47 protein-coding genes, 3 pseudogenes and 1 riboswitch (1 of these 51 running past the window's edge) are annotated in these 57,317 nt (G+C 72.2%); of the genes and pseudogenes, 13 read left to right on the forward strand and 37 right to left on the reverse strand.

The genetic code is table 11. The features are described 5' to 3' along the window. The 4 genes and pseudogenes from MTP10_RS24415 to MTP10_RS24430 form a co-directional block, all read right to left on the reverse strand. Positions 1-426, reverse strand: a pseudogene (locus MTP10_RS24415) (thiol reductant ABC exporter subunit CydC); the annotation flags it as partial. Next, positions 423-2,270, reverse strand: coding sequence for a thiol reductant ABC exporter subunit CydD (gene cydD, locus MTP10_RS24420; RefSeq protein WP_310711946.1), 1,848 nt, complete (start codon positions 2,268-2,270; stop codon positions 423-425). The pseudogene MTP10_RS24415 and the gene cydD, both read right to left, overlap by 4 nt. Before the next feature lie 6 nt (positions 2,271-2,276). Continuing rightward, positions 2,277-3,041 (reverse strand): cytochrome d ubiquinol oxidase subunit II, encoded by a 765-nt coding sequence (locus MTP10_RS24425; RefSeq protein ID WP_310711947.1) that lies wholly within the window; start codon positions 3,039-3,041, stop codon positions 2,277-2,279. A gap of 12 nt (positions 3,042-3,053) precedes the next feature. After that, complete coding sequence (locus MTP10_RS24430; protein ID WP_310711948.1) at positions 3,054-4,214, reverse strand: cytochrome ubiquinol oxidase subunit I; 1,161 nt, start codon at positions 4,212-4,214, stop codon at positions 3,054-3,056. Positions 4,215-4,303: 89 nt separating this feature from the next. Here MTP10_RS24430 and MTP10_RS24435 point away from each other — a divergent pair, with 89 nt between their 5' ends. Further along, complete coding sequence (locus tag MTP10_RS24435; protein WP_310711949.1) at positions 4,304-4,636, forward strand: helix-turn-helix transcriptional regulator; 333 nt, start codon at positions 4,304-4,306, stop codon at positions 4,634-4,636. 107 nt (positions 4,637-4,743) lie between these two features. On the opposite strand, the gene MTP10_RS24440 is transcribed toward MTP10_RS24435, so the two are convergent. The 3 genes from MTP10_RS24440 to MTP10_RS24450 all read right to left on the reverse strand — a co-directional run bounded on the left by MTP10_RS24440 (position 4,744) and on the right by MTP10_RS24450 (position 7,461). Further along, entirely contained in the window at positions 4,744-5,415 is a 672-nt protein-coding gene (locus MTP10_RS24440; protein ID WP_310711950.1) for a permease prefix domain 1-containing protein, read from the reverse strand. Between the two features lie 182 nt (positions 5,416-5,597). Further along, positions 5,598-6,380, reverse strand: coding sequence for a class I SAM-dependent methyltransferase (locus MTP10_RS24445; RefSeq protein ID WP_310711951.1), 783 nt, complete (start codon positions 6,378-6,380; stop codon positions 5,598-5,600). Positions 6,381-6,423: 43 nt separating this feature from the next. Then, positions 6,424-7,461 (reverse strand): acyl-CoA desaturase, encoded by a 1,038-nt coding sequence (locus MTP10_RS24450; protein ID WP_310712129.1) that lies wholly within the window; start codon positions 7,459-7,461, stop codon positions 6,424-6,426. A 182-nt stretch (positions 7,462-7,643) separates the two neighbouring features. Between MTP10_RS24450 and MTP10_RS24455 the strand changes: the two genes are divergently transcribed. After that, positions 7,644-7,835, forward strand: coding sequence for a hypothetical protein (locus MTP10_RS24455; protein ID WP_310711952.1), 192 nt, complete (start codon positions 7,644-7,646; stop codon positions 7,833-7,835). Between the two features lie 140 nt (positions 7,836-7,975). Here the strand turns inward: MTP10_RS24455 and MTP10_RS42035 are convergent. From MTP10_RS42035 to MTP10_RS24470, 4 genes and pseudogenes are all read right to left on the reverse strand, one after another. Then, positions 7,976-8,179 (reverse strand): annotated as a pseudogene (locus MTP10_RS42035) (recombinase family protein); the annotation flags it as partial. Positions 8,180-8,832: 653 nt separating this feature from the next. After that, positions 8,833-9,729 carry a hypothetical protein gene (locus tag MTP10_RS24460; RefSeq protein ID WP_310711953.1) on the reverse strand — a complete coding sequence of 299 codons (897 nt, stop codon included), beginning with the start codon at positions 9,727-9,729 and terminating at the stop codon, positions 8,833-8,835. Next, on the reverse strand, positions 9,726-10,763 hold the full coding sequence (locus MTP10_RS24465) for a CU044_5270 family protein (RefSeq protein WP_310711954.1): 1,038 nt from the start codon (positions 10,761-10,763) through the stop codon (positions 9,726-9,728). The genes MTP10_RS24460 and MTP10_RS24465 overlap by 4 nt, the downstream gene beginning before the upstream one ends. Beyond that, positions 10,756-11,373, reverse strand: a complete 618-nt coding sequence (locus tag MTP10_RS24470) for an RNA polymerase sigma factor (protein WP_310711955.1) — start codon at positions 11,371-11,373, stop codon at positions 10,756-10,758. Before MTP10_RS24470 ends, MTP10_RS24465 begins: the two co-directional genes overlap by 8 nt. A gap of 154 nt (positions 11,374-11,527) precedes the next feature. Between MTP10_RS24470 and MTP10_RS24475 the strand changes: the two genes are divergently transcribed. Both MTP10_RS24475 and MTP10_RS42040 read left to right on the forward strand, forming a co-directional pair. Further along, positions 11,528-14,716, forward strand: a complete 3,189-nt coding sequence (locus MTP10_RS24475; protein WP_310711956.1) for a S8 family serine peptidase — start codon at positions 11,528-11,530, stop codon at positions 14,714-14,716. Positions 14,717-15,391: 675 nt separating this feature from the next. After that, positions 15,392-15,613, forward strand: a pseudogene (locus MTP10_RS42040) (hypothetical protein); the annotation flags it as partial. Here the strand turns inward: MTP10_RS42040 and MTP10_RS24480 are convergent. After that, positions 15,591-16,511 carry an NAD(P)H-binding protein gene (locus MTP10_RS24480; RefSeq protein WP_310711957.1) on the reverse strand — a complete coding sequence of 307 codons (921 nt, stop codon included), beginning with the start codon at positions 16,509-16,511 and terminating at the stop codon, positions 15,591-15,593. The pseudogene MTP10_RS42040 and the gene MTP10_RS24480 sit on opposite strands and share 23 nt — an antisense overlap. Before the next feature lie 117 nt (positions 16,512-16,628). On the opposite strand from MTP10_RS24480, the gene MTP10_RS24485 reads away from it, so the two are divergent. Continuing rightward, the gene (locus MTP10_RS24485) at positions 16,629-17,585 is read left to right on the forward strand and encodes an AraC family transcriptional regulator (RefSeq protein ID WP_310711959.1); all 957 of its coding nucleotides are present in this window, start codon (positions 16,629-16,631) and stop codon (positions 17,583-17,585) included. Between the two features lie 88 nt (positions 17,586-17,673). Here MTP10_RS24485 and MTP10_RS24490 read toward each other — a convergent pair whose 3' ends face one another. After that, entirely contained in the window at positions 17,674-18,537 is an 864-nt protein-coding gene (locus MTP10_RS24490; protein ID WP_310711960.1) for a universal stress protein, read from the reverse strand. Positions 18,538-18,839: 302 nt separating this feature from the next. Here MTP10_RS24490 and MTP10_RS24495 point away from each other — a divergent pair, with 302 nt between their 5' ends. Continuing rightward, positions 18,840-20,684 (forward strand): rhamnogalacturonan lyase, encoded by a 1,845-nt coding sequence (locus MTP10_RS24495; RefSeq protein WP_310711961.1) that lies wholly within the window; start codon positions 18,840-18,842, stop codon positions 20,682-20,684. A gap of 17 nt (positions 20,685-20,701) precedes the next feature. Here the strand turns inward: MTP10_RS24495 and MTP10_RS24500 are convergent, their stop codons facing one another. The 5 genes from MTP10_RS24500 to MTP10_RS24520 all read right to left on the reverse strand — a co-directional run bounded on the left by MTP10_RS24500 (position 20,702) and on the right by MTP10_RS24520 (position 24,938). Further along, a complete protein-coding gene (locus MTP10_RS24500) occupies positions 20,702-21,001 on the reverse strand; it encodes a hypothetical protein (protein ID WP_310711962.1) in 300 nt (99 codons plus the stop codon). 219 nt (positions 21,002-21,220) lie between these two features. Next, positions 21,221-22,090 carry a TIGR03619 family F420-dependent LLM class oxidoreductase gene (locus tag MTP10_RS24505; protein WP_310711963.1) on the reverse strand — a complete coding sequence of 290 codons (870 nt, stop codon included), beginning with the start codon at positions 22,088-22,090 and terminating at the stop codon, positions 21,221-21,223. A 190-nt stretch (positions 22,091-22,280) separates the two neighbouring features. After that, positions 22,281-22,529, reverse strand: a complete 249-nt coding sequence (locus MTP10_RS24510) for an SCO4226 family nickel-binding protein (protein ID WP_310711965.1) — start codon at positions 22,527-22,529, stop codon at positions 22,281-22,283. A gap of 100 nt (positions 22,530-22,629) precedes the next feature. Then, the gene (locus tag MTP10_RS24515) at positions 22,630-23,412 is read right to left on the reverse strand and encodes a class II aldolase/adducin family protein (protein WP_310711967.1); all 783 of its coding nucleotides are present in this window, start codon (positions 23,410-23,412) and stop codon (positions 22,630-22,632) included. Between the two features lie 122 nt (positions 23,413-23,534). Further along, positions 23,535-24,938 carry a pentapeptide repeat-containing protein gene (locus MTP10_RS24520; RefSeq protein ID WP_310711968.1) on the reverse strand — a complete coding sequence of 468 codons (1,404 nt, stop codon included), beginning with the start codon at positions 24,936-24,938 and terminating at the stop codon, positions 23,535-23,537. Between the two features lie 106 nt (positions 24,939-25,044). Here MTP10_RS24520 and MTP10_RS24525 point away from each other — a divergent pair, with 106 nt between their 5' ends. Together MTP10_RS24525 and trxA are read left to right on the forward strand one after the other, a co-directional pair. Further along, the gene (locus MTP10_RS24525; protein ID WP_310711970.1) at positions 25,045-26,784 is read left to right on the forward strand and encodes an ExeM/NucH family extracellular endonuclease; all 1,740 of its coding nucleotides are present in this window, start codon (positions 25,045-25,047) and stop codon (positions 26,782-26,784) included. Positions 26,785-26,906: 122 nt separating this feature from the next. Then, positions 26,907-27,287, forward strand: a complete 381-nt coding sequence (gene trxA / locus MTP10_RS24530; RefSeq protein ID WP_310711971.1) for a thioredoxin — start codon at positions 26,907-26,909, stop codon at positions 27,285-27,287. A gap of 78 nt (positions 27,288-27,365) precedes the next feature. On the opposite strand, the gene MTP10_RS24535 is transcribed toward trxA, so the two are convergent. The 11 genes from MTP10_RS24535 to MTP10_RS24585 form a co-directional block, all read right to left on the reverse strand. Beyond that, complete coding sequence (locus tag MTP10_RS24535) at positions 27,366-28,703, reverse strand: class II 3-deoxy-7-phosphoheptulonate synthase (RefSeq protein ID WP_310711972.1); 1,338 nt, start codon at positions 28,701-28,703, stop codon at positions 27,366-27,368. Between the two features lie 67 nt (positions 28,704-28,770). After that, positions 28,771-29,970 (reverse strand): FAD-dependent oxidoreductase, encoded by a 1,200-nt coding sequence (locus MTP10_RS24540; RefSeq protein ID WP_310711973.1) that lies wholly within the window; start codon positions 29,968-29,970, stop codon positions 28,771-28,773. A 95-nt stretch (positions 29,971-30,065) separates the two neighbouring features. Further along, entirely contained in the window at positions 30,066-31,088 is a 1,023-nt protein-coding gene (locus tag MTP10_RS24545) for a phosphotransferase (RefSeq protein WP_310711974.1), read from the reverse strand. Positions 31,089-31,106: 18 nt separating this feature from the next. Continuing rightward, complete coding sequence (locus MTP10_RS24550; protein ID WP_310711975.1) at positions 31,107-32,105, reverse strand: LacI family DNA-binding transcriptional regulator; 999 nt, start codon at positions 32,103-32,105, stop codon at positions 31,107-31,109. Next, a complete protein-coding gene (locus MTP10_RS24555; protein WP_310711976.1) occupies positions 32,086-33,495 on the reverse strand; it encodes a GH1 family beta-glucosidase in 1,410 nt (469 codons plus the stop codon). Before MTP10_RS24555 ends, MTP10_RS24550 begins: the two co-directional genes overlap by 20 nt. Next, positions 33,492-34,298 carry a carbohydrate ABC transporter permease gene (locus tag MTP10_RS24560; RefSeq protein ID WP_397334505.1) on the reverse strand — a complete coding sequence of 269 codons (807 nt, stop codon included), beginning with the start codon at positions 34,296-34,298 and terminating at the stop codon, positions 33,492-33,494. Before MTP10_RS24560 ends, MTP10_RS24555 begins: the two co-directional genes overlap by 4 nt. A gap of 26 nt (positions 34,299-34,324) precedes the next feature. Further along, a complete protein-coding gene (locus MTP10_RS24565) occupies positions 34,325-35,281 on the reverse strand; it encodes a sugar ABC transporter permease (RefSeq protein WP_310711978.1) in 957 nt (318 codons plus the stop codon). Between the two features lie 79 nt (positions 35,282-35,360). Next, positions 35,361-36,692 (reverse strand): ABC transporter substrate-binding protein, encoded by a 1,332-nt coding sequence (locus MTP10_RS24570; RefSeq protein WP_310711979.1) that lies wholly within the window; start codon positions 36,690-36,692, stop codon positions 35,361-35,363. Positions 36,693-37,070: 378 nt separating this feature from the next. Further along, positions 37,071-37,769: a CHAP domain-containing protein gene (locus MTP10_RS24575; RefSeq protein ID WP_310711981.1), complete on the reverse strand. Its 699-nt coding sequence runs from the start codon at positions 37,767-37,769 to the stop codon at positions 37,071-37,073. Between the two features lie 13 nt (positions 37,770-37,782). Continuing rightward, a riboswitch (cyclic di-AMP (ydaO/yuaA leader) is annotated at positions 37,783-37,922 on the reverse strand. Positions 37,923-38,040: 118 nt separating this feature from the next. After that, positions 38,041-38,994 (reverse strand): Gfo/Idh/MocA family oxidoreductase, encoded by a 954-nt coding sequence (locus MTP10_RS24580; RefSeq protein WP_310711982.1) that lies wholly within the window; start codon positions 38,992-38,994, stop codon positions 38,041-38,043. 20 nt (positions 38,995-39,014) lie between these two features. Beyond that, positions 39,015-39,830 carry an aldo/keto reductase gene (locus tag MTP10_RS24585; RefSeq protein ID WP_310711983.1) on the reverse strand — a complete coding sequence of 272 codons (816 nt, stop codon included), beginning with the start codon at positions 39,828-39,830 and terminating at the stop codon, positions 39,015-39,017. Between the two features lie 122 nt (positions 39,831-39,952). On the opposite strand from MTP10_RS24585, the gene MTP10_RS24590 reads away from it, so the two are divergent. Next, positions 39,953-40,897 carry a hypothetical protein gene (locus MTP10_RS24590; RefSeq protein WP_310711984.1) on the forward strand — a complete coding sequence of 315 codons (945 nt, stop codon included), beginning with the start codon at positions 39,953-39,955 and terminating at the stop codon, positions 40,895-40,897. Beyond that, complete coding sequence (locus MTP10_RS24595; RefSeq protein WP_310711985.1) at positions 40,894-42,057, forward strand: DUF6716 putative glycosyltransferase; 1,164 nt, start codon at positions 40,894-40,896, stop codon at positions 42,055-42,057. Before MTP10_RS24590 ends, MTP10_RS24595 begins: the two co-directional genes overlap by 4 nt. A gap of 38 nt (positions 42,058-42,095) precedes the next feature. Here MTP10_RS24595 and MTP10_RS24600 read toward each other — a convergent pair whose 3' ends face one another. The 5 genes from MTP10_RS24600 to MTP10_RS24620 all read right to left on the reverse strand — a co-directional run bounded on the left by MTP10_RS24600 (position 42,096) and on the right by MTP10_RS24620 (position 48,725). Next, positions 42,096-43,334 (reverse strand): alpha-2,8-polysialyltransferase family protein, encoded by a 1,239-nt coding sequence (locus MTP10_RS24600; RefSeq protein WP_310711986.1) that lies wholly within the window; start codon positions 43,332-43,334, stop codon positions 42,096-42,098. Next, on the reverse strand, positions 43,331-44,311 hold the full coding sequence (locus MTP10_RS24605) for a glycosyltransferase family 2 protein (protein ID WP_310711987.1): 981 nt from the start codon (positions 44,309-44,311) through the stop codon (positions 43,331-43,333). The genes MTP10_RS24600 and MTP10_RS24605 overlap by 4 nt, the downstream gene beginning before the upstream one ends. Positions 44,312-44,344: 33 nt before the next feature. Beyond that, positions 44,345-46,483 (reverse strand): N-acetylneuraminate synthase family protein, encoded by a 2,139-nt coding sequence (locus MTP10_RS24610; protein ID WP_310711988.1) that lies wholly within the window; start codon positions 46,481-46,483, stop codon positions 44,345-44,347. 62 nt (positions 46,484-46,545) lie between these two features. Continuing rightward, on the reverse strand, positions 46,546-47,223 hold the full coding sequence (locus MTP10_RS24615) for a response regulator (RefSeq protein ID WP_310711989.1): 678 nt from the start codon (positions 47,221-47,223) through the stop codon (positions 46,546-46,548). Beyond that, entirely contained in the window at positions 47,220-48,725 is a 1,506-nt protein-coding gene (locus MTP10_RS24620; RefSeq protein ID WP_310711991.1) for a sensor histidine kinase, read from the reverse strand. Before MTP10_RS24620 ends, MTP10_RS24615 begins: the two co-directional genes overlap by 4 nt. Positions 48,726-48,861: 136 nt before the next feature. Here MTP10_RS24620 and MTP10_RS24625 point away from each other — a divergent pair, with 136 nt between their 5' ends. Further along, positions 48,862-50,199: a cation:dicarboxylate symporter family transporter gene (locus MTP10_RS24625; RefSeq protein ID WP_310711992.1), complete on the forward strand. Its 1,338-nt coding sequence runs from the start codon at positions 48,862-48,864 to the stop codon at positions 50,197-50,199. A gap of 54 nt (positions 50,200-50,253) precedes the next feature. On the opposite strand, the gene MTP10_RS24630 is transcribed toward MTP10_RS24625, so the two are convergent. From MTP10_RS24630 to MTP10_RS24640, 3 genes are all read right to left on the reverse strand, one after another. After that, on the reverse strand, positions 50,254-51,072 hold the full coding sequence (locus MTP10_RS24630) for an SAM-dependent methyltransferase (RefSeq protein ID WP_310711993.1): 819 nt from the start codon (positions 51,070-51,072) through the stop codon (positions 50,254-50,256). A gap of 70 nt (positions 51,073-51,142) precedes the next feature. Beyond that, positions 51,143-52,498 carry a HAMP domain-containing sensor histidine kinase gene (locus MTP10_RS24635; RefSeq protein WP_310711994.1) on the reverse strand — a complete coding sequence of 452 codons (1,356 nt, stop codon included), beginning with the start codon at positions 52,496-52,498 and terminating at the stop codon, positions 51,143-51,145. Between the two features lie 152 nt (positions 52,499-52,650). Next, complete coding sequence (locus tag MTP10_RS24640; protein WP_310711995.1) at positions 52,651-54,237, reverse strand: glycoside hydrolase family 13 protein; 1,587 nt, start codon at positions 54,235-54,237, stop codon at positions 52,651-52,653. 301 nt (positions 54,238-54,538) lie between these two features. On the opposite strand from MTP10_RS24640, the gene MTP10_RS24645 reads away from it, so the two are divergent. Together MTP10_RS24645 and MTP10_RS24650 are read left to right on the forward strand one after the other, a co-directional pair. Then, positions 54,539-55,828, forward strand: coding sequence for an extracellular solute-binding protein (locus tag MTP10_RS24645; RefSeq protein WP_310711996.1), 1,290 nt, complete (start codon positions 54,539-54,541; stop codon positions 55,826-55,828). Positions 55,829-55,832: 4 nt separating this feature from the next. Beyond that, a protein-coding gene (locus tag MTP10_RS24650; protein ID WP_310711997.1) for an ABC transporter permease subunit crosses the window boundary here: on the forward strand, positions 55,833-57,317 show its 5' portion. Its footprint extends 84 nt past the window's final position; 1,485 of the gene's 1,569 nt are visible here — the first part of the coding sequence; the start codon lies at positions 55,833-55,835; the stop codon falls past the right edge of the window.

A 57,317-nucleotide genomic window follows, 5' to 3' on the forward strand; every position in this document is an offset into this window, starting at 1 on the left:
CACGAACAGCCCGACCACGACCGCGGCCAGGCCGGTCAGCGCCGCGGCGGCGGCCGGGAGCAGGGCGCGCACGAGCAGGTCCTGGACCGCCTCGGTGTCGTCGACCATCCGGCTCAGCAGGTCGGCGCCGCCGTGCCGGGGCGGGCGCGGCGGGATCAGCGCCTCGTACAGCTCCTCGCGGGTGCCGGCCCGGGCGCGCAGGGCCCCGTCGTGGCCGGGCAGGCGCCCGGCGTAGCGCAGGACGCCCTTGCCGGTGGCGAACGCCCGGGTGGCGACGATCGCCACGCTCAGCGCGGCCAGCTCCGGCTGCTCGGCGGCCCGGGTGATGAGCCACGCGGCGGCGGCGATCAGCCCGAGCCCGGCCAGGTCGGCGCCCGCGCCGGCGAGCACGGCCCAGATCAGCCGGACTCCCGTACGCCCGCTCATCGGTCACCTCCGCGGCTCCGGTCGCGCCCGCCGGCCCGGACAGGCTCGTCGCGGCCCGGGAACGTGTCGGGGGAGGGTGTGTCCGCGTGGGCCGTGTCGGGGGAGGGTGCGTCCGGGTGGGCCGTGTCGGCGATGACGCGGCCCTCGTGGAGGCGGACGACGCGATCGGCCAGCTCGATCATCGCGGGGCGGTGGGCGACGATGACGGCCGTGCGGCCCCGGCTGAGGTCGGCCGTCGCGGCCACCACCGCGGCCTCGCTGCGCCCGTCGAGCCGGGCGGTCGGCTCGTCGAGCAGCAGCACCGGGGCGTGCGGACGGCAGAAGGCCCGGGCCAGGGCGACCCGCTGCCGCTGCCCGGCCGACAGGTTGGCGCCGCGCTCGCCCACCTGGGCGTCGTAGCCGCCGGGCAGCCGCTCGACGAACTCGTCGGCGCGCGCGGCCGCCGCCGCCCGCCGTACCTCCTCCTGGGACGCGTCGGGGGCTCCCAGCCGGATGTTGTCCGCCACCGACGTCGCGAACAGGTGGGGGCGCTGCGGCACGAACGCCAGCCGGTCGCGCCACGCGCCCGGGTCGAGGTCGCGCAGGTCGGCGCCGTCCACGAGCACGCGGCCCTCCGACGGCTGGACGAAGCCGAGGAGCAGGTGGAGCAGCGTGCTCTTGCCGCCGCCGCTCTCGCCGACCAGCGCGACCCGCTCGCCCGGCTCGATGGTGAGGGAGACGCCGGACAGGGCCGCGTCGTCCAGGCCGGGGTAGCGCACGGTGACGTCGTGGAGCTCGATCCGCGGCGCCTCGCGCCCCGGCGGTGCGGCCCCGTCCCGGGACTCGGCGGGGCCGGCGGTCCGGTCGGGGACGGCTCGGGACTCGGCGGGGTCCGCGGTCAGACCCGGGACGGCTCGGGATTCGGCGGGGTCGGCGGCCCGGTCCAGGACGGCGAAGGCGGCGTCGGCGGCGGCCACGCCCTCCATCGAGGCGTGGAAGCGCGTGCCCATGACCCGCAGCGGCAGGTACGCCTCGGGCGCCAGCAGCAGCACCAGCAGCGCCGTCGTCAGGTCCAGCGACCCGCCCAGCAGCCGCAGCCCGATCGGCACGGCCACCAGCGCCAGCGACAGCGACGCGCACAACTCCAGGACGAGCGACGACAGGAACGCCACCCGCAGGGTCCGCATGGTCGCCGAGCGGTGGGCGTCGGCGACCTGCCGGATGACCGTCGCCTGGTAGCGGGCCCGGCCGAAGGCGCGCAGCGTCGGCAGCCCGCGCACCACGTCGAGGAAGTGCCCGCCGAGCCGGGACAGCGCGTGGAACTGCCGCTCGGTGACCGCCTTGGTCGTCATGCCCACCAGCGCCCCGAACACCGGGATCAGCGGCAGCGTCACCAGCACGATCACCGCGCTGGTCAGGTCGGCGGCGAACAGCCGGACCAGCACCGCCACCGGCACCACCGCGGCGACGGCCACGGCCGGCAGGTAGCCGGTCAGGTAGGCGTCGAGCCGGTCGAGGCCGCGGCCGGCGAGCGTCACCAGCTCGCCCGAGCGGTGGCCGCTCAGCCGCGCCGGGCCGAGCTCCTGGAGCCGGCCCAGCAGCCGCCGCCGCAGGGCGGACTTCACGCCGGTGGCGGTGCGACCGCCGAAGACGCCCTGCGCCCAGGCCAGCAGGGCGCGCAGCGCGACCATGGCGACGAGGCCGGCCAGCGCCGTGGCGGCGAACCTGCCGGACAGCACTCCGGCCAGCAGCTCGGCCTGCACCAGCACGAGCAGGCCGGCGATGACCGCGGCGGCCAGGGTGACGGCCAGGTGGCGGCGTACCGACTGCTCGGCCCGCATGAGCCGGAGGAGATCCTTGTGCACGTGTCCTCAGAAGAACGAGGGGGCCGGGACGGCGCCTCTCCCGGGGCGGAAGACGCGCCACACCCATACTTGCGCGCCGACCATGACGGGCGCGAACGGCAGGATCATGAGACCCATCACACCCAGCGTAGAAGACGGGGCGCTGTGGTCGAGCAGGTACGGGAGGCAGGCCGCGAGCACGGCGAGCACGGGCACCGCCGCGGCGAGCCCCGACAGGGCGAGGGCGCGCCCGGAGCGGGTGATGCCGGCGGTCTCGGGCGCGCGCCAGCCGAGGAACGTCCAGCCGTGCCAGGCGAACAGCAGCGTCACGACCACGCCCAGGAGCAGCCCGATCGGGTGGAGCAGCGAGGAGCCGAAGCCCGTGGCGACGGCGTACAGCGTGACGCCCCAGCCGAACGACAGCCCCAGCGACCCCAGCATGATCATCAGGTCCCAGAACCGCCGCCAGCCCGCCCCGTCGATGCGGCGCCGGAACCACAGCCCGGCGTCCCGCACGACCCAGGACAGCAGCATGGCGACCACCATCGGGTAGAGGCCGAACAGCACCTCGCCCTCCAGGCTCGGGTACACGCCGAACAGGGCGCCGGCGACGGCCACCAGCCACACCTCGTTGGCCAGCACGAACGGCGCCATGGCGGCCACCATGCGGTCGCGGGTCTCCTGGGTCCGGCCGATCACCGGCATGAGCAGCCCCACGCCGAGGTCGAAGCCCTCCAGTGCGAAGTAGCCGGCGAGCAGCAGCGTGAAGACGACGAACCAGATCAGTTCCATCGGGGGTGACTCCTAGTAGCTCAGCGCGGGGGCGGGCCGCTCCTCGGCGGCGCCCAGGTCGAGGTCGCGCGGGCCCCGCCTGACCAGCCGGGCGATGAGCGCGTAGTCGGTCAGGGCGAGCAGCCCGAGCACGACGGTGAAGCCGACGAGCGAGGCGGTGATCATGCCCGGGGTCAGGCCGGGGGACAGGGCGTCGGCCACGGTCAGCTTCTCCCAGACCATCCACGGCTGGCGGCCGATCTCCCTGGCCAGCCAGCCGCAGATGGCCAGGGCGAACGGCACGGGCGTCAGGATCATGAGGAAGCGGTGCGTCCACCGCCAGCGCGGCAGGAAGCGGACCAGCGGCAGCATGAAGAACACCGCCACGAGGAAGAGCAGGTTGCCGATCTCCATCATCAGGGCGAGCGGCGTGCTCGCGGTGTCGCCCTTGAACTTGCCCTCCTGCAGGCCGCCGAACTGGGCGTACCCGAAGCCGACGGTGAGCGTGATGCCGATGGCCGCGGTGACGACGCCGGTCCGCATCGAGCGGGTGAAGAACGCCACGTCCTCGGTGCCGCGGCGCAGCCGGTAGGCGCTCGCGCCGACCAGCACCATGCCGGCGGTGAACAGGGCCGCGCTGATCACATGGGGGAAGGCGAAGACCAGGGTCTTGTTCGTGAAGAGGGCGGCGGCGTCGACCAGCTCCATCCGGCCGCCGCGCTCGACGGCGCCGGCGGGGTTCTGGAGGAAGGAGTTGGCCGCCATGATGAAGTAGGCGCTGGCGTACGCGGTGACCGTGACGGCCCAGATGCACGCCAGGTGCAGCCACTTCGGCAGGCGGCCCCACCCGAAGATCCACAGCCCGAGGAACGTGGACTCCAGGAAGAACGCGATGAGCGTCTCCATGGCCAGGGGCGCGCCGAACACGTCTCCGGCGTAGTGGGACAGCCCGCCCCAGGACAGCCCGAACTGGAACTCCATCACCAGGCCGGTCACGATCCCGACCGCGTAGTTGGTGACGTAGAGCTGCCCCCAGAACCTGGTCGCCCGCTCGCGCTCGGGGGCGCCGGACAGCGCCCATCGCGTGTGCATGATCGCCACCAGGGGTGCGAGTCCGAGCGTGAGCAGGACGAACAGGAAGTGGAGGCTTCCCGTCACCGCGAACTGCGTTCGCGCCAGGTCCAGCACGTCCATGCGCGTCAACTCCTTATCAAGACAGCCTACATGTAGGGAGTCTACATGTAGGCTGTCTATATGACGCATGGTTGCCTAGGATCGAGGGCATGAACCCCGACGCGCTCCGCGGCCACATGGACGCTCTGTTGCTGTCCGTGGTGGAGGCCGGGCCGCTGCACGGCTACGCCATCATCGAGGCGCTGCAAGAGCGGAGCGGGGGTGCGCTGACCGTGCCGACGGGGACGGTGTACCCGGCGCTGCGCAGGCTGGAGCGCATCGGCTACCTGTCCAGCGAGTGGGCCACGGTCGGCGGTCGCAAGCGCCGCACCTACCGGCTCACCGACTCCGGGCGCAAGCGGCTGGAGGGGGAGCGGTCGGCGTGGCAGGAGTTCACCAGCGCCATCGGCAGCGTCCTGCGGCCCGGCGCCTCATCGTCCTGAGGCGCGCGGCTGAACGCCGGCGTCGTACTGAGGCGCGCGGCTGAGCGCCGGCGTCGTCCTGAGGCGCGCGGCTCAGCGCCGGCTCGTCCGGTGGCGGGCCGTACCGGTCAGGCGGTGGCGGGGGCCGTGCGGGTCAGGCGCAGGCAGCGGGTGGCGCCGTACAGTTGCACGCCCCAGAAGGCCGACGTCACCAGCTCGGCCAGCATGACCGGCACCAGGGTGTCGAAGTCGCTCGGCAGGCCGGAGACGGCGGTGAGCGCCGAGCTCAGCAGGCCGCACAGCGGAAGCAGGATCATGACGGCCAGCCCGAGGGAGCGGGTGACGAGCCGGGGCCGCCGGATCCACCGGCCGCCGCGGCTCAGCGCCGCCAGCGCGAACCCGCCGTACACGCCGCCCCCGGCCTGCAGGCAGTCGAGCACCCGCGCGATCGGCCCGTACCAGGCCGGCCGGTCCTCCCAGGCGGCGCCGGAGTCGGGGTAGATGCGCCAGACCATCGACCAGATGAGCACGCTCACGGGCAGACTGAGGAACAGCACCGCCGCCAGGCGCCGGCCCGCCGCCGCGGTCAGCTCGTCCTGGTAGCCGGGGGCGATCTCCGCCACCTCGCCGAACTCCGCCACGGCCATCCGCTCGGCCTCGGCGCGGTCGATCCCCTCCGCCTCCAGAGCGTCGGCCGCGTCGGCCAGGCTGTCACGTGCCTCGACGACCAGATCGCGCTTGGGGCCGGCGGGTCCCGCCAGCGCCCTGCCGAGATCGGCCACGTAGTCGTCGATCAGCATGTCCCCAGTGTACGGGCCACCTCTTCGGGGGCCCATCCGGGTTTTCCCCGATCCTCCGTGGCTCCGCCCCCTTGGTCCCCGGCGAGCACCGCCCCCGCTCCGCTCGGACGTCCCGTGCGGGGCCTGCGCCCCTCGCCCCCGCCGGACGATCAAGGTACGTTCACTCACCGGGGATCGGCCGGTCAGCGGCCCGTCCGTCTGGCGATCAGCACCTCGGTCAGCAGCTCCTGCTCCCACCGCCCCGCCGGATTGTCGGCGAGCAGCGCCTCCCGGAGCGCCTCGACGAAGGCGTGCAGCCGGTCGCCGAGCGCGGCGGGCGAGCTGTAGGAGTAGGAGAGCTGGAGTCCGACCAGCCCGTCCACGTCCCAGGTCAGACGGCGCGTGAACGTCCGCGACTCCAGGTGGTCGAACGGTGAGGCGGCCAGGACATCGCGGTGGGGCTCGGCGGTGGCGTGAAAGGAGGTGGCCGCCGCGCTCATGCCGAGGCCGAAGTCCGCGCATACCCGCCGCTCGACCGGCTGCCACGGCTGGGCGTTCGGTTGCCACGGCTCTCCCCGCCGGCTGACCGGGCCGATCAGCGCCACCGCGCCGCGGGGCGGCAGCAGCTCGTCCAGGTCCGCCAGCACCGCCCTGCGGTCCATCCAGTGGAACGACCTGCCCATCACCACGTGATCGAACGGCGGCAGCGCGCGCAGTGTGGTCGAGTCGCCGCGCAGCCACGTGATGGTGGGGGCGCCGGCGGCCAGGCGCCGGCCTGCCGCGAGCATCTCCTCCGCCGGGTCCACGGCGAGCACCGTTCGCACCCGGCCGGCGAGCGGGACCGCGATCGTCCCCGGACCGCAGCCCAGGTCCAGCACCCGGCTGTCCGGGCCGAGCGCTCGGGCCAGGTGCTCGATCGCCGCTTCCCCGTACGCGGGGCGATACCTGGCGTAGTACGGCGCGGCGCCGCCGAACAACTCCTCCACGCACCAGAACCCTAGACGAACCCGGCCCCGGCCGGGCTGCCGTTCAGTCCTGCCGGGATCCTCCGCCACCCCCGTGACGCAGCGGCCGGCCCACCTCGTGCAGATGGCGCAGGGCCTGCCCCCAGGAGGCGAACAGCCCGCACTCGGCGTACTCGACGCCCAGCGAGCGGCAGTAGTCGCGCACGATGGGCTGGGCCCTACGCAGGTTCGCGCTGGGCATGCCGGGGAACAGGTGATGCTCGATCTGGTAGTTCAGGCCGCCGAGCGCGACGTCCATGAGGCGCCCGCCGCTGACGTTCCTGGAGGTCAGCACCTGGCGGCGGAGGAAGTCGAGCTCGTCCTGCGCCGTCAGCACCGGCATGCCCTTGTGGTTGGGAGCGAACGTGCAGCCCAGGTAGACGCCGTAGCAGGCCTGGTGAACGGCCAGGAAGGCGAGCGCCTTGGCCGGCGGCAGCACCACGAACAGCGCACCCGCGTAGGCCAGGACGTGCGCGACGAGCAGCAGCCCCTCGGCGAGGCGGTTCTTCAGCGCCGGGCGGCGCAGCGCGCGGAAGCTCGACACCTTCAGGTTGACGCCCTCCAGCGTGAGCAGCGGGAAGAACAGCCACGCCTGCCGGCGCCCGACCAGCCGCGGCAGCCCGCGCGCGACCTCGGCCTGCTTCCGCGACCAGAGGAGGATGTCCGGCGAGACGTCGGGATCGTGGTCCTCGTGGTTGGGGTTGGCGTGGTGGCGGGTGTGCTTGTCCATCCACCAGCCGTAGCTGAGGCCGACGGCCAGGTTGCCGACCAGCAGCCCCGCGATCCTGGCGGTACGGCGCGAACGGGAGATCTGGCCGTGCGCGAGGTCGTGGGCCAGCAGCGTGACCTGGGCGAAGGCCACAGCCAGCAGCACCGCCACCGGCATCTGCCACCAGGAGTCCCCCACCACGGCGAACGCCGCCCAGCTCCCCACGAACAGGGTCGCGACCAGTCCGATCCGAATCGCATAGGAGCCGGGCCGCCGCTCCAGCAGCCCCGCCTCCGCGACGCGGCGCGACAATCTCGCGAAGTCGCTGCCCCGCTGCGGGCGGGACGCCTCCACCACAGTCACATCTGTCTCCCATGCTGACGAAGCCGGTCATGCGTGATCGCTTGCCAGCATCGCGCGAGCCAGGGGGTGCGCGGACCCCCGCTGTCGCCCGTTCTTCCGGTAGTGCCAGCCCTACCACCGAAGCGAGAACGCCGGAAGGAACCTCTCAAAGTGCGTTATGCGAGCCTCTGTCCGTGATGGAGGAGGCATACCCCGAGGCCGTCGAGGCGGCGCACGCCGACTTCGCCGACCTCCAGGACGTCGACGGCATCCCGCGTCCCCGCCGAGTACGCATCCGGTGCCCGGACGATCCGCTCACGCTGGAGGAAGCCGACCTCCGACAGCGCCTCCAAGACCAGGTCCTCCAGCCCATCGAGGCCGAGTAGCCAGCAAGATCAATCACTTGGCGCCAACCGCTGTTCCGTTGTTCCCCGGGGCCGGACGGGTCGTAGATGCCGGCGAGCGGCCCGGCGAGCATCTCCAGCACCAGGCCGTGCGCGGTCATGTGGTCGGCCAGCCCGGTGAGCTCGGCGGCGTCACGGCCCAGCCGCTTCATCTCATACACCGTCAGGATGACCCGGCAGTGCGGGGCGTGCGCCTTGATCTGCCGAGCCAGTGCGAGTGCCGCCTCGAACTGGGGACGCACCTTCACCCGGGTCGAGATCTTCTCGGACAAGATTTTCTCGCGGCCGATGCCGCGCGCGGCCAGCGCGTCCAGTTGCGACTGCAACTTCTGGGTGAGCGCGGAGCAGCGGGCGTAGCCGATCCGGATGTCGGCCGACGGCCCCCATCACTGAGCGGCGCGGGCGGCGGTGTGCCCGGCCGCCACGGCTGGCCCGGGTTCCGGTCGGCCGGGGTCGGCACCCGCAGCAGCTTGGCCAGCGGGGCCACTTTGGGAAAGCGGCCGGTGTGGTAGCCGGCCACCGCGCCCGAACGTGACCGGCACGGCGAACCTGCCGCGACGGTGCATCGCGGGCACGGGTGACGCTCGACCTCATCAGCGTCACGGGTGTGTTCCTCGCCGATGACGGACAGCGGGGCGGAGTCGGTGTGTTCGCGGGGTTCCGGGGCCTCGGCCACCCTCAGATGTGAGAACGAGTTCTGAGAAGAAATCAGCCTCTCCGGCAATCCCAACCGGCCCTGCGGAGCCTTCTGGTGATCTTCTCTGGCAATCGAGCATTTATGAGAACACGAAAGTCACCAACATGACGCATAGCTTGGGGCTCGTCACCCGGACCGAGCGGAGTGGAAGGCCTCTGTGGGGCGCGAATGGTGGTCTCTTCGACGAGATGTAGGTCGAGCAGCCCGAGGTGCTACTCGGCGACGGCCTCGGTGGCCGCAGCCCTGAGGTCGACGTCAAGGCTGCGGCGGCCGAGGCTCGGGTCAGCTGATCTCTGGAACGGCGGGCTTGTCGTCCGTCCACCCGGCCTTGAACGTCTTCACACCGGACTTGCCGAGCATCGTTTTGCCGCCGTCGGTGAGGTCGGTGTACTCGGCCAGCAGCGTCATGGCCGTGGTGTCCACGAGGAGCTGCTGTTTGAGCACCGACCCCTTTCTGGACGAGACGGGCAGGGCGAGCTTCTGGCCGGAGCGGCCCAGCGGGTCCTTGGCACGGCCGAGGTCGCTGACGCCCTTGGTGGTCTTGAGGACCTGGTAGGCGGCAGTCCTGACCTTGTCAGGTGCGGGGTTGGCGTACAGGAGCTCGGCCGCCCTCTGGGCGACATATCGGTCGAGGTTGACCAGCCAGTCGTTCTTCGTGGCCTTCGGGGCAAAGGTCTTGGCCTCTTCGGCGCCCTCGTCGATCCAGGTGTTGACTTCGGCGGTCAGCTGCTTCCTGAGCGCCTCGGCGTCCGTCGGCAGCGCCTGGAGTTGCTGGTATGTAAGGTATTTCTCGCCCAATCGGAACCCGTCGGGCCGCCCCTTGCTCGCCTGCACGGAGCCCTTTCCGGGCTGGGTGGACAGGTGGATCTTCATGCCTTCCGTGCGATAGGCCCAGGTGGTCGGCGACCCGTCGGCGCGCCAGGCCGCCTCGTCCTTCTTGGTCGCGGGCTTGGCTCCCAGCTCACGGAGGCCGCTCCAGCTTTTTCCCTCTGGCGACAGCCACTCGGTGCTGATACTGCGCTGGGTCAGGTAGTAGCCGCTGCCGACCGCGCGAGGGTGGGTCCTGGTGTAGGTCGTCTCGACCCGCCAGTACGCCGCCTTCGGCGCGTCGGCGGACGCAGGAGCGGCGGCCACACCGGCGAACAGCAGCCCAGCGGCAACGGTAAGAGTGAATCTCATTTCTTCTCCTTCAACGGGTTGGAATCCGCCCAGCGGCTGTCCTGGATCGCGGTGTACGTCAGGAGCAGACCGTTCGCGGTGGAGCGGGTTTCGATGGAGAGGGGCTTGCCGGAGGTGGGGTCGATGACCAGCCGGGTCCTGGTCGCCCCCCTGTAGTTCGGCGGGGCGAACTCGCCGGACTCGTACTCGATTGCCTGCCCGGCCCGGCCCAGCGCATCGGTCATCTGCCCTACGGCGGTGACCCCGGGCACGGAGGCGAGCAGCCGGTACGCGGCGGCCCTGGTCTCGCTCGTGACCGGTGCGAAGAACAGCAGCCGTGCCGCGGTGTCGATGGTCGTGCGGTCGTCGGCGGCGATGAGCGCCTTCAGCCCTTCAGGGGTGTCGGGCACCTCGCTCATCTTGGTCAGCGGCTTGCCCGCCGTGAGGATGCGGAAGTCCCAGTCCTCGGTCGACCAGGTCCGCTGCTCACCGGGTTCGGACCGAACGACACCGGAGCGGCCGGTTTCCGAGGGCTTGTCATACGTCCAGGACGTCGGCGAGCCGTCGGCGACCCAGGCCGTCTCGTCCTGGGGCGTCGCGGGTTTGATCCCCTGGGGGGTGTGGCGGTACCAGGTGCGCCCTTCGGGGTCCGCGGGGATCCAGGTCTCGACCGACTCGCTCTCACGCAGGACGTACCGTCCGCCGGGCTCGTGGAACTGCTGGCCGTGGACCTCCGTGCTGCCCCACCATGCTCCTTCGTCCGGCATGGCGGCCACTGAGCCGGCCGCGACCAGCAGGAACCGCTTGCCGTCCGCCTGGACGGCCGCGCCATAAGGAGCGGGCACGCTGGCGGGCGTGATGTGCGTGATGACGATCGCCGCCGCGGCGGCTCCGGCCACGCCGAGTGCCAGCGCACTCCACCTGGCGGCCCTGCGGCCACGCCGTACCCGCTCCTGGGAGAAGGCGACGGCCAGCCGTTCGCGCCCGGCCCGCTCGACCTCGGGCGACAACGGCGGCGCGGGCAAGAGGTCCCGCACCGCCCGGTAATCATCCATCAGAGCCTCCAAACAAGGGATTGACGCCGCCCAGGGCGGCACGAAGCTTCCTGCGCACCCGAGACAGGCGGGATCCGACGGTGCCGTACGGGATGTCGAGCGCCTGGGCCACCTCTTCATGGCTCAGCTCGGCCAATGCGCTCAACAGCAGCACGTCTCTGTCGCCGTCGGACAGCGCGCGCAGTCCGGCCGCGAGCCGCCCCTGTGTGCTCACGGCGTCCATGCGGGCGATCACGCGATCCTCGTGGCCGTGCTCGCGGTCGTCGTCCGCGCCGGCGCTGCGCTGCAGCGCCGCCAGCCGTCGGGTTTCGGCGCGCCGGTGTAGCGCGATCACGTTGCCGGCAAAGCCGTAGAGCCAGGGACGGACCGCGCCACGCTGGGGATCGAACGTCTCACGTTTCCTGAAAGCGGCCAGGAACACCTCGGCCGTGAGATCGTCCGCGGCCTGCCGGTCGAGCCGCCTGCCCAGGTAGGCGTGGATCTCGCTCACATACCGGTCATAGATCTCCCCGAACCGTTCGGGTGTCCGGCGCGACAACTCCACCAGAGCCTCGTCGCTGACCGTCTCCGGCGGATCGTCGAGGCCCGGAGCCGTCATCTTGGCAGTCACACCCCTACTCAACCGATGAGGCCTTCCGCTTTCACGGCCAGTGAAAGTCGCCGCCGCTTCCGGTGGAGTACAGGTGATCCGTCGTTCGAGGCGGACCAAGGGACACTGGCCGGAAGAGAATATGAGAAGCAGATTTGCGCTACTTACAGGGATCATGGTGCTGGCGCTCACCGCGCCGGGGGCGGCAATGGCCGAGGACAAGCCCGCGCCGCCCGCCACTCCTGTCACGGTCACCCTGATCACCGGAGACCGAGTGACACTGACCGGACCGGACGGCGGCTTCCTCGTAGAGCGGGGCGCGGGCCGTGCCGGGATCTCCTTCGTCATCGACAAGCAGGACGGGCGGCTTCGGGTGTTACCCAGCGACGCGGCCGTGCTGGTGCGCCGGGGACGGCTCGATGCGCGACTGTTCGACGTGACGACGCTCGTCGAGTTCGGCTACGACGACCGCCGCGGAGACCTGCCGCTCATCGTGACCGGCTCGGGGCCGGCACGGGCGAGCGGGTTACGCTCGGCGATGACGGCGGGTGGCGCCCGGGTGACGCGTGAGCTGAGCGCGGTGTCCGGCCTGGCCGTACGGACCGCGAAGCAGGACCGGTCCCGGTTCTGGAGCGGCGTTGCCGGCAGTGAGCACGCCCTGTCCGGCGGCGGCGTGGGGAAGATCTGGCTGGACGGTCTGCGCAAGCCGACGCTGGACACCAGCGTCAAGCAGATCGGCGCACCCGCCGCGTGGGAGCGGGGGTACACCGGCGCCGGGGTGAAGGTGGCGGTGCTCGACACCGGCGTGGACGCCACGCACCCCGACCTGGCCGGCCGGGTGAGCGCGCAGGCCGACTTCACCGGATCCTCCGACGCCGCCGACCGCAACGGGCACGGCACCCACATCGCCTCCACCATCGCCGGCAGCGGCGCCGCCTCCGGCGGGACGTACAAGGGGGTCGCGCCCGCCGTCAGCATCCTGGCCGGGAAGGTCTGCGTGACCCTCTGCGAGGAGTCGGCGATCCTTGCGGGCATGCAGTGGGCGAGCGAGCAGGGCGCGAAGGTGGTCAACCTGAGCCTGGGCGGCGCCGACACCCCCGAGATCGACCCGCTGGAGTCGGCGGTGGCGACGCTCACCCAGCGCTACGGCATGCTGTTCGTGGTGGCCGCGGGCAACAGCGGCAACGAGCGGTCGGTGGAGTCGCCGGCCAGCGCCGACGCGGCCCTGGCGGTGGGGGCCGTCACCAAGTCCGACGAGCTGGCCGATTTCTCCAGCAGAGGTCCGCGCGCCGCCGACTCGGCGCTCAAGCCGGAGATCACCGCGCCCGGGGTGGACATCGTCGCCGCCCGCGCCAAGGACGCGCCGTTCGGGGAAGGCTCCTACGTCGCGATGTCGGGCACCTCGATGTCCACTCCGCACGTCGCCGGGGCTGCCGCGATCCTGGCCGGGCAGCACCCGGACTGGAGCCCGGGCACGCTCAAGGCGGCGCTGATGGGATCGGCGTCGCCCAACCCCGCAGTGGCCGTCTTCGACCAGGGCGCGGGCCGGGTCGACGTGGGACGGGCCACGGCCCAGGCGGTCACTGCCGAGCCGGGCGGCGTCGGCTTCGGCGTGCAGCAGTGGCCGCACGACGACGACAAGCCCCTCACACGGCAGATCACTTACCGCAACCAGGGAGCCGCGGCAGTGACGCTGGAGCTGTCCGTGGAGAGCCAGGGCGCCGCGAAGCCGTTCACGGTCACTCCCACGTCCGTGACGGTGCCCGCGGGCGGGCAGGCCGACGTCTCGGTCACCGCCGACACCACGGCGGCCCCGGTCGGATACCTCGGCGGCTACCTCGTCGCCGCCGGCGGCGACATCCGAGTGAGCACGCCGCTGGCGGTGGAGAACGAGAGGGAGACCTACGCGCTGAACCTCGAACACACCGGCCGCGACGGCAGCCCGACCGCCGACTACCTCACCACGCTGCACCGGACCGACTCCTCCGGCCTCATCAAGGAGATCACCGTGCAGAACACCGGCGACGGCGCCGTCACCCTCCGCCTGCCCAAGGGCGGCTGGATGATCAGGAGCACCCTGTTCGACGGCGACCACACCACCCAGCTGATCCACCCCGGCCTCGACCTGGCCCAGAACCAGACCCTCGACCTGGACGCCCGTCTGGGCAAGCCGATCTCGGTCACCGTGCCCGACCCGCCGGCCACGCCCGTCGGCGCGCAGGTCACCTTCAGCGACGGGAAGCTCTCCTATCCCCTCGTCTCGGAACGGTTCGAGAACCTGACGACCGCGCAGCTCGGCCCCGACCGGGCCTACGACGGGTCACTGACCCAGATCACCGGCACGTGGGCACCCCCCGGCGGCTCCCGCGTCTACCGGCTCGCATGGTTTCACGAGGGCGGCATGGTCACCGGGTTCCACCGTAAGGTGGCCGGCCGTGACCTGGCGGCCATCCACACCACCTATGCCGCCCACCTGACCGGCGGCAGGGGCCGCGCCGCCGCAGCCGCCCAGCCGCCCGGCGGCCCGATCACCGACCTCCTGACCGAGACGACCTTCACCACGCCATCCGTGCGCACCGAGTACGTCAACGCCGACGGCGGAGCGAAGTGGCGCCGCTACTTCTGGGAGGACGGCCCCGACAGCGGTGAGACCGCCTTCGAGTCGGCCCTCACCGGCTACACGCCCGGCCGCGCCTACCGGGAATCGTGGAACCTGGGCGTCTTCGCTCCCGTCCTGGCGGGGGGTGAGGACCCCGGCGGGCTGACCCGGTTCGGAGACTCGATCCGGGCGCAGGTGCCCATGTACGGCGACGGCGCCGGTCACGTCGGCTGGTCGGCTACCACTCGGGCGCGTGTCGCGCTCTACCGCGACGGCGTCCTGTTCGCCGAACGATCCGAACTGGGAGGAAGGGGGTTCCGCGTCCCACTGAGCGTGGCGAACTACCGGCTGGTCGTGGAGGCTGAGCGGGGCGCACCCGCCACCCTGTCGACCCGCACCTCGGCCGCCTGGACATTCCGCTCCGAGCACACCGAGGACGACCACCCGCTGCCGGTCTCCGTCGTTCGCTTCACCCCCGCGTTGGATGCCCGTAATACCGCACCCAGCGGCGAAACCTACCGGGTACCGGTCCGCGTGGAACAACAGCAGGGCTCGACCGCCGGTGAGGTGCGCGAGCTCACCGTGGAGGTCTCCTTCGACGACGGCGCCACCTGGAGCCCGGCCCAAATCCACAAGGGCCAGGTCACGGTGAACCACCCGGCTGCGGAGGGGTTCGTCTCCCTGCGCGCCAAGGCCACCGACACCGCAGGCAACACCGTCGAACAGACCGTCATCCGGGCCTACCGCATCGCACCCAGGAACTGACCGCGGGCCGTGGGATTGCCACCGCGGGTGCGTCCCGCCGGGGATAGTGGCCTTGATGCCGCGCCGACGCTGGAGAGGCCGGACATGGCGTGAGACTGACACAATTCACCATGTGATCGGTCATGTCGATCATCTGACCTGACCGCTGCTGACATGCGAGGGCGCCCCTACCGCGCCGCGCGAGGTGGGGCGCCCTGGCATGCCTGGAGGCCCCATGCCGGTCAGTTTCCTCACCGCCGAGCAACGTAGTCGGTGCCGCGTCTTCAACGCCGTCCCTGACATCGCCCAGCTGGGCGCCTTCTTCCACCTGGATGCCGACGATCGGCGCCGGGCGATGGCCGCCAACGGCGCCCGCAACCAGCCGGCTACGTCACCCTGCTCAAGCTCTACCTGACCCGCGCAGGCGACACCGCCGGACCGCTGTTCCGCGCCTCCATCAACGGCCACGGCGGAACCCTGTCCTACGACGCCCACCATCGCTGGCAGAGCTACTGCGCCGCCGGTGTCGAGATCGACATTCACCAGCTGCGTCATACCCATGCCACCGAACTCATCAACGCCGGCGCCTCCACCGAGACCACCCAGCTGTACGCGTTGCTCGACGACAAGGTCGCCGACTCTGAGATCCGCGCCGCCCGCCGGCGCCGCGACCGGGCAACCCGCTGAAGAACCTTCATGACCAAGAGCGACCTCACTCGTTGCGGCCAAGATCCTTCTCAGCGCCAACGGCTGTCCGCTGGTTCCTCACCCCCGACCTTCTGTGCGGCGGTGGCCTGGGCGCGGGTACGGGTGCTGGCACCGGACTGCCGCAACATCATCGACTGGAAGCTGATCGACAAGCACTGGATCGACCTGATGCAGGTGGCGATCTCCATCAGCGAGGGCCGGCTGAGCTCGGCCATGCTGATGCGGCGCCTGCGCTCCAACTTCCGCAAGAACCGCATCTACAAGGCCTGTGGATGCGCGCGGCCCGCATGGTGGCCCGGAAGGCGTGGGCGTGCTCGGCGGCCCAGGAGCGGAACGTGCGCGCGGCGCTCCCGGTGACCCGCTCCACGGTGGCGGTGACCGGTGCAGGGCCGCCGGTCATCTCGGCCTGCGCGCGCAGGACGCCGTCCACGGCCTCGGCGGGCCAGCCGCGGGCGAGCATGCTCCGCCGCGCGTCCTGCGGGGATATCTCCTCCCAGCGCACCGGACGGCCGATCGCCTCGCCGATGACGCGCGCCTGCTCGGCCTGGGTCAGTGACTGCGGCCCGGTCAGCTCGTGGACGGCGCCGTCGTGCCCGTCGCCGGTCAGCGCCCGCACCGCGACTGCGGCGATGTCCCGTTCGTGCACCGGGGACATGGCGGCCCGGCCGTACGGCTCGCGCACCACGTCCCCGGTACGGATCTGCCCGGCCCAGCGCAGGGCGTTGGCCGCGAAGGCGTGCGGGCGCAGGACCGTCCATTGCAGCCCGGACCCGGCGACGAGCCGCTCGGCCTGCCGTTCGTGGTCGCGGACGGCCGCCGACGACAGGTAGACCACCCGGCGGGCGTGCTCGGCGATCATCGCCAGCACCGGCTCCAGCCCCTCGGCCGAGGCGAACGGCCAGACCAGGAACACCGCCTCGACGCCCTCGACGGCGGCGCTCAGGGAGCCGGGCACGGTCAGGTCCCCCCGCACGCCCTCCACCGCGGGCGGCAGATCGGCCGGTTCCCGGCTCAGGGCGCGAACGCCGGCTCCGGCCTCCACCAGTTGCCGGGTCACGTGGCGGCCGACCGTGCCGGTCGCCCCGGTGACCAGTATCTGTCGCGGCATCACACTGCTCCCTTTCGACGATCTCTACTGATCGTCAACCGTAGGGGGAGGGGGCGGGATGACCAATGCTGCAATGTCTCCGTTTCATGCGTGATCGTCTTGTGTTAGCTTCTCCGGGTGGACGTGCTCAGCGACGCGATCGCGATCATGCGCTCCGGGCGGCCCCGCTCCGCGCGCGTCGCCTGGCGGGCCCCGTGGGGACAGCGTTTCCCCGCGGTGCCGGGATCGGCGGGTTTCCAGGTGATCCTGCAGGGCTCCTGCCGGCTTGTCCCGCCCTCCGGCGATCCCCTCGTGCTCGGGGCCGGCGATGTGGTGTTCTTCCCCCACGGCCACGGGTACGGCCTCGCGGACAGCCCGTCGACGCCGCTCGCCGAGCCCGCGTGCGACCCGCTGGAGGACGCCGGCCTGTTCGTCTCCGACTCCGCCGGGCACGACGGGCCCCTCACCGTGACCCTGTGCGGCGGTTACCGGCTCGACCCCCGCCACGTCCACCCTCTGCTGCGCGACCTGCCCGAGACGATCCACCTGCCCGCCCGGCCGGGCCGCCATCCCGAGCTGCGCGCGGCCGTCGACCTGCTCGGCAACGAGGTCGGCGACCCCCGCCTCGGCGCGGACACCGTCGTGCTCGCCCTGCTCGACATGCTGCTGCTCTACATCCTGCGCGCCTGGTTCGAGGAGCGGCCCGCGCAGGAGAGCGGCGCCGGCTGGGCCAGGGCGCTGACCGACCCGGCGGTCAGCGCCGCCCTGCGGGCCGTCCACCGCGACCCCGCCCACCCGTGGACCGTCCAGACCCTCGCCGCCGAAGCCGGCCTGTCCCGCGCGGCCTTCTCCCGCCGCTTCACCACGCTGGCCGGCAGACCGCCCCTGACGTACCTGACCTGGTGGCGCCTGACCATCGCGGCCGAGTTCCTGCGCGCGGGCGACGCCCCGCTCGGCGAGGTGGCCGCCCGCGTCGGCTACGGCTCCGAGTTCGCCTTCGCCAACGCCTTCAAGCGCCAGTTCGGCATCGCGCCCGGCAGGTACCGGCGCCAGAGCTCCATCGACTCGCTCCGTGAGGCCGCTCCCGGTCGCTGAGTCGCGGCCCGTTCCACGTCCGCCCGCCCCGCGGCGCGTGGTGTGCGGCGAGTGAGCGGCGCGACGTCGTGAGCGCGTGGTGCGGCGGTCAGGTGCGGACCACGATGACGGGCGCCCGCGCGTGGTGCAGGACCGCGTGAGCGGTGCCGCCGAGGCCGAGCAGGGTGCGCGTCGCGCCGTGCGCGGCCCCCACGATCACGGCGTCGGCCTCCGCCGAGGCGCCGGCCAGCGCCTTGGCCGGGTGCCCGCGCACCACCTCCGCGACGAGCTCCACATCCGGGAACTTCTCGGCCGATCCGAGCAGGAACTCCGCCAGCCGTTGCGCCTCGTCCCGCCCCGCCGCCTCGGTGTCGAAGACCACGGGCTGCACGGTCCAGGGCTCGACCGTGCCGGGGTGCGTCCACGCGTGGACGGCGCGCAGGACGGCCCGCCGGAGCGCCGCCTCGCGGAAGGCGTACTCCAGCAGGGCTTCCTCGCCGGGCTGCCCCGACACGCCCACGACGATGACCCCGTGTTCGCCGGTCGGCCTCTCCCGGACGACCGCCACGGGGCGCGGCGCGCGGGAGGCCACGTGCCGGCTCACGGAGCCGAGCAGCAGCTCGGCGAACCCGCCACGGCCCCGGTTCCCGACCACCACCAGTTGCGCGGCCTCGGCGGCATGGACGAGCGCGTCCTCCGGCCGGTCCGAAGCCACCTGCGTGGTGACCTCCAGGCGCGGCCTCCTCGACCGGATCTCGGCCGCCACCTGCCTGAGCTGCTCGTGCGCGGCCTTGTCCGCCTCGATGTCCCAGCCGGCGGGCTCGGGGACCAGCAGCACGTCGGGCGACCAGAGCGCCATGGCGTGAAGGACGCTCAGCGGGGCGTCACGGACGGCCGCCTCCTCCTCCGCCCAGGCGAGGGCCTGCCGCGAGGAGTCTGATCCGTCGAACCCGACGACGATCGGCTCTGTCATGGTCGTCACCTCACACGCTCCCGCGACCCCCCGTCGCGCCGGAGCCCTGCCATGGGTATCGCCGTTTCACGCCCTTCGAACCAACCCCGAAGGCATGCGCGCGGGCAAGGGTGCGGCGGGCTCTTGAAACGTTCATTGCCTCACGCCTGGCCCCGCCGAGGGTTCCCCCTGCTGGGACGCGACCCCTTTGAGACGGCCGGCCTCCGCCACCCCGCTCTTCACGGCGAACGTTTTACGCCTTCCGCCCGGCTCCGTCATGCTCGGGGGTCACCGCCCCAGAGGTCCGCCGGAAAGGACATGACATGCGGTTACGCACCACCGCGACGACGGCCGCCGCCCTCGCCCTCGCCGCCGCTCTCACCGGCCCACCCGCCCCCGCTCATGCGGTGAGGCAGGCGGCCGGACCCGCCAAGCAGATGGAGGACCTCGACCGCGGCCTGGTCAGCGTCCGCTCCGGGGCCGGGAACCTCGTGTCGTGGCGGCTGCTCGGCACCGACCCCGAGGGCGTCACCTTCAACCTCTACCGGGGCTCCACCAGGATCGCCTCCCTCGCCGCCGCCACCGACCACCTCGACGGCGGGGCCGCCGCCGACGCCACGTACACGGTCAGGGCCGTCGTCGGCGGCGTCGAGCAGGCCGCCTCCCCGCCGTCGCTGCGCTTCACCGGGGGCGCCTACCTCGACGTGCCGATCCAGCCGCCCCCCGGGGGCACGACCCCGGACGGCGTCGCCTACACCTACAGCGCCAACGACGCCAGTGTCGGCGACATGGACGGCGACGGCCAGTACGAGATCGTCCTCAAGTGGGACCCGTCCAACGCCAAGGACAACTCCCAGTCCGGCTACACCGGCAACGTGTACGTCGACGCGTACCGGCTGAACGGCACGCGGCTGTGGCGCCTGGACCTCGGCCGCAACATCCGCGCGGGCGCGCACTACACGCAGTTCCAGGTGTACGACTACGACGGCGACGGGCGGGCCGAGGTGGCGATGAAGACCGCCGACGGCACCCGGGACGGCGCCGGCGCGGTGATCGGCAACGCGTCCGCCGACCACCGCAACTCCAGCGGCTACGTGCTGTCGGGGCCCGAGTACCTCACCATGTTCGACGGGCTGACCGGCGCGGCCAGGTCCACGGTCTCCTACGACCCGCCGCGCGGCACCGTCTCGTCGTGGGGCGACTCGTACGGCAACCGGGTGGACCGCTTCCTGGCCGGCACCGCGTACCTCGACGGGGAACGTCCGTCGCTCATCATGGCGCGCGGCTACTACACCCGCTCCGTCATCGCCGCCTGGGACTTCCGCAACGGCACGCTCACCAAGCGGTGGACGTTCGACTCGAACACGGCCGGCTCACGCTGGACGGGTCAGGGCAGCCACAGCCTGTCGGTCGGCGACGTCGACGCCGACGGCCGCGACGAGATCGTGTACGGGGCGATGGCCGTGGACGACAACGGCACGGGCCTGTGGAGCACGGGCACGGGCCACGGCGACGCGCAGCACCTGGGCGACTTCGAGCCGGGCCGGGCGGGCCTCGAGTACTTCAAGGTGAGCGAGAGCGGCTCCCAGCCGTCCTCCCTGTACATCGACCCGCGCACCGGCCAGATCCGCTGGTCCACTCCGGCGTCCGGCGACAACGGGCGCGGCGTCGCGGGCGACGTCTGGAGCGGCTCGCCCGGCGGCGAGTTCTGGTCGGCCGCCGACACGAGCCTGCGCGACGTCAACGGCGGTGCCCTCGGCCGCGAGCCGTCCGCCGTGAACTTCCTCATCTGGTGGGACGGCGACCCCGTCAGGGAGCTGCTCGACCAGACCAGGATCGACAAGTACGGCCCGGGCGGCGACACCCGGCTGCTCACGGCCTCCGGCGTGCACTCCAACAACGGCACCAAGGCCACCCCGTCGCTGTCGGCGGACCTGTTCGGCGACTGGCGGGAGGAGGTCGTCTGGCCCACCAGCGACAACCGCGCCCTGCGCGTGTACGCCACGACCACGCCCACGGACCGGCGCCTCTACACGCTGATGCACGACCCGCAGTACAGGGTGGCGATCGCCTGGCAGAACACCGCCTACAACCAGCCGCCGCATCCCGGCTTCTTCATCGGGGACGGCATGCCCACGCCTGCCCGGCCCTCCATCTATGTCCGTTGAGAAGGGAACGGGCGTCGTCAGGGACGTGACGCGCACGTGCACGCCAGGGTGACCAGGATGCCGCGGTCCCGGTTCACATGCGACACCGTGCCGCAGCCCAGGCAGTAACGGCAGGGGAAGGCGCCGGCGACCATCGGGTCGAGCCAGCGCGGGTCCTCCCAGACCGGCGGCTCGTGGACGGGCCGGGGCCGCTCCTCGGGCTCCCTCCCGCCGCTCACCCAGCCGCGTCCATGGCAGAGCATGCAGGCGAGGAACAGGCCGCCGAGCCGGTGCCCTCGGTGGCCGCCGCACTCGGGGCACATCATCGGGCCGGTCACCTCGCCCTCCCGGGGGCGCTCCGGCCGGTCCGCTCTCCACCGGCGCCCGCGCGCACGCCGCGTGTCGCGGGCGTCTGCTTTTTGCCCATGCCGGAACCGTAACCGCACGAGCACGAACTGTCCGTGACTTCGGGCAGATCGCACGATCTCCCACCGGCCCACCGGCCCACCGGCCCACCGCCACCGGGCTGCCCGCGCCGGAGGGCCCGGACCGCCCCGCTACGTCAGGGCCGGGGCCGTCAGGGAGAAGCGCCGGGCGAAGGCGGACATCTCCTCCCGCTGCCCGTCCACGTCGGGAGTGGACGTGCTGATCACGAGGCGGGTCACGCCCTGCGCGGCCAGCTCCTCGACCCGATCGCCGGTCATGTCGATCGTCCCCCACCGGGTCTGCTCCAGCGCGTCCGGGTCGCGGCCGGCCTCCGCGGCGGACGACCGGACGAGCTCCCACTGGGCGGCCCGCTCGGCGCGGGTCAGCGCGCCACCGGGGAAGTAGCCGTCGCCGCGCTGCCCGGCCCGGCGGGCCGCCGCCCGGCTCGACCCACCGACGTGGATCGGCAGCCCCGCGCCCCCGGACGGCTTGGGGAAGCTGCACAGATTCTCGAACGCGAAGAACTCCCCGGCGTGGCTGACGCCTTCCTCTCCGCCCTCCCACAGCAGCCGCAGGACGTCGATCGCCTCGTCCGCCCGCCGCCCCCGGGTGCCGAAGTCCACCCCGACCGCCCGGGCCTCGCCCGGCAGCGCGCCGATGCCCACGGTCAGCAGCCGCATCCGGCCCCGGGACAGCAGGTCGATGGTCGCCAGCCGCTTGGCGAGCGTCACGGGATGGTGGTACGGCAGCAGCAGCACGCCCGTCCCCAGCAGGATGCGGCTGGTCGCGGCGGCGACGAAGGTCAGGGTGTCCAGCGGGTCGGCGAACGGCAGGGTCGGCGGGATCTCCCACGGCCCGAGCTTCGCCCCGGGATACAGCGCGACGTGCTCCGGAACGTACAGCGCCTCGAAGCCGCACTCCTCGGCGTGCCGGGCGAAGGCGGCGATGGCGTCGGGGTCGACGCCGCTGTGGGCGGTGCTGTAGCTGATCGCGAATCTCATGGTCGTTCCTCTGGCTCGCCCGGCGGCTGACGGTGACAGGGTAGAACCTTGTCACCGGCGTCAAGGCAAGCCGCCGGCGGCCGGGGAGGCCGCCGTTCATCACGGACGAACGACCCTCGGCCGGGAAGCCCGTGTTCGCGTGGGGGATGGGTCGACGGGGAGCCGGCCCCGGCCGGGACCGGCCGCCGCGTCAGGCGGTGAAGGGTACCGGGTGGATCTCGTCGGCGGGGTGGCCCGCCCGCTCGTGGACGCGCTGGACGGCCTCGGCGCTGGGCGCCTCCGACAGGCAGTAGACCACACCGTCCTCCGGGTCGGCCCAGGCTCGCTCGAAGGTCACCTTCTCCTCGTCCTGGATGGCGAGGTCGGCGCTGTGCGCCTCGTTGAGCTGCTCGGCGGTGATGCCGTCCATGCCATGGTGAACGTCGATGAATGTGGCCATGGGTCCCTCCTAGGGCCGTGTTCCACCAGCCTAGGACGGACATAAGCCCTTAAACACCCAACAAGGGGCCAAAGGCTCGCCGCGCGGCCGGCCCGGGGGTTCAGTCGAACAGGTCGGGATCGGAGCGGACGATCTGGTCGTACAGGGGCTGGAAGTTGATCCAGCCGACCAGGTCGTTGCCGATCTGCCCGTGGGTGAGCTTGGCCTGGTCGTGCTCGATGGACACGGTCGGGCCCGCGGCCATGGCCAGCAGCTGGGCCTGGCACGAGCGCTCCATCGTGATGAACCACCAGGCGGCGGCGTCCACCGAGTCGCCCACGGTCAGCAGCCCGTGGTTGCGCAGGATGACGGCCTTGTGCGAGCCCAGCGCCCGCGCGATCCGCCTGCCCTCCTCGGTCTCCACCACCACGCCGGTGTAGTCGTCGAACAGGCCGTGGTCCTCGTAGAAGGCGCAGGCGTCCTGGGTCAGCGGCTCCAGCGGGCGGCCGAGCGAGGACAGCGCCTTGCCGTGCACCGAGTGGGAGTGGGCGGCGGCGACCGCGTCCGGCCGGGCCTGATGGACCATCGCGTGGATCGCGAAGGCGGCCTGGTTGACGTGGTACCTGCCGTGGACCACCTGGCCCTGGTGGTTGACCAGGATGAGGTCGCTCACCCTGACGTGCCTGAAGCTCATGCCGAACGGGTTGACCCAGAAGTGGTCCGGGTGCTCGGGGTCGCGGGCGGTGATGTGCCCGGCCACCCCTTCCTCGAAGCCGAACCTGCCGAACAGCCGCAGCGCGGCGACGAGGCGCTCCTGCCGGTGACGGCGCTCGTCCTCCACGTCGTCGAACTTCTGCGGCAGACGGAAGATCAGCTGGTCGGTGGGGACCGGTTCCAGGTTCATCGTGCCTCCAGCACTCAGGGGTCTGGTCCAGACTGCCGCCCGCTCCCGTCCGCATCAACGTCCTGACGCGGGTGATTCACGGGGCGGTGACCCCGGGGGAGCAGGGCTCCCCCGGGGAGGCGTCAGCGATGGGCGGACGGGGGCTGATGGGGTGAGCTGTGGGCGGCGTGCTGGGCCGTGGACAGGAGCATGGCGCCCGCCGCGATGGCCGTCAGGAGGACGATCCAGCCGGCCGCCCGGCCCATGCGGGCCCCGGCCGCCACCAGAGGCCAGGAGGCGGCCTCCCACCAGCGGTGGCCCGCCAGGCGGCGCATCTCCGTCGCGGCGAAGGCGAAGTCGAGGGACAGGCCGCGGTCGTCGGCGCGCCGGCCGAGCTCCGCGTACAGGGTGGCGAGCCAGCCGGCCCGCAGGTCGCCGGGGTCGCGGGGCTCCGGCCCCGCGCCGGCGGGGTCGAGGAGGCCGGAGCCGCCGCGTAAGGCTCGTTCGTCCGCCAGCACGCTGCGCCGCGAGAACCAGCGCACCATCGGCCGCCGCATGCTCACCCGCACGCCGCGTCCCGTGAGCGCGAAGCGGCAGTCCTTCAGCCGCACGCCCGCCGGATGCGCCAGCCCCGCGAAGCGGCAGGCCGACAGGTCCAGCCCGTACAGCGCGAGGCTCCGCGCGTCCACGTGCCGCAGCGAGGTGATCGACGCGCCGCCGCGGCCCGTCACCGTCGCCTGGCCGCGCAGCACCGCGCCCTCCAGGTCGGCGTGCGAGCCGGTCAGCCGGAGCGTGGTGCTCCCGGCGACCTCGACGCGCCGCAGATCGACGCCGCAGCCGGTGACCGACACGTCGAGCGAGGCGTCGGCGCGGGCGCGGGCGGCGGAAAGGCGGCCGGTGGCCGACAGGTAGGCGTTGGCGGCGAAGTGCGCGGCGTCGAACCCGGCGCTCCCGACGACCTTGCGGAACGACAGCGTCCGCCCGAACCGGGCGCCCCGGAACGTCGCGCCGTCGCCGAGCCGGGCCCCGTCGAAGGTGGCGTACCCGTCGAACCTGGCCCGCTCGCACGACAGCCCGCGCCCGAAGGACGCCTGGCTGAACAGCGCGTCGCGGGCCATGACCGCCCGGTCCAGGGACACGTGGCCGCGCACGGTCACGCCGTGCATCGACAGCTCCCGGGTGAACCGGGCGTCGGCCAGCGACAGATTGCCCTCGAAGCGGGCTCCGAAGAACGAGGCGAGCCGCTCGAAGACGGCGCCGTCGAGCGACACGTCCCCGGCGAACACGACGCCGGTGAGCCGCACGTCGCCGCCGAACCGGGCCCGGTCCAGGCGGGTCCGTCCCGGCCGCCCGCCCGTCGCCTCGATCACGCGGGCGAGCAGATCGCCGCCGATGACCGTGCCGCGCAGGTCGAGCAGGCGGCCGGGGTGCATCTCGCCGATCGCGGCGGCGAGCTGGTCGGGGGGCAGATGCGCCAGGCAGAGGTCGTACGGCCGGCGTGCGATGCCCGTGCAGGCAGCGGAATGCGTGCAGGTGACCCAGTCCATGCAGTCGTCATACCCCGGGCACTCGCGTGTCAAGGTTCGCTAATTTAATGCTCTATCCACATTTATGTAGACATATGTGGGCGGTCGTCCCTCTAAAGTGCCGGTCATGCGCGTTTTACCCCGGGCCACTCTCGCCGCGCTCGCCGCGGCCGCCCTTTCCGCCTCCCTGCTGGCCGTTCCGGCCGCCGCGGCGTCCCCCACCACGCCGGACCCCGCCGGTGCGCCGGAGACAGCGGCGGCGCCGTGTGACACCGCCGCCACCCACCGGATCTCGCAGGTCCAGGGCAGCGGCGACGCCACCCCGCTCGCCGGGCAGACCGTGCGCGTCGAGGGGGTCGTCACGGGCGACTTCCAGCGCTCCGACCAGCTCGGCGGCTTCTTCCTGCAGGACCCGCGGCCGGACTCCGACCCGGCGACGTCCGAGGGCCTGTTCGCCTACGCCCGCGACACGCTCAAGGACGTCAAGCCCGGTGACCGGGTCCTGGTCACCGGCAAGGCCGTCGAGTACAACGGCTGGACCGAGCTGTCCCCGGTGACCGCCGTGGACGTCTGCGGCACCGGCACCGTGCCCGCCCGGCCGTACACGCTGCCCGGCGACGCGCTGGAGAGCGTCGAGAACATGCTGCTCACCTTCCCGCAGCCGCTCACCGTCACCGACCACTACAACCTCGGCCGCTACGGCGAGGTCACCGTCTCCGCCGGCGGCCGGCTCTACCAGCCGACCGACCGCCCCGGCGTCGACCCCGGGCAGCAGGCGCGCCGCACGCTGCTCATCGACGACGGCTCCACCCGGCAGAACCCCGCCACGCTGCCGCCCATCGTCCGCACCGGCGACGTGGCCGCCGGCGTCACGGGCGTCCTCGGGTACGGCATCGGCGCCTACCGGCTCCAGCCCACCAGGCCCGTCGCCTACCACGACGCCAACCCCCGGCTGCCCCGCCCGTTCCCGGTGATCGGCAACGTCAAGGTCGCCTCGTTCAACACGCTCAACTGGTTCACCACCCTCGGCTCCCGCGGCGCGACGAACGCCGAGGAGCAGCGGCGGCAGCTCGCCAAGCTGGTCGCGGCGCTCAAGGGCATCGACGCGGACGCCGTCGCCCTCATGGAGGTCGAGAACAACGGCCAGAGCGCGCTCCAGGCGCTCGTGGACGCCGTCAACGCCGAGGTGGGCGCGGGCACGTACGCGGCGCTGACCCACCCGTACCCGGGCACCGACGCCATCCAGGTCGGCATCCTGTACAAGCCCGCCAAGCTGGAGCCCGTCGGCGAGCCGAGCGCCTCGCAGGACCCGGTGTTCAGCCGGCCGCCCCTCATCCAGACGTTCCGGCGGCCGGGCGGCGGCCAGCCGTTCACCATGGTCGTCAACCACCTCAAGTCCAAGGGCAGCTGCCCGGCCGGCGACGGCCCCGACGCCGACCAGGGCGACGGACAGGGCTGCTGGAACGCCACCCGCGTCAAGCAGGCGCAGGCCCTGCTCCAGCTCGTCGAGGACCTGCCGAACCCGCTCGTGCTCGGCGACCTCAACTCCTACGGCGAGGAGGACCCGATCGACACGCTGGAGGCGGGCGGCCTGACCAGCCTCACCAAGAGGTTCGTGCCGGCGCCGCTGCGCTACAGCTACCTGTTCGACGGGCTGTCGGGCGAGCTGGACCACGCCCTGGCCGGCCGGCAGCTCCTCAAGCGCGTCACCAGCACCACGATCTGGCACATCAACGCCGACGAGCCGCGCGTCCTGGACTACAACACCGAGTTCAACCCGGCCGGCCTCTACCGGCCGGACGCCTACCGCTCCTCCGACCACGACCCGGTCGTGATCGGCCTCACCCTGCCCGGCGGCAGGGGCTGAGCGGGACGGAACCGGGCCCCGCCACGCGAGTCGTGGCGGGGCCCGCCCGCGTGCTGGAATGAGGGAAGACGGGTAGGGGTTTCTATCCGGTGACAGCTTCGTCGACGAGCGAGGAGCCACTTGTGGCGACCATCGAGGTAACCGAGACCAACTTCAACGACATCGCCGACAAGGGGATCGTCCTGCTCGACTTCTGGGCCGAGTGGTGCGGGCCGTGCAAGATGTTCGGCCCGATCTTCGAGAAGGCGTCGGACAAGCACGGCGACATCACCTTCGGCAAGATCGACACCGACGCGCAGCAGGCGCTCGCGCAGGGCTTCGACATCTCCTCGATCCCGACGCTGATGGCCATCCGCGACGGCATCGTGGTCTACGCTCAGCCGGGCGCCATCCCCGAGCCCGCCCTGGAGGACCTCATCCGCCAGGTCCGCGCGCTGGACATGGACGCGATCCGCACCGAGCTGAGCGAGGAGCTCGACGGGGCCGAGCAGCGGAACGGCTGACCCCGGCCCGGCCGGACGGCCGGCAAGCCCCGCCCATGACGGCGGGGCTTTCGCATGCCAGGACCCGGACCCGCGGGATCAGGCGTTGCGGTAGAGCTCCGCGACGCGGAAGGCCAGGTCGAGGGACTGGCCGCGGTTGAGGCGCGGGTCGCAGGCCGTCTCGTAGCGGGTGGCCAGGTCGCCCTCGGCGATCTCGTGGCCGCCGCCCACGCACTCGGTCACGTCGTCGCCGGTGAACTCGATGTGGATGCCGCCCGGGTGGGTGCCGAGCGCGCGGTGCACCTCGAAGAAGCCCGCCACCTCGTCGAGCACGGCGTCGAGCCGCCGCGTCTTGTGGCCGCTCGGCGCCTCGAAGGTGTTGCCGTGCATCGGGTCGCAGATCCACGCGACCTGCGCACCGGCGGAGGTGACCTCCTTGACCAGGCTGGGCAGCAGCTCGCGGATCTTGGAGGCGCCCATGCGGGTGATGAACGTCAACCGGCCCGGCTCGTTGTCCGGGTTGAGCTTCTCGACCAGCTCCAGCGCCTGGGCCGAGGTGGTCGTCGGGCCCAGCTTGACGCCGATCGGGTTGCGGATGCGGGCGAAGAAGTCGACGTGGGCGCCGTCGAGCTGCCGGGTGCGCTCGCCGATCCACACCATGTGCGCCGACACGTCGTACGGCAGGCCGGTGCGGGAGTCGATGCGGGTCAGCGCCCGGTCGTAGTCGAGGATCAGCGCCTCGTGCGAGGAGAAGAACTCGACCGTGTGGAACTCCTCCGGGTCGGCCCCGCAGGCGCGCATGAACGCCAGCGCCTGGTCGATCTCCCGGGCGAGCTGCTCGTAGCGGCGGCCGGCGGGGGACTCGGCGACGAAGTCCTGGTTCCAGGCGTGGACCTGGCGCAGGTCGGCGTAGCCGCCCTTGGCGAAGGCGCGGGCCAGGTTGAGCGTCACGGCGGAGGAGTGGTACGCCTTCAGCAGCCGCCACGGGTCGGGCCGGCGGGCCTCGGGCGTGAAGTCGAAGCCGTTGACCATGTCGCCCCGGTAGGCGGGCAGCTCCACGCCGTCGCGGGTCTCGGTGCCCTTGGAGCGCGGCTTGGCGAACTGCCCGGCCAGGCGCCCGATCTTCACGACCGGCACCTTGCCGGCGTAGGTGAGCACGATCGCCATCTGGAGCAGCGTCTTGAGCTTGTTGCGGACGTTGTCGGCGGTGGCGCCGGCGAACGTCTCCGCGCAGTCGCCGCCCTGCAGCACGAACGCCTCGCCGCGCACCACGGCGGCCAGCTGGTCCTTCAGCAGGTCGCACTCGCCGGCGAAGACGAGGGGAGGCAGGCCGCCGAGCTCGGCGACGACCTTATCGAGCTCGCCGCGGTCGGGCCAGTCGGGCTGCTGGGCCGCGGGGAGGGCTCTCCAGGAATCGAGATTGCTCTGTGCGCTCACGATATACGAGGGTATTCCACCCGCCCCGCCAGGCAGACCCCGATGTCCACGTTGTGAGAAGGTCGTTTCACGGGGACGCGGGCACCTCGACGTGCTCGGGCCGTACGCCCAGGCCGATGAAGCGCCGCGGGACCCGGTTGAGCAGGGGGATCCGCGTCACGTCCGGCCGGATCGGCGGGGACCCCAGGCGGTTGCGCAGCGCCGGGCCGATCAGCAGGTCCTGCACGACCCGCTGGGCGGCCTGGGTGACCCGGGTCGGCCACATGCGCCGCCGCTGGAGCCGCCGCAGCGTCGCCTCGGGCACGCGGCCGTCCGCGCGCAGCGGCCCGGCCACCAGGTTCGCCGCGGCCACGGCGTCCTGCACGGCCAGGTTGATGCCGACGCCGAACACCGGCGACATGGCGTGCGCCGCGTCGCCGATGGCCGTGAACCCGGGCCGGTGCCAGCGGCGCAGCCGGTTCAGCACCACGGTGAGCATGCTGACGTCGCCGTAGCCCTCGATCAGCGTCTCCCGGCCGGCCAGGAACGGCACCAGCCGCGCCACCGGCTCACGCAGCGCGCCGATGCCCTGCCGTACGAGGTCGTCGTAGCCGCCCTTGGGGATCACGTACGCGAGCTGCCAGTACGTCTCCCGGTCGATCACCACCATGAGATGGCCGCGCGAGAGCCGCAGGAACGTCTCGTCCGGATCGCCGGGCACGCGCGGCAGCCGGAACCACAGCACGTCCATCGGCGCCCCGAACTCCCTCGGCACCAGCCCGGCGGCCCGCCGCAGCACCGAGGTCCGCCCGTCGGCGGCGACGGTCAGCCCCGCGCGCAGCTCGTGCTCGCCCGTCGCGTCGCGGTAGCGCACCCCGCGCACCTCGCCGCCCTCCACGATCAGCCCGTGCGCCTCGGCGCTCATCAGCAGCCGGAACGACGGGTAGCGGGCGGCGGCGGAGGTCACGAGCGACAGGAAGTCCCACTGGGGGACGAACGCGATGTAGTCGTACGCGCAGGGCAGCCCGCGCAGGTTCGCGAGCGGGATGGGTCCGGTGTCGGTGACGATGCTCAGCTCGTACGTCTTGCGGTGCGGCAGCCGCAGGAACTCCTCCGCCAGCCCGATCTCGCCGAGCACCTGGAGGGTGGAGGGGTGGATGGTGTCGCCGCGGAAGTCGCGCAGGAAGTCGGCGTGCTTCTCCAGCAGCGTCACCTCGACGCCGGCCCGGGCGAGCAGCAGGGCGAGCATCGCGCCCGCCGGGCCGCCGCCCGCGATCACACAGCTCATGGTCCGTCCCCAGGTGCGGCGTTTCGCTGGATCTTTCCCCGTACGAGGAGGTCCGAACGCGCCGCCGGCCCGGGGACGGCGCGGGGATGGCCCGGTCAGGCCGGCGGGCTCCCGGCGAGGCGGCGCAGCACGTGGGTGAGCGACTCCGTGGCGAGGCCGCGGATGTGGGCGTACTCGTCCTCCGGGTACTGCCGCGGCCCGTTCTCGACCAGCAGGATCAGGTACAGGTACGCCCGGTAGAGGTCGAGCCGCACCCGGGCGCGGGGCGTCAGGTCGAGCGGCGTGACCTCGCGGTAGCCCGCGAGCAGCGGGTCGTCCTCGTCCAGCTCGTCGAAGAGGGTGGGCGTGACGAACTCCGCCAGCGGGTCGCCCCAGAACGCCCGCTCGTGGTCGATGATGGCCTGGATGCGCGGCCGCCCCGTCAGGTCGAGGAACACGTTGCCCGCCCACACGTCGAAGTGGACCAGGTGCGGCGTCGTCACCTCCTCCAGCGCGGGCGCGGCGCCGGCGACCACGGCCGCGATCTCGGCGGCGGGCAGCGGCAGCGGCGTCGGGTAGCGCCGGGTGTCGGTGAGCAGCGCCCCCATCATGGCGAGGTACGCCTCCCGCCAGGTGGCCCCGGTGATGCCCGCGTGCGGATAGCCGAACACCTCGCCGGTCACCGCGTTGAGCCGGGCCAGATGGCGCCCGAGCTCCCGCCGCAGCGCGTCGTGCCCGCCTCCGTCGAGCAGGCCCCTGACCAGCGGGTCGCTGGAGGGCGGGACGTCGTTCCACGAGACGCCGTCGAGCGCGTGCAGCACCAGGTAGTCGCCGCCCAGCACCGGGTCGTCGAACCCGGCGGCCACCAGCGCGGCCACGGGCACCCCCGCCGCCGCGGCCAGCTCGCACACCGCCGCCTCCATGCGCAGCAGGTGGCGCTCGTAGCTGAGCTGCTCCAGCTCCGGCGGCGGCGCCACCTTGAGCACCACGCCGCGGCCGTCGTCGAGCGTGAGCCGCCACACCGCGTTGGCGTAGCCGTCGGTCAGCTCCGCCGCGGCGGCGACGCCGACGCCGAGGGCCCGCCGGGCCAGGTCGTCCAGCTCGGCGGGGGAGAGGCGCCGTTTCGTGCGGCTGTCCATCGTGGGCGTTCCCTGCTCTCAGGCGGACTGGCGCAGCACCAGGTGGGTGTCGAGGATGACCACCGGCTGGCGGACCTCCTCGCCGTTGATGCGGGCCACGAGCAGCTGGGCCATCTGCCGGCCCATCGCCTCCGCCGGCTGGTGGACCGTGGTCAGCGGCGGGTCGGTGTGGGTGGCGGCCTTGGAGTCCTCGAAGCCGACCACCGCCACGTCGCCCGGGATGGTCCGGCCCGCGGCCTTCAGCACCTGCAGCGCGCCCACCGCCATCAGGTCGGAGGCGGCGAACACCGCGTCGAGCGCCGGATGCGCCTCCAGCAGCTCGCGCGTCGCCGCGGCGCCGCTCTCCTCGGAGAAGTCGCCGTAGGCGACCAGCTCGGGCATGCCGGAGCTGAGCAGCGCGTCGCGGTAGCCGGCGAGACGGTCGACGCCCACGCCCATGTCCTGGGGGCCGGCGATGGTGGCGATCGACTTCCGGCCGAGACCCAGCAGGTGCTTGACCGCCTGCCGGGCGCCGGCCCGGTTGTCCATGTCGACGTAGCTGTAGGGCGCCGGGCCGACCGGCCGGCCGCCGAGCACGGTGGGCACGCCCATCGACTCCAGCCGGGCCGGCAGCGGGTCCTCGCCGTGCAGCGACAGGAGCAGCACGCCGTCGACGTGCTGCCCCGTCAGGTAGTGCTCCAGCCGCTCGTGCTCCTCGTCGGACTGCGCCATCGCCAGGATGAGCTGGAGCCCCGTCTCCGACAGCGCCGAGCCGATGCCGCGGATCGTGCCCGCGAAGTACGGCTCGTCGAAGACCCGCAGCTCGCTCTCCGACACCACCAGGGCGACCGTGTCGGTGCGCCGGGTGACGAGGGCGCGCGCGGCCCGGTTGGGCACGTAGCCCAGCTCGTCGATGGCCTGGCGGACGGCCTCGCGCGCCTTGTCGCTGACGTTGGGGGATCCGTTGATGACCCTGGACACCGTGCCCCGGCCGACCCCGGCCCGGGCCGCGACTGCCTCAAGAGTCGGTCGGTTCATGGCGCCTATTCTGCCGGATGATCTGGGAATACCAGAGTGCGCTGTCCTTCAGCACCCGTTCCTGCGTCTCGAAGTCGACGTGGACGAGCCCGAAACGCTTGCCGTACCCCCACGCCCACTCGAAGTTGTCCATGAGCGACCAGGCGAAATAGCCCTGCAGCGGCACGCCGGCGTCGATCGCCTCACGGCAGGCGCGCAGGTGGCAGTCGAGGTACGCCGTGCGCTGGGCGTCGTGGACGCGGCCGTCCTTCAGCACGTCGTCGAACGCGGCGCCGTTCTCGGAGACCACCAGCGGGATCGTCGGGTAGTCGCGCGCCACCCGCTGCAAAACCTCCAGCAGGCCGCTGTCGTCGATCTCCCAGCCCATCGCGGTGACCGGCCGCCCGCCGTTGACGAACGACACGTGCTCGCTGCCGACCCAGGGTGAGCCCGTCTCGGTCGGGGCCGCCGCCGCCGACGCCTTGCCGCCTCCGGCTCCCGAAACGGTGAAGCGGCTGTAGTAGTTGACGAGCAGCAGGTCGATGGGGGCCTTGATGGTCTCCATGTCGCCGTCGGCGATGAAGCCGGTGTCCATGCCGAGGTCGGCCAGGACGTCCTCGGGGTAGCGGCCGAGGAGGAGCGCGTCCAGGAAGAACCGGTTCTGCAGCCCGTCGATCCGCCGCGCCGCGTCCAGGTCGGCGTCACTGTCGCCGGCCGGCGTCACCGCGTACAGGTTGACGCAGCCGCCGACCCTGCTGCCCCGCATGGCCTGGACGGCCAGCCCGTGGGCGAGGTTGAGGTGGTGGGCGGCCCTGATGGCGTTGGCCGGCTCGCGGCGGCCCGGGGCGTGCTCGCCCGAGGCGTAGCCGAGGAAGGCGGCGCACCACGGCTCGTTGACCGTGCTGAAGGTGTGCACGTGGTCCTTGAGCGCGTCATGGACGCACTGGGCGTACTCGGCGAAGCGGTAGGCGGTGTCCCGGTTGGGCCAGCCGCCCGCGTCCTCCAGCGCCTGCGGCAGGTCCCAGTGGTACAGGGTCAGCCACGGGTCGATGCCGTTCGCGCGCAGCTCGTCGGCGAGCCGTTTGTAGAAGTCGAGGCCCTTGTGGTTGAACCGCCCGGAGCCCTCCGGCTGGATGCGCGGCCACGACACGGAGAACCGGTAGGCGCTCAGGCCCAGGTCCGCCATGACGGCGACGTCGTCCTTGTACCGGTTGTAGTGGTCGATGGCCACGTCCGCGTGGTGGCCGCCGACCACCCGGCCGGGCTGCTTGGTGAAGGTGTCCCAGATGGAGACGCCGCGGCCGTCGGCCGTCACCGCGCCCTCGATCTGGTACGCCGAGGTGGCCGCCCCCCACGCGAATCCCGGGGGGAACCGCAGGTCGGAGCTCGTCTGCTCCTCTTGAGTCGTCACGCCTTGACCGCACCTTCCATCAGGCCGCCGACGATCTGCCGGCCGAACAGCACGAAAACCACGAAGAGAGGGAGGACGGAGGCGGCGGTGCCGGTGAACAGCATCACGTAGTCCGTGCCATGGGCGGAGTTGAGCGCCGCGATCGAGGTCTGAACCACCGGGTTGTCCGGGTTCAGCACGATGAGCGGCCACATGAACTCGTTCCAGGTCTGCATGAACACCAGCAGGGCCAGCACCGCCATCCCGGGCCGCAGCGCGGGCAGGACGACCCGGCCGTAGATGCCCAGGGTGGTCGCCCCGTCGACGCGGGCGGCCTCGACCAGCTCGTCGGGCACCGCCTGGGAGGTGTACTGGGTCATCATGAACACGCCGAACCCGTTGACGAGGAACGGCAGGATGACCGACTGGAGCTGGCCGGTCCAGCCGAGCTTGACCATCATGTCGTACAGCGGCACCACGCCCATCTGCTGGAGCGGCACCATCATGGTGACCAGGATCAGCCCGAGCAGGACCTTGGAGCCGGGGAAGCGGAGCTTGGCGAACGCGAAGCCGGCCAGCGTCGAGATGAGCACCACCGACACGGTCACGGTGACGGCCACGATGGCGGAGTTGACCAGGCCGGTGATGAAGTTGGCGTCCTCGGTCGACAGCAGCCGCTGGACGTTCTCGCCGAGGTGGCCGCCGGGCAGCAGCGGCGGCGGCGTCTCCACGGCGTCGTCGTTGGTGCGCGTCGCCATGATGAACATGTAGTAGATCGGGAACGCGGACAGCAGCAGCGCGAAGCCCAGCACCACCTTGGTCATGAGGCCCGCGTCCCAGAGGCGGTTGTTCACTTGCCTCCTCCGATGCGCCGGGTGAACCAGTAGTTGACCATCGTCCCGAGCAGGATCAGCACGAACAGCAGCCAGGCCGCCGCCGAGGCGTAGCCCATCTCGAAGTCGCGGAAGGCGGACTTGACGATGAACATGGCCACCGTCTGGTACTGGCCGGTGGTGCCGCCCGTCATCATCGGGTTGCCCTCGAACATGACCGGCTCGGTGAACAGCGTCAGCCCGCCGATCGTCGAGATGAACACGACGAACACCATCGTCGGCCGCAGCATCGGCACCGTGATCCGCCAGAACTGCGTGCGGGCCGACGCCCCGTCGATGGAGGCGGCCTCGTACAGGTCGCGCGGGATCGTCTGCATCGCGGCCAGCAGGATGATCGCGTTGTAGCCCGTCCAGCGCCAGTCGACCATCGTGGCGATCGCGATCCAGGAGGACCACTTCTCGTTCTGCCAGATGATCGGTTCGACGCCGAACCAGGACAGGATCCAGTTGAAGACCCCGTAGTCGCGGCTGTAGAGCTGGCTGAAGATGACGGCCACGGCGACCACCGAGGTGATGAGCGGCAGCAGCACGCCGAGGCGCAGCAGCAGCCGGCCGCGCAGCCTCTTGTTGAGGGCGTTGGCCAGCAGCAGCGCCAGCACGAGCTGCGGCACGGTGGCCAGCACGAACATGCCGAGCGTGTTGACGACGGCGTTCCAGAAGGCGGCGTCGGTGATCAGCTCGCCGTAGTTGGCCAGGCCGTTGAACTCGGTGTCGCCGGCCAGCTCCCAGTCGTGCAGCGAGACCCAGAGCGTGTAGCCGAGGGGGAAGATGCCGAAGACGGCGAACAGTAGGTAGTAGGGCGACACCAGCACATACGGCGTGCCCTTGAGGTCGAAGCGGGCCATCCGCCGGGAGGGGGCCGACCGCCTGCCCGGCGCCCGCCGGGAAGGCGGCGGCGCGAGTTGGATAGTCATGGAAGCCTTTCGAGCCGGGGCGGGGAGGGGTGGCGCCCGCAGAGGGGAAGGGGCGCCACCCGGTCCTGGGGGACGGGGGTCAGCCCGCCGCCTTCACACCCGCCTCGACGAACTTCGACCAGGCCTCGTCGTACTTGATCGCGCCCTGGTCCATGCCCTCGATGACCTTCTCGACCGCGGTCTTCACCTGGGCGTGCTTCTCGCCGAAGAACACCGGCTGGAGGTTCTTCACCGACTCGCTGAAGATCTGGCCGGTCGGCGCGTCGTTGAAGTAGGCGTTCTTCAGGCCCGCCACCTCGGGGTCCTGCTGCGCGGGCAGCGAGCTCGGGAACGCGCCGGCCTCCTTGAAGGCCGCGATGTGGCCCTCCTTGCCGGTGAGGTAGTTCACGACCTCGGCGGCTTCCTTGGGGTGCTTGGTCTGCTTGGGCACCGCGAGCCAGGAGCCGCCCCAGTTGCCCGTGCCGCCCGGCACCGCCGCGACGTCCCAGTTGCCCTTGTTGGACTCGCCGGCCTTGCCCTCGATCACGCCGAGCATCCACGACGGGCAGCCCATGGTGGCGAAGCCGCCGCCCTTGATGGCCTTGTCCCACGCCGGGCTCCACGCCTGCAGCTTGGCGGTCATGCCCGCCTTGCTGAAGGTGGTCACCCAGTCGAAGGAGGTCTTGACGGCCGGGTTGGACTCGATGACGAGCTTGTTGCTCTTGTCGAAGTAGGAGAGGTTGCCGTTCTTCGGCGCCTCCTGGAAGAGGATCACGTTGTAGATCGTGTTCGGGCCGTCCATGAACTTCGCGCCCGTCTTGGCGGCCTCGAACTTCTTGCCGGTCTCCAGGAACGCGTTCCAGTCCGGCCAGAGCTTGCCGACCTCCTCGCGGTCGGTGGGCAGGCCCGCCTTCTTGAACAGGTCCTTGCGGTAGCACATGGTCATGCCGCCCATGTCCGTGCCCAGCGCGAACAGCTTGCCGTCCGCGTTGAGGCCCGCTTCCCACTTGGCCGCCGGGAAGTCCGCCTTGCGGCTGTCCAGGCCGTACTGGCCGAGGTCGGTGAAGAACTGCGGACGGGCCGCCATGAGGCCCATCGCGCCCTCGTCGATGCCGACCACGTCTCCGGCGCCTGCCCCCGCCTGGAGACGCTGGAGCAGCTGCGGCAGGTACACGTCCTCGAACCGGTCGGTGAGGTTCGTGTACTTGATCTGGATGTTCGGGTGCTCGGCGTTCCACTTCTTGACGGCCTCGTCGTAGCCGAAGTTCTCGCCGCCGCCGAAGGTGTGCACGTTGATCGTGACCGGCTCTGCCGCCGCGCTGCTCTGCGAGCCCGCCGGGGTGGTGCCGCCACCGCCGCTGCTGCACGCCGCGATGGCCAGCAGGGCCGTCATCGCGGCTCCGGTCATGACCAAGCGCTTGTGGTTCTTCATTCGGAACCCCTCTGGGTGGTGAATGTGGGAGGTGCATCGCGGCGTGAGGCCGCGATGGGAAGGTCTTGGGAGCGCTCCCACAAAGAGTGCCCTCATGGCGTGGGGGTCGTCAACGGCCCGAAACGCAACCGTTACCTCGGGCCGTATTTGTCGCTGTGAAAGCGGATTTAGGGGCCTAAACAGCGCGAAAAGGTCGCTGGGAGCGCTCCCATACCATCCGTCCCGTTAACGCCACACGAACGGACAACCCGCTGTGGGACCGGGCGGGACGGTCAGGCGTACGGGGGAATCCTCCCGGAACGCGAGCGAGCGCGCGCCGGGGGAAGGCGCGCGCTCGCTCCCTCTGGGGAGAGGTGGGGGAGTGGTCGGGGGACCGGGTCAGCCGGCGTAGTTCGGGTAGCCGTAGCCGACGACCTGGGAGGTCGGCCGGACGCGCTGCTCGACGCGGCCGTTGCCGGTGTTGCCCTCGATCGTGGAGATCGTGCCGTTGCCGTTGTCCTTGACGACGAACCCGACGTGGTTGATGTCGTCCAGGTCCTTGCTGCCGCTCCAGGAGAAGAAGACGACGGCGCCGGGCTTGGCCGTGCTGCCCCAGCGGTGGTTCTGGGCGAACCAGCGGGCGTGGGCCACGGTGTAGGCGTCCCAGCCGACCTGCGGGCGGGCGCCGGTCTGCTCGCCGACCCAGGAGACGAACATCGAGCACCACGCGGCGTTGAGGTAGGACTGCGGCGAGCCGCCGTCACGCTTGACGGTCTCCAGCGCGCGCTGCGACTTCGCGTACCACTGCTGGAACTTGGTGCCGCCGCCGTAGGCGTTCTCGGAGGTGCCGACCTGGGCGCGGGCCACGTCGAGGACCTTCTGCGCGGTCACGTTGACCCGGCCGTACTGGGAGCCGGACACGGCCTGCTTGTTGACGGTCTGGCTGACGGACGAGTTGGAGGCCGGCCCCACGTGCTCGGGGGTGTCCGCGTTGGCCGGCGCGACGGCGCCGAAGGCGGCCGAGGCGATGATGGTCGCGCCGAGGGTGGCGCGGATCGTTCCGGGCGTGAGGGCACGGATGAGACGGTGCTTGGCCATCGAGAAGGGATGCTCCTTGCTTCCATGCCGCTTACCGGGTTAGCTGACGGGTTCGGGCGTGGAAGCTGCCCTACGGCACAGGGGAGTGCCGATTCACCCCAAGAGAAGTGGGTCCCCGGTTCCGCGCTCAGGCGGATTCAGCGGTCACAGGGGGGTCCTGTGATGATCTGTGCGACAGGCCGGCAACGAACGGGCAAACCGGACGTAAGCCGACGAACAGGATTTAAGGTAATACATCCGGCAAGAGGATTACAAGTGGATAAATGCCCAGCTAGGAGAGCTGAGATCGTGCCTCCTCCAGAAGCCCCATCATGGCAAGGCTTTCGTCCAGTGGCATGATCTCGCTTTCGGTCCGTCCCTCGGCCAGGGCGTCCCGTACCTCGCGCAGCTCCCCCGCGTATCCGTTGTCGGCCGGGTCGAGGTCGTGGACCTCCGTCGCCATCGACGCTCCGCTGAGCACGACGCGGTTCGGGGCCCAGAACGGCGCCTGGATCTCGGCCCGCATCCCCGCGCCCACCACGTAGGCGCTGTTGGGGAACGAGGCGAGCAGCGAGGCCTCCACCAGCGCCCGCCTCCCGCCGGGGTAGACGAGCACGCCGCCCGCCTCCGCGTCCACGCCGGACGGCGCCAGGCAGCCCGTCATCCGCACCTCCGACGGCGCCCCGAGCAGCAGCTGGGCCAGCCCGAACGGGTAGATCCCCAGGTCCAGCAGGGCCCCGCCGCCCAGCTCCGGAGCCCACAGCCGGTGGGCCGGGTCGAACGGCAAAGCGAAGCCAAAACTGGCCTGCACCGAGCGGATCTCGCCGAAGCGCGGGTCGGCGGCCACCCGCCGGATGAGCGGGTTGAACCGCATCCACATCGCTTCCATCAGGAAGACCCCGGCCTCGCGGGCCAGGCGCACCATGCGCTCGGCGTCGGCGAGCGAGGCGGCCAGCGGCTTCTCGCACAGCACGGCCTTGCCCGCCGCGATGGCCGCCTCGGCCACCGCCAGGTGCTGGGCGTGGGGCGTGGCCACGTACACGGCGTCGACGGCCGGGTCGGCGCACAGCTCCGCGTAGGAGCCGTACGCCGACTCGGCGCCCAGCTCCGCGGCCAGCGCGGCGGCGCGGCCCAGGTCACGCGAGCCGACGGCCGCCACTCGCATGCCGGTCTCCGCGGCGATGACCGCGCCCACGGTCCGTGCGATGCCGCCTGTCGCCGCGATGCCCCATGCGAGATCCCTCATGGCGAGGGATCATAGCTTTTTTACCCAAATGTGGCGGGATCGGGCCCAAGGCGGCGATTGGCGTTGAGTGCCCCGATAGCCGCCAGGTCCTCGTCGTCCAGGACGAAGTCGAACACGTCGATGTTCTCCCGGATGCGGGACGGCGTGACCGACTTGGGGATCGTCACGTTGCCGAGCTGGATGTGCCAGCGCAGCACGACCTGCGCCGGGGTGCGCCCGTGCTTGGCGGCCAGCGTCTGGAACGCCGGCTCCTCCAGCAGGCCCCGGCCCTGGCCGAGCGGGCTCCACGCCTCGGTGAGGATGCCGTTGGCCTCGTGGAAGGCCCGCAGCTCGTGCTGCTGGAGCCACGGGTGCAGCTCGATCTGGTTGATCGACGGCGTGATCCCGGTCTCGTCCATGAGCCGGGTGAGCGCCTCCACCGTGAAGTTGGACACACCGATGGCCCGGGCCCGCCCGTCGCGGTGCGCCTTCTCCAGCGCCCGCCAGGCGCCCACGTAGGCGTCCTGCTTCGGCGCGGGCCAGTGGATGAGATAGAGGTCGACGTGGTCCAGGCCGAGCCGCGCCAGGCTCTCGTCCAGGGCCCGCTCGGCGCGGTGGTGGTCGTCGTTCCACAGCTTCGTGGTGACGAACACCTCCTCGCGCGGCAGATCGGAGGCGCGCACCGCCCGGCCCACGCCCTCCTCGTTGCCGTAGATCCTGGCGGTGTCGACGTGCCGGTAACCGGCCTCCAGAGCGGTCGTCACGGCCCGCTCGGCCTCGTCGGCGGGTACTTGCCAGACGCCGAACCCGAGCTGGGGGATCGAGACGCCGTCACTGGTGAGATGGAGCGAGTTCATGGCCTCCATTGTTCACGCGGCGTTCCCCGCGCCGTCAGGGGGCCGGATTACGGTGAGCGCGTCGTGCGGTCGCAGGCGACCCGGAGCGAAGCCGGCATCAGCCCGGAGTGGGGAGAGCAGGGGTGGCGGAGCGGGCGTCGGCCTGGGTGGAGTCACCCCTCCAGATGCTCTGCGCCGTCGAGGCGCACCACGCCGGCCTGCTCGGCCCCGCCACCGCCGTCGTGCCCCGCGCCGGGCAGCGCGCGCTGAAGGCCACCCGCCGCGAGCTGCGCCGCCTGTCGCTGCCCGAGGGCCTGGAGCTGGCCGAGCCGTCCGAGAAGCTGCCGCGCCGGATGAACGCCGCCGGCGACGCCTTCTCCGGCAAGGTGCAGCTGCGCTGGCTCACCTCCCGCCCCGGCCGGCTGGTCGTCGTGGACGACGGCCTGGCCACGCTCCGGTTGCTGGAGCTGCTGGCGGCGGGTCCGTACCGTCCGCTGCTGCGGGCCCGCGCCCACCCGGGACGGCTGCGCGCCGTGCTGGGGCTGGCCGCCGCGCTCAGGCTGCGCGCCGGCCGGGTGACCGTCTTCACCGCCCTGCCGGTCACCGAGGAGCTCGAACAGTCGGTCCGCGACGCCGGGTTCGACCTCGTCCGCCATGACTTCGCCTGGCTGCGCTCCCAGCCGCCCACCGAGCCCGGACCGGCCGAGCGCACCGTGGTGCTCGGCACGTCCCTGGTGCGCAACGGCCTGGTGCGCCGCGACCGCTACCTGCGCTGGCTCACCGACCTGGCCGGCGCGGAGCCGCTCGCCTACTACCCGCACCGGCGCGAGGATCCCGCGGACGTGGCGCTGATCCGGGAACGGCCCGGCATCACCGTGCACGACGTCGGAGCGCCGGCCGAGCTGACGCTGCGCGGCCTCGACGCCGGGCAGCGGGTGCTCAGCCTGCCCTCGACCGCCATCGCCTCGCTGCGGGTCCTGCTCGGCCCGCGCGGAGTCGCGGTGGAGCCGGTGGCCGTGCCGGACGACTGGTGGACCAGCGGGGCGGCCCCCGCCCTGCGATCGCATCTGACAGGAGTGACCGGGTGAGAGTGCTGGCGGTCGCCGACTCCGACTCGTACCTGAAGTGGGCGGCCTGCCTGCTCGGCGACCTGCCGGCCGGCTGTGAAACGGACCTCGTGGTGGTGCGTACGCCGATCGCGCCCTCGCCGGAGCAGATCGCCGCGGCGGTGCACGGGCGGCCCGCGCCCCCCGTGCTGTCGGCCCGCGCCCTACGGCGCGAGGCGGAGCGCAGCCGGCCGGACGTGATCCTCGTCGCCTGCACCGGCCCGGTCGTGGACGTGCTGGTCGCCGAGGTGCTGAGCGGGCTGCGGCCCCGGCCCGTGTTCGCGACCGGGCTGCCCGGCATCTCCGTGCCCGCCACCGAGAAGGCGTGGCTCTTCCGCAGCGGCTGCGACCTGTTCGTGCTGCACAGCCGGCGCGAGGTGGCCGAGTTCGGGGAGATCGCGGCGCGGCTCGGCGGGGGAGGGGCGATCGGGCTGGCCCGGCTGCCGTTCCTGCGTCCCGGCCGCGCCGGGGGCGGCGGGAACCGGGTGGTGTTCGCCACCCAGGCCAAGGTGCCGTGGGAGCGGGCGGAGCGGGAGCAGGTGCTGGCCGCCCTGGCGCGGCTGGCCGAGCGGCGGCCCGACCTGGACGTGGTGGTGAAGCTGCGCGCCCTGGAGGGCGAGCGGCAGACGCACCGCGAGCGCCACCACTACCAGCGGCTCTGGCGCGAGATGGGCGAGCCGGGGCGGCTGTCCTTCGCGGCCGGGCCCATGCACGAGCACCTGGAGCGGGCGGCCGGGTTCGTCACGGTCAGCTCGACGGCCGCGCTGGAGGCGGTCGCCCAGGGAGTGCCGTCGCTGGTGCTCTCCGACTTCGGGGTGAGCGCCGAGATGATCAACCTGGTGTTCGAGGGGAGCGGGCTGCTCGGGACGCTGGACCAGCTCGCGGAGGGCGACTTCCGGGCCGCCGACCCCGAGTGGTGCGCGGCCAACTACTTCCACCCGGCGGGGCTGGACGACTGGACGGGCCTGCTGGCCGCGCAGGCGGCCGGCCGGGAGACTCCGGCCCGGTCGCTGCTGGACGGGCCGGAGCACGCCGCCGCCCGCCGCCGCGCCCGGCTCCGGCTGGAGGTGCCGCCGCCCGTGCTGCGCTACGGCTACCGCGCCCGGCGCCGCGTCCGCCGCTACATCAGCGGACGGCGGTAGACGCACGCCGTTGCGTCAGCGGACGGCGGGCGCGTGCGTCACCGGGCGGTGGTGAGCTTGCGCCGCAGGCGGGCCAGGGCCGTGGGGCGGCCGGTCAGGCCGAGCGTCTCCAGCCGCTTGCGCTTGAAGTACCGCGGGTCGAACACCGTCGCCGACGGCCGCAGCTCCGGGTACGCCTCCGCCTGCATGCAGTAACCCACCGCGCGCACCAGCGCCGGCAGATCGAGGGCGGGCGGCGCCTGCACCGAGCCGTCCCCCGACAGCCGGGGCAGCAGCGCGTCGACCAGGGTGGCGGGGATCCGGTTGCTGTTCTCGTACGGGCTCAGCCGGTCCAGCACCAGCTCCGTCCCGTAGGAGGCGACCGGCAGGCTGAAGTACCGCTGGGCCGTGATCAGGCCCGTCGAGAAGCATCCCACCACGAGCTCCGGCCGCAGCGCCGCGAAGCACGCCTCCGCCGGCGTGCTCTCGTCCGCCACCACCAGCCGCACCCCCAGCCGCTCGGCGGCGGGGCGCAGCAGGCGGGCGTGCGCGCGGCCCGCCGACGGGTGCGGCTTGAACACGACCGTCTCGTGCCCCCGGGCGGCCAGCGCGCGCAGCATGCTCTCGTGCAGCGCCGCCTCCTCCTCGGGCGTGACGATGTCGAGCGCGGACAGGTACTGGCCGAGGATCATCGCCCGCGCGTCGAGCATGTCGGGCGCGGTCGCCGTCACCTCGCGCACGACCGACAGGAACGCCGTGTCCGGCAGCACCTCCGCCGGCACCCCGTACTCGCTCAGCAGCAGCGGCTCCAGCCCCGGCACCAGGTCGAGGTGGAGCAGGCGGGTGATCCGCCGGAAGATCTCGGCGGGCAGCGGGTCGCGGGTCGGGCCGTAGCTCATCAGCCCGTCGGAGTAGACGGTGATCGGGCAGTCGCGCACCAGCCCGGCGATGGTCCGCGCCGGCGGCACCGCGATCGACTCCAGCACCAGCTCGTCCACCTCTCCGAGGCCCAGCTGCGCCCGGATCAGCCGCTCCATCATCGGCACCTCGATGACCCGGGCCTTCCAGTCCGACGGGTGCAGCGGCGCGATGAGGTCGTTCCAGGAGTGGATCTCGTCGAAGCGGGAGCGCAGCGCGGCGAAGCCGGGCGCCCGGTCGAGCGGCACGGCGATCTCGGGGATCGCCGCGTTCGTGGAGACGATGAGCACCCGGCGCCCGTCGCCGAACCGGCCGTCGTCGATCGCGGCCGCCAGCGACATGGCACCGAACAGCGTCGAGGCGTAGCAGACCGTCGTCATGTATCCTCCCGATCCCGGCGGAGCCGGACGAGGGGGCTGGGGGGCAGGTCCGGCAGGAGGGCCCGCAGCGCGGCCTCCCGCTGGACGGACATCCTGGAGACCGCGTCCACGACCAGGCCGGTGGGCAGCGCCCGCGCGGCCTGCGCGCCGCGCTCCTCGAAGCGGGCCCGCAGCCGCGGCGTGAAGCGGCCGGCCAGCTCCAGGTGGTGGGCGAGCAGCGCGCAGAAGTTGCGCACCGCCTTCGGCAGGAACTCCTCCTCCAGGTCCTTGAAGACCAGGTCGAACGCGTCGAAGAAGTGGAGCTGCCGCTCGTCGCCGACCTGCGTCAGCGAGCCCGCCACCTGCCGCCGGTAGAAGACGCCCGCGATGGACACCACCGCGAACGTGGCCGCCTCCCGGTGCAGCCGCCAGATCCACGGCCGGTCCTCGGCGGTGTGCAGGGAGCCGGGGAAGTGCAGCAGGTCCCGCAGCGAGCGGCGGTAGACCCCGGCCCACGCGTACGGGTAGTCGACCATGGTCCGCACGTTCGCGGGCAGGATCGCGTCCCTGGGATCGAGCACCACGCCCCGCCGCGCCAGCGGGGCGCGGTGCACGACCCGTCTGCGGCCCTCGGCCTGGACGTGGTCGGCTCGCACGAAGTCGCAGCCGAGCCCGTCGATCGCCTCGACGAGCCGTTCCAGGTATCCGGGGGCGAGCCAGTCGTCGCCGTCCATGAACGTGACGTACCGGCCCTCCGCGGCCGTCAGCCCGGCGTTGCGCGCGTCCGCCAGCCCCAGCGGCAGGGGATTGCGGATGAGTGACAGGCCGGGCAGGTCGCCGCGGAAGTCCTCGACGATGTCGGCGGTGGCGTCCACCGACCCGTCGTCCACCACGATGAACTCGAAGTCGCGCCGGGCGTTGCGGCGCAGGGAGGCGAGCGCGTCGGCGACGAAGCGCTCGCCGTCCCGCACCGGCACGACGACCGAGAGAGTGATCAAGTCTTTCCCTTGCAGGAACGAGGAGTGGCAGGGTCAGGCGGTGACGCGGCGCAGGCGGGCCTTGGGGGCCTCCTCGCCGGGGAAGACCCGCTTGACGCCGTCGCCCAGCGCCTGCTCGATGATCCGGATGTCGCGCACGAGGTGCTCCAGCCCGGACGGCTCCAGCGAGGCGGCGTGGTCGGAGCCCCACATGGTGCGGTCGAGCGTGATGTGCCGCTCCACGCACACCGCGCCGAGCGTCACCGCGGCCAGCGAGATCTGCAGCCCCCGCTCGTGGCCGGAGTAGCCGACCGGCACCCCGTACCGGTCCTTGAGCGTGGTGATGGTGCGCAGGTTCGCCTCCTCCGGAGGCAGCGGGTACGTCGAGGTGGCGTGCATCATGATCAGGTCGCTGGTGCCGAGGATCTCGACGGCCCGGTCGATCTCGGGCAGCGTGGACATGCCCGTGGACAGGATGATCGGCTTGCCCGTGGCGGCCAGGGCACGCAGCAGCTCGTGGTCGGCGACGCCGGCCGAGGCGACCTTGTGCACCAGGACGCCCATCTCCTCCAGGAACTCCACGGAGGGCACGTCCCACGGCGAGGCGAACCAGTGCAGGCCCCGCTCGTCGCAGTACTTGGCGATCTGCCGGTACTCGTCGATGCCGAACTCGGTGCGCTCCTTGTACTCCAGGTACGTCATCTCGCCCCACGGCGTCTGCCGGATCTGGCCCTTCTGCTCCTCGGGCACGCAGATCGAGGGGGTGCGCTTCTGGAACTTGACGGCCTGGCAGCCGGCGTCGGCGGCGACGTCGATGAGGCGGCGGGCGAGGTCGAGGTCGCCGTTGTGGTTGATGCCGATCTCACCGATCACGTACACCGGCAGGCCGTCGCCCACGAGCACGTCGCCGATGGCCACCGGCGCCGGCGCGGTCCTGGGCCGGTCCTGGACGGCGGCGCCGAGGCTCCTCACGGCGGGAGAGGCGGGGGAGTCGAGGGTGGGCACCGTGGCGGGCGCCGGCGTGCCGGGGACCAGCGGGGTGGCCGGCGCGCCCGGGGCCGGAGCGGGACGGGCGGCCATCACGCGGTCGCACAGCTCGCGCACGGCCCCCGACCCGCCCACGCGGGTGAGGACGACGCGGGCGGCGGCCCGCACCTTCGGGTGCGCGTCCGGCACCGCCACGGGCCAGCCGACCTCCGCCATCGGGCCGAGGTCGTTGACGTCGTTGCCGACGTAGGCGACGCGGGCCGGGTCGAGCCCCTCGATCGCCAGCCAGTCGCGCAGCACGGTCCGCTTGTCGGCGAGCCCCTGCAGCACCGGCACCCCCAGCTTGCGGGCCCGGGCGGCGACGACCGGGTTGTGCTCGGTCGACATCACGAGCACCTTCACCCCGGCCCGGCGCAGCAGCGAGACGCCCATCCCGTCGGAGCGGCTGACGAGGACCATCTCGCGGCCCTCGGAGTCGACGTAGGCGCGGTCGTCGGTGTGGACGCCGTCGAAGTCGGTGATGACGGCGTCGACGTCGATCGGCTCCGGCTGGTCGACGAACGGGGCGAGCGCCCGGACCAGCTCCAGGTCCTCGGGGTCGTCGATCTCGATGGCGTGCCGGGTCGGCACGGACTGGACGGCGACGGTGCCGAAGAAGCGGTGACCGTGCTCGCGCAGGCCGGAGGCGCGCATGGCGTAGAAGGCGCCGTTCTCGCGGAACTGCGGCTCGCGGTCCTGCCGGCGGGGCCGTACCGCGGGGTCGTGGTTGACGCCGCGACCGGCGGCCGTCCAGAGGAACTCGTGCGTCGGCAGCCCGGACACGACCGAGTCGGCCTCGCCGTCGAGGACCCTGCGCACGGCGGCGGACAGGTCGGCGGGGTCGATGAAGGCGCTCGTGCACTGCACGAGGACGACGACCTCGGGCTCCTCACCGAGCGCGTCCAGGGCGTGCAGCACCGCCGACTCGCTGGAGGCCGTCGCGCCGCTGAGCTCCTCCGGGCGCTCGACGACGAGCGCCCCCGCCTGCCGGGCGGTCTCGGCGATGCCGGCGTGGTCGGTGCTGACCACCACCTGGTCGATCAGCTCGGCCCGCAGGCACGCGCGCACGGCGCGGGCCACCAGCGGCACCCCGCCCACCGTGGCGAGGTTCTTCAGGGGGACGCCCGCCGAACCTCCGCGGGCGGGAACTACGGCCAGGACTCGCAACGTGACTCCTCAGTGCTTCAGGGATGCACCAGAAGCTAGAGGCCCGGATTGAACGACCAGCGTCACTCCCCTGAACGTTGCGTGGGCATCCGGTAGAGCAACTCTGGACGGCCCACCCCGCCGTACTGCGGGAAGCGCACCGCGACGCCCCGCTCCACCAGGTACTCCAGGTAGCGGCGGGCCGTGACCCGCGACACTCCGGCCGCCGCGCCGACCGCCTGCGCCGACACGCCCTCGGGCCGGCCGCGCAGCTCGGCCGCGACCGTGTCGAGGGTGTCCTGCGTCATGCCCTTGGGCAGCTCGGTGGCGACGCCGCGCAGCGTGCCCAGCACCCGGTCCACGTCGCCCTGGCCGACGATCTCGCCGGCCTCCCTGCGGAAGCGGGCGTAGCGGGTCAGCTTCTCCTGCAGGGCGGCGAACGCGAACGGCTTGAGCAGGTACTGCGAGATGCCGAGCGACACCGCCGAGCGCACCATGGCCAGGTCGCGCGCCGAGGTGATCGCGATGACGTCGCACAGCAGCCCGCCGGCCCGCACGGCGCGGCACACCTCCAGCCCGTGCATGTCCGGCAGGTACAGGTCGAGCAGGATGAGGTCGACCGGCGTGTGCCGCAGGAAGCGCAGCGCCTCGCCGCCCGAGCGGGCCACCCCGGCGACCCGGAAGCCGGGCACCCGCTCCACGTAGATGCGGTTGGCCTCGGCGGTGATCTCCTCGTCCTCGACGACCAGCACGGAGATCATCGGACCCGCTCCGGGACGGGGAGCCGCACGGTGAACTCCGAGCCCGTCACGTCGATCACGCCGCCCAGCCGCCGCACCGCCTGCCCCACCAGGGCCAGCCCGAGCCCGTGGCCGTCGCCCTTGGTCGTCCAGCCGCGCCGGAACGCCTCGGGCGAGACGAGCCCCGGCCCGTCGTCGGCCACCCGCACCAGCACCTCCCGGTCGTCGCCGCGCAGGCACACCTCCACCCGTGAGGCCGCGTCGATCGCGTTGTCGATGAGGTTGCCGAGGATGGTGACCAGCTCCCGCGTCTCGACGCCCCTCTCGACGCCCAGGTCGTCGAGGTCGCTGTCCTGGCTGATGACGAGCTCGACGCCCCGCTCGGCCGCCTCCGAGCTCTTGCCGAGCAGCAGCGCCGCCAGCACCGGCTCGCGCACCGCGCCCATCACGCGGTCGGTCAGCTCCTGCGCCGCCCGCAGCTCGGCCGTGCCGAACGCCACCGCCTGCTCCGCGCGGCCCAGCTCCACCAGGGTGATCACCGTGTGCAGCCGGTTGGCGGCCTCGTGCGCCGCCGACCGCAGCGACTCGGCGAACCCCCGCTCGGCGTCGAGCTGCCCGGCCAGCGCCTGCAGCTCCGTGTGGTCGCGTACGGTGACGACGGTACCGAGGCGGCTGGCCGCGCCGTTGACCGCGAGCACGCGGTCGCCGACCAGGTGGATGCGCTCCTCCCGGCTGGTCAGCACGTCGGCCAGGCCGAGGCCGGCCACGTGCCGCCCCTCGGCGTCGCCCGGCAGGCCGAGCAAGTGGCGGGCGGCGTCGTTGCACAGCGTCAGAGTGCCGTCCTTGCCCACCAGCAGCAGCCCCTCCCGCACGGCGTGCAGGACCGCGTCGTGGTGCTCGTGGATGCGGCTCAGCTCCACCGGGCCGAGCCCGTGGGTCTGCCGGCGCAGCCGCGAGGTCACCAGCCACGTGCCGCCCGCGCCCAGCCCGAGGGCGAGCGCCGTGATCAGCCCCGTCCACACGAGCACCACGAGCAGCTCGGCGCTGACCCGCTCCTCCTTGATGCCCACGCTGACCAGCGCCGGGATGGAGCCGCCGGCGCGGACCGGGACGACCGCGCGCACGGACGGGCCGAGCGTGCCCGTGTAGGTCTCGGTGAAGGGGTGTCCTTGCAGCGCCTTCTCGGTGTGGCCCAGGAAGCGCCGCCCGATCTCGGCCGGGTTGGGATGCGTGTAGCGGGTGCCGTCCGGCTTCATGATGGTGACGAAGTCGACGCCCGTCTCCGCGCGCACCCGCTCGGCGTACGGCTGGAGCCGGGCCGTCGGCGACGGCCCGGCCAGGGCCGCCCGCACGTCGGGGGAGGCGGCCACGCTCAGGGCCACGGCCTGGGACGTGGCCGCGGCCTGCCCGCTGACCACCTCGCGCGCCAGCACCGACTCCAGCACGGCGCCGCCCGCCACGGCCACGGCGACCACGACGAGCTGCAGGAGCAGCATCTGCCCCGCCAGGCTCCACTGTCGCATCCGGAACCTCTCCGTACTCCTCACCTCGTCCGTCACGAACGCGGTGAACGAAACTTACGCAATGGTGACGTGGATCACCACAGGCCGCATAGTCACGAAGTGAGAAGAGTCCTCCCCGACGCTTGGAGCGCCTCCCATGCGTGACCGCACCCATTACCTCTATCTGGCCGTCATCGCGGCCGTCCTGGCCGGAGTCCTGGTCGGATTCGTCTGGCCGGACGTGGGCCTGGCGCTCAAGCCCCTCGGCACCGGATTCGTGGCCCTCATCAAGATGATGATCGGCCCGATCATCTTCTGCACGATCGTGCTCGGCGTCGGCTCCGTGACCAAGGCCGCCAGCGTGGGCAAGGTCGGCGGGCTCGCGCTCGGCTACTTCCTCGTCATGTCGACTGTAGCCCTGGTCATCGGCCTGGTCGTCGGCAACCTCATCGACCCGGGCAGCGGGCTGCACCTGACCGACGCCGCCAAGCAGGCCGCGGCGGCCGAGGCGGCCAAGGGCGAGGCGACGGGCACGGCCGACTTCCTGCTCGGCATCATCCCGACCACGCTGGTGTCGGCGTTCACCGAGGGGCAGGTGCTCCAGACGCTGGTGGTGGCGCTGCTGACCGGCTTCGCGCTCCAGGCGATGGGCGCCAAGGGCGCGCCCGTCCTCAACGCCATCGCGCACCTCCAGCGGCTGGTGTTCCGCATCCTCGCCATGATCATGTGGGCGGCCCCGATCGGCGCCTTCGGCGCCATCGCGGCGCTCGTCGGCGCCACCGGCCTCGACGCGCTCAAGAGCCTGGCCGTCCTCATGGCCGCCTTCTACATCACCTGCGCATTGTTCGTCGGCGTGGTGCTCGGCACGCTGCTGTGGGTGTTCGCCCGGATCAACCTGTGGTCGCTGCTGCGCTACCTCGGCCGGGAGTTCCTGCTCATCCTGTCCACGTCGTCGTCGGAGTCGGCGCTGCCGCGGCTCATCGCCAAGATGGAGCACCTGGGCGTCAGCCGCACCGTGGCCGGCATCACGGTGCCGACCGGCTACTCCTTCAACCTCGACGGCACGGCCATCTACCTGACCATGGCCACGCTGTTCATCGCGTCGGCGACCGGGGCGCCGCTCCAGCCCGCCGAGCAGGTGGGGCTGCTGCTGTTCATGGTGATCGCCTCGAAGGGCGCCGCCGGCGTGACCGGCGCCGGACTGGCCACGCTGGCGGGCGGCCTCCAGTCGCACCGCCCCGAGCTGGTGGACGGCGTGGGCCTCATCGTCGGCATCGACCGGTTCATGTCCGAGGCGCGGGCGCTGACGAACTTCGCCGGCAACGCCGTGGCCACCGTCCTGGTCGGCAGGTGGACCGGCGGCTTCGACCGGGAGCGGGCGCTGGAGGTGCTGGCCGGGCGCGACCCGTTCGACGAGTCCACGCTGCTGGACGACGACGAGCGCGAGCCCGAGCCGCCGGCGGCCCAGACCGACCGCGAGATGTCACCGGTCTGATCCACGGGTCCGTCCCCTGGCCGGGCGCCCTTTCACGGGTGTCCGGCCGGGGCGCTAAGGCTTGCGGCCGATGCCCGCGTACCCCATGCGGGCGAGCTCCTCGGCGATCACCGGCCGGTCGGCCGGGTCGATGAACGGCCAGCCGGTCTGCTCGCCCAGCCCCGTGGCCAGGCCCGGCGGGATGAGCTCGAAGTCGCCGAAGAAGGCCGCGATCTCCGAGCCCGGCCGCGGGCAGAACGGCGTGTTGGCCCGCCGGTAGAACTCGACGACCTTGTTGACCAGTTCCGGCGCCGTGTCGCTGCCCACGTGCGAGATCGCCAGATAGCTGCCCGGCGCCAGCGCCTCCCGGTAACGGGCCACGAACCCCTGGGGGTCGTCCCCGTCCGGCACGAGGTGCAGGAAGAACATCATCAGCAGCGCCACCGGCCGGTCGAAGTCGATCAGCTCCCGCACCCTGGGATCGCCGAGGACCTCCTCCGGCCGCCGCGCGTCGGCCTGCACCATGACCACGCGGTCCGGTTCGGCCAGCAACGCCCGCCCATGGGTCGCCACCACCGGGTCGCTGTCCACGTACACCACCCGGGCGTCGGGGACGTACCGCCGGGCCGCCTCGTGCACGTTCTCCTGCGCGGGCAGCCCGGACCCCAGGTCAAGGAACTGGGTGATCCCCTGGTCGCACAGGTACTTCACCACGCGGCCGATCAGCGCGCGGTTCTGCTGGGTGCCGACGCGGACGTCGGGCATCACGCTCAGCACCAGCTCCGCCAGATCCCTGTCGGCCTGGAAGTTGTCCTTGCCGCCGAGAAAGTAGTCGTACATCCGCGCCGCGTTGGGAACGTGCGGATCAATGCCCAACGGCGCCTGCTCCATCATGAGTCCATGATTCCGGACATCAGAGGCTTCCATCCACTGATTCCCCTGATGTCGCGTTCTATCCGGTATGTCACTCGGGTGTTCGCGCCGCCGACGGCAGGCGCAGCACGAAGCGGGCGCCGCCCTGGCAGTCCTCGACCGTGAGCGCCCCGCCGTGCGCCACCGCCACGTCGCGGGCGATCGCCAGTCCCAGGCCGGTGCCGCCCGCGTCGCGGCTGCGCGCCGCGTCCAGGCGGGTGAACCGCTCGAAGATCCGCTCGCGGTCGTCCTCGGCGATCTCCGCGCCGTCGTTCTCCACCGCCAGGACGGCCAGCCCGTCCTGGGGCTCCACCGACACCCTGATGTAGCGGTCGGCGTGCCGCGCGGCGTTGTCCAGCAGGTTCGTCAGCACGCGGGAGAGCTGGAGCCGGACGCCGTTGACGATCACGCCGTCCTCGGCGGCCAGCCGTACCGGGATCTTGTCGTTGCGGACGGACAGCTCCTCGCGGACCAGCTCGCCGAGGTCCACCCGCTCCATCGCCGCGTCCACGCGCGAGCCGATCCGAGCCAGCAGCAGGAGGTCCGTGATGATCGCCTCCAGCCGGTCGGTGTCGCGCAGCGCGCTGGACACGAGCGCGTCGAGGTCGGTGTCGTCCGGATAGAGCTGGGCGCTTTCGAGCTGGGCGCGCAGCCCGGCGATGGGGGTGCGCAGCTCGTGGGAGGCGTCGGAGGCGAACTGGCGCTGCTGGTGGGCCGAGCGTTCCAGGCGCGCCAGCGTCCCGTTGATGGAGGCGGCCAGCCCGGCCAGCTCGTCGTCCCGGGTCGGCTGCGTCACCCGGCGGCTCAGGTCGCTGGCGTTGATCTCGTCGAGCTGGGCGCGCATGGCCGCCACGGGGCGCAGCGCGCGGCCCATGATCGTCCACGTGGCCCAGCCGGTGAGCGCGATGAGGATCAGGATCTCGATCGAGGTCACCGTCTCCAGGGTGTGCCCGGCCAGCACGCCCGGCGCCCGCCGCCCCGCGTACACGACGCTGGAGTTCGCAGCGGGCGACACGCGGACGGCGGTCAGGTGCAGGCACACCTTGGGGAGGCAGCGCGTGGTGCTGATGACGCGGTTGTCCGGGGTGGGCCACACGTCGGTGAGGCGCGGCATGGCGAGCGCCGCGTCGCTGACCGCCGTGATGGTGCCGTCCGGGGCGACGATCTGGATGAGCGGCACGGTCGGATCCAGCGCCGCGACCCTGCCGCCGCGCCACTGTGTGCCGTCGCGGGTCTCCGCTGCGATCCGCTCGGCCGTGTTACGGGTGTCCGTCGCCACGCTGGCCGCGACCCAGGTGCGGGTCACGGTGACCGCCCCGATGCCGACCGGGACCAGCAGGATCGCGGCGATCAGTGTCGCGACGAGCGTGACACGCCCGCGCAGGGAGCGCGCCCAGTTGCGGGACACGCCCCGAGGCTACTAACCGTGACAACCGCCGGAAGTCGTGCGAAGGGAAAGATTCCCCCAACGCTCACGTCCGGCGCTCACGTCCGGCGCTCACGTCCGGCGCTCACGTCCGGCGCTCACGACGGGCGCTCACGTCCGGCGCTCACGTCCGGTCAGCTGGTGAGCGCCAGCCAGATCGTGGTGTCCGGGGCCACCGCGCGGGGGTCCGGCTGGGGGCCGCTGGACAGCAGGACCTCGCCCGAAAGCCCCAGCTCCGCCAGCGTGACCGGCTCCTCGCCGGTGTTGAGCACGACGGCCAGCCCGGGCGAGCGCTCCAGCGCCAGCACGTCCTCACGCGCGTCCAGCACGGAGGACTCCAGCCAGCGCAGGACGCCGCCGCCCAGCGCCGGATGCCGCTTGCGCAGCCGCAGGGCCGCCCGGTAGAGGCTCAGGGTCGAGTCCGGGTCGTCCTGCTGGGCCTCGGCCGACAGCTCCCGCCACTCCTCGGGGATCGGCAGCCAGGGGTCGCGCCAGCCGCAGCCCGGCGCGGTGGTCCACGGCAGCGGCACGCGGCAGCCGTCCCGGCTCTCGCCGCTGCGCTTGAACGCGGGGTCCTGGCGCAGCTCGTCGGGCAGGTCGAGCACCTCGGGCAGCCCGAGCTCCTCGCCGTTGTAGAGGTAGGCGGAGCCGGGCAGCGCCAGCATGAGCAGCGTCGCGGCGCGGGCGCGGGCCAGGCCGCCGTGCCGGGTGACGTGGCGGGGCTTGTCGTGGTTGGACAGCACCCACGTGGTGGGCGCGCCGACCAGCTCGGCCTCCGCCAGCGACTTCTCGATGACCGTGCGGAACGACTTGGCGTGGTAGTCGGCCATCATGAAGTCGAAGTTGAACGCCTGGTGCAGCTCGTCGGGCCCGACGTAGCGGGCCAGCCGCTCCGGCGACGACACCCACGCCTCGGCCACCGCCATCCGGCCGCCCGGGTAGGAGTCGAGGATCGGCCGCCACTCGCGGTAGATGTCGTGGACGCCGTCCTGGTCGAAGTACGGCACCCGCTCGTCGCCGAGCAGCTCGACCTGGCGGCCCTCCTTCGGCCCGACGTCCGGGAGCCCGTCGTCCTTGATCATGCCGTGGGCCACGTCGACCCGGAAGCCGTCGACGCCGCGGTCCAGCCAGAAGCGCAGGATGTCGCGGAACTCGGCCCGCACCTCGGGGTGGTCCCAGTTGAGGTCCGGCTGCTCGGGCGCGAACAGGTGGAGGTACCACTGCCCGTCCTCGACCTGGGTCCAGGCGGGGCCGCCGAAGACCGACTCCCAGTCGTTGGGGGAGTCGCGGAAGATGTAGCGGTCGCGGCGCTCGCCGCGCAGCGCCTGCTGGAACCACGGATGCCGGTCGGAGGAGTGGTTGGGGACGAGGTCCACGATGACGCGGATGCCGAGCGCGTGGGCGTCGGCGACCAGCGCGTCGAAGTCGGCCAGCGTGCCGAACATGGGGTCCACGCCGCGATAGTCGGCCACGTCGTAGCCGGCGTCGGCCTGCGGCGAGGTGTAGAAGGGGCTCAGCCAGAGGGCGTCGACGCCCAGCTCGCTCAGGTAGCCCAGCCGCCGGCGCACGCCGGGCAGGTCGCCCATGCCGTCGCCGTCGTCGTCGGCGAAGCTGCGGGGATACACCTGGTAGACGACGGCGTCCCGCCACCAGTCGTCGCCGGCGGCCGGCGGCCCAGTGGGCGGTGCGTCGTTCGGCAGCGAATGCGGCGTGGTGCCCATGGTCGTCCTTCCCCCGGGTGGTTCGTTCCGATGCAGGATGGCCTGCGGCGTTACGAGAGGTCAAGCGCAACTTGCGGAAAGTTGCAGAAGCGTCCCTTCTGCCGGTCAGGACGCTGGCCCGGAGGTCAAGCCGGGGTCAGGATGGGTCTGGATCAGGTAACGCTTTTTGCAAGTTCTTCCAATTCTTGCAAAGTCTCGCTAACGTCCCGGAAACATAAGCCGCTCATCCGCGGCCCACATCGACTTCCAGCGGCGGCACCTCGCGCGTGCCGCCGCTCCCTCCGTGACCTCTGGAGGTCCCATGCGCAAGCGAGCTCTGGGTGCGGCGGCACACGTGGCGGCCCTGTCCGCCCTGGCGATGGCCGTGTCGGCCTGCGGCGGCGGCGAGCCGGCCGCCGCCCCCTCCTCGGCGCCCACCGGGTCGAGCGGCGCCACCGCGCCCGCCGCCCAGGGCGGCAAGCTCGTGATCTGGGCCGACCCCAACCGGGTCAAGGCGCTCAAGCCCTTCGCCGAGCAGTTCGGCACCGAGAACGGCGTGACCGTCGAGGTGAAGGAGATCAGCAAGGACAACCAGCAGGTCTTCCTCACCGCCTCCCAGCAGGGCAGCGGCCCCGACATCATGGTCGGCGCGCACGACTGGATCGGCAACCTCGTCCAGAACGGCGCCATCGACCCGGTCAACCTCACCGAGGAGCAGAAGGCCGCCTTCCCCGAGATCGCCATGAAGGCCGTCACCTTCAACGGCCAGGTGTACGCCGCGCCGTACGCGGTGGAGAACATCGCCCTGATCCGCAACACCGAGCTCGCGCCCGACGCGCCCGCCACCCTCGAGGACCTCGTCGCCAAGGGCAAGGAGCTCAAGGCCGCGGGCAAGGTCAAGGAGGTGCTCTGCCTGCCGGTCGCGCAGAAGGGCGACGCCTTCCACTCCTACCCGATCTTCGCCTCAGGCGGCGGCGCCCTGTTCGGCGCGACGGCCACCGGCGACCCCGACGCCAAGAAGGTGCTGGTCGGCTCGCCCGACTCGGTCAAGGCGTTCGGCAAGCTGAAGGAGCTCGGCGAGAAGGGCGACGGGGCGCTCAAGACCTCCATCACCAACGAGAACTACATCCCGAGCTTCGCCGCCAAGAAGTGCGCCTTCCTCGTCTCCGGCCCGTGGGCCATGGGCGATGTGAAGAAGGGCGGCTTCTCCTACGACATCACGCCCGTCCCGCCGTTCAAGGGCGGCAAGCCGGCCACCCCGTTCGTCGGCGTGCAGTCGTTCTTCGTCGCCGCGAAGGGCAAGAACAAGACGCTGGCGCAGGAGTTCGTCACCAACTACGTGACCAACAAGGACGTCGCCAAGGCGCTCTACGCGGCCGACCCGCGCCCGCCGGCGCTGACCGCGGCGCTGCAGGAGGTCCAGGCCACCGACGCCGACGCCGGCAAGTTCATGGACGCCGGCAAGGACGGCTTCCCGATGCCGGCCATCCCCGAGATGGCGGCCATCTGGGAGCCCTTCGGCATCGCCGAGGCCTCGGTCGTCAAGGGCGGCGACCCCGCCAAGGCCGCCGCGGCGGCGCAGAAGACCATCGACGGCTCGCTCAAGAACTGACGTCATGACGCAGGACACGCGCGTGGCCGCGGACACCCGCAGGGGTCCGCGGCCACGCCGGGAGATCACCACGACGTACGTGGTGAGCAGGATCGCGGTGCTGGCCGTGGCGGCCGCGATCCTGCTCTACGCCGTGCCGCCGCTGCTCGCCGCCGAGGCGTGGGCCTCGCTCACGCTGCTCTGCCTGGCGAGCGCGGGCATCGCCTACCTCTACCTGACCCGCCGCTTCGTCCCCGCGAAATACCTCGTCCCGGGCACCATCTGCCTGATCGCCTTCCAGGTGTTCCCCGTCCTGTACACGGTGAGCACCGCCTTCACCAACTTCGGCGACGGGCACCGCGGCGACATGCAGGCGGCGGTCACCGCCATCGAGACCGGCTCCGTGCGGCAGGCCCCCGGCTCGCCCGAGTACGCGCTGACCGCGGCGCTGCGCGACGGCGAGCTGGTGTTCCTCCTCGTGGACCCCAAGACCAAGCGGGTGCAGGCCGGCTCCGGCCAGGGACTGGCCCCCGTGACCGGAGCGCGGCTCGGCATCACCGGCAAGGTCCTCCAGGCTCCCGGCTTCACCGTGCTCAAGGCCCCCGAGGCCGCCGCCCGCGGGCAGGAGATCTCCGCGCTGGCCGTCCCCACCTCCGGCGGGGTGATCAAGGCCAACGGGCTGAGCCGCGCCGTGGAGGGCAGGTCCGCGCTCACCTACGACGCCGCCTGCGACTGCGTCAACGGCGAGGGCGGCCCCTGGAAGGCCGACGAGGCGCGCGGCTACTTCGTCAACGCCAAGGGCGAGCACCTGGCGCAGGGCTGGCAGGTGAACGTCGGGTTCGGCAACTTCACCCGGGTGGTGACCGACCCCACCATCTCCGGCTACTTCCTCGGCGTCTTCGGCTGGAACGTGGTGTTCGCGCTGGTCTCGGTCGTCAGCACGTTCGTGCTCGGCATGTGCGTGGCGCTCGCGCTGCACCATCCCCGCATGCGGGGCACGGGCGTCTACCGGATCATGCTGATCCTGCCGTACGCCATGCCGTCCTTCGCGATGCTGATGGTGTGGCGTGACATGTTCAACCGCGACTTCGGCCTGATCAACCAGCTCCTCGGGCTGAACGTCGACTGGCTCGGCCAGAGCGGCACGGCCCGCGCGGCCGTCATCCTGGTCAACCTGTGGCTCGGCTTCCCGTACATGTTCCTGGTGACCACCGGCGCGCTCCAGGCGATCCCGCGTGAGCTGACCGAGGCGGCCTCCATCGACGGGGCCTCGCCCTGGTACGGGTTCCGCAAGGTGACGCTGCCGCTGCTGCTGGTGGCGCTCACGCCGCTGCTCATCTCGTCGTTCGCGTTCAACTTCAACAACTTCAACGCGATCCAGCTCACCAGCGAGGGCGGGCCGTTCCCCGCCGAGAGCCCGCAGGTCGGCGCGACCGACCTGCTCATCACCTACACGTTCCGGCTGGCGTTCGGGGCGGGCGGCGCGCAGTTCGGGTTCGCGGCGGCCATC

The organism is Nonomuraea sp. 3-1Str, assembly GCF_031570565.1.
Lineage (GTDB): Bacteria > Actinomycetota > Actinomycetes > Streptosporangiales > Streptosporangiaceae > Nonomuraea.

Coding starts and splice junctions, on each gene's coding strand:
- MTP10_RS24425 (WP_310711947.1), bottom strand. CDS start 3,041: ATGGAACTGATCTGGTTCGTCGTCTTCACGCTGCTGCTCGCCGGCTAC.
- MTP10_RS24430 (WP_310711948.1), bottom strand. CDS start 4,214: ATGGACGTGCTGGACCTGGCGCGAACGCAGTTCGCGGTGACGGGAAGC.
- MTP10_RS24435 (WP_310711949.1), top strand. CDS start 4,304: ATGAACCCCGACGCGCTCCGCGGCCACATGGACGCTCTGTTGCTGTCC.
- MTP10_RS24440 (WP_310711950.1), bottom strand. CDS start 5,415: ATGCTGATCGACGACTACGTGGCCGATCTCGGCAGGGCGCTGGCGGGA.
- MTP10_RS24460 (WP_310711953.1), bottom strand. CDS start 9,729: ATGAGATTCACTCTTACCGTTGCCGCTGGGCTGCTGTTCGCCGGTGTG.
- MTP10_RS24465 (WP_310711954.1), bottom strand. CDS start 10,763: ATGGATGATTACCGGGCGGTGCGGGACCTCTTGCCCGCGCCGCCGTTG.
- MTP10_RS24475 (WP_310711956.1), top strand. CDS start 11,528: ATGGTGCTGGCGCTCACCGCGCCGGGGGCGGCAATGGCCGAGGACAAG.
- MTP10_RS24480 (WP_310711957.1), bottom strand. CDS start 16,511: ATGCCGCGACAGATACTGGTCACCGGGGCGACCGGCACGGTCGGCCGC.
- MTP10_RS24490 (WP_310711960.1), bottom strand. CDS start 18,537: ATGACAGAGCCGATCGTCGTCGGGTTCGACGGATCAGACTCCTCGCGG.
- MTP10_RS24495 (WP_310711961.1), top strand. CDS start 18,840: ATGCGGTTACGCACCACCGCGACGACGGCCGCCGCCCTCGCCCTCGCC.
- MTP10_RS24505 (WP_310711963.1), bottom strand. CDS start 22,090: ATGAGATTCGCGATCAGCTACAGCACCGCCCACAGCGGCGTCGACCCC.
- MTP10_RS24510 (WP_310711965.1), bottom strand. CDS start 22,529: ATGGCCACATTCATCGACGTTCACCATGGCATGGACGGCATCACCGCC.
- MTP10_RS24515 (WP_310711967.1), bottom strand. CDS start 23,412: ATGAACCTGGAACCGGTCCCCACCGACCAGCTGATCTTCCGTCTGCCG.
- MTP10_RS24520 (WP_310711968.1), bottom strand. CDS start 24,938: ATGGACTGGGTCACCTGCACGCATTCCGCTGCCTGCACGGGCATCGCA.
- MTP10_RS24525 (WP_310711970.1), top strand. CDS start 25,045: ATGCGCGTTTTACCCCGGGCCACTCTCGCCGCGCTCGCCGCGGCCGCC.
- MTP10_RS24540 (WP_310711973.1), bottom strand. CDS start 29,970: ATGAGCTGTGTGATCGCGGGCGGCGGCCCGGCGGGCGCGATGCTCGCC.
- MTP10_RS24545 (WP_310711974.1), bottom strand. CDS start 31,088: ATGGACAGCCGCACGAAACGGCGCCTCTCCCCCGCCGAGCTGGACGAC.
- MTP10_RS24550 (WP_310711975.1), bottom strand. CDS start 32,105: ATGAACCGACCGACTCTTGAGGCAGTCGCGGCCCGGGCCGGGGTCGGC.
- MTP10_RS24560 (WP_397334505.1), bottom strand. CDS start 34,298: ATGACCAAGGTGGTGCTGGGCTTCGCGCTGCTGCTGTCCGCGTTCCCG.
- MTP10_RS24565 (WP_310711978.1), bottom strand. CDS start 35,281: ATGACTATCCAACTCGCGCCGCCGCCTTCCCGGCGGGCGCCGGGCAGG.
- MTP10_RS24570 (WP_310711979.1), bottom strand. CDS start 36,692: ATGAAGAACCACAAGCGCTTGGTCATGACCGGAGCCGCGATGACGGCC.
- MTP10_RS24575 (WP_310711981.1), bottom strand. CDS start 37,769: ATGGCCAAGCACCGTCTCATCCGTGCCCTCACGCCCGGAACGATCCGC.
- MTP10_RS24580 (WP_310711982.1), bottom strand. CDS start 38,994: ATGAGGGATCTCGCATGGGGCATCGCGGCGACAGGCGGCATCGCACGG.
- MTP10_RS24585 (WP_310711983.1), bottom strand. CDS start 39,830: ATGAACTCGCTCCATCTCACCAGTGACGGCGTCTCGATCCCCCAGCTC.
- MTP10_RS24600 (WP_310711986.1), bottom strand. CDS start 43,334: ATGACGACGGTCTGCTACGCCTCGACGCTGTTCGGTGCCATGTCGCTG.
- MTP10_RS24615 (WP_310711989.1), bottom strand. CDS start 47,223: ATGATCTCCGTGCTGGTCGTCGAGGACGAGGAGATCACCGCCGAGGCC.
- MTP10_RS24620 (WP_310711991.1), bottom strand. CDS start 48,725: ATGCGACAGTGGAGCCTGGCGGGGCAGATGCTGCTCCTGCAGCTCGTC.
- MTP10_RS24625 (WP_310711992.1), top strand. CDS start 48,862: ATGCGTGACCGCACCCATTACCTCTATCTGGCCGTCATCGCGGCCGTC.
- MTP10_RS24630 (WP_310711993.1), bottom strand. CDS start 51,072: ATGATGGAGCAGGCGCCGTTGGGCATTGATCCGCACGTTCCCAACGCG.
- MTP10_RS24640 (WP_310711995.1), bottom strand. CDS start 54,237: ATGGGCACCACGCCGCATTCGCTGCCGAACGACGCACCGCCCACTGGG.
- MTP10_RS24645 (WP_310711996.1), top strand. CDS start 54,539: ATGCGCAAGCGAGCTCTGGGTGCGGCGGCACACGTGGCGGCCCTGTCC.